The 56357-nt window shown below is 66.3% G+C and carries 52 protein-coding genes (2 of these 52 only partly in view); 33 read left to right on the top strand and 19 right to left on the bottom strand.

The features are described 5' to 3' along the window. From ACYAF3_RS18065 to ispD, 9 genes are all read left to right on the top strand, one after another. Nucleotides 1-1256: the 3' portion of an alanine/glycine:cation symporter family protein gene (locus ACYAF3_RS18065; RefSeq protein ID WP_003092370.1), read on the top strand. The gene continues 160 nt to the left of window position 1, outside the view; only the last 1256 of its 1416 coding nucleotides appear in the window; its start codon lies beyond the left edge, outside the window; its stop codon occupies nucleotides 1254-1256. A 129-nt stretch (nucleotides 1257-1385) separates the two neighbouring features. Continuing rightward, the gene (dnaE, locus tag ACYAF3_RS18070; protein WP_003098578.1) at nucleotides 1386-4907 is read left to right on the top strand and encodes a DNA polymerase III subunit alpha; all 3522 of its coding nucleotides are present in this window, start codon (nucleotides 1386-1388) and stop codon (nucleotides 4905-4907) included. A gap of 149 nt (nucleotides 4908-5056) precedes the next feature. After that, nucleotides 5057-6007 (top strand): acetyl-CoA carboxylase carboxyl transferase subunit alpha, encoded by a 951-nt coding sequence (gene accA / locus ACYAF3_RS18075; protein WP_003098575.1) that lies wholly within the window; start codon nucleotides 5057-5059, stop codon nucleotides 6005-6007. 69 nt (nucleotides 6008-6076) lie between these two features. Next, nucleotides 6077-7405, top strand: a complete 1329-nt coding sequence (gene tilS / locus ACYAF3_RS18080) for a tRNA lysidine(34) synthetase TilS (RefSeq protein WP_003098572.1) — start codon at nucleotides 6077-6079, stop codon at nucleotides 7403-7405. A gap of 170 nt (nucleotides 7406-7575) precedes the next feature. After that, nucleotides 7576-9204 carry a CTP synthase gene (locus tag ACYAF3_RS18085; protein WP_003092366.1) on the top strand — a complete coding sequence of 543 codons (1629 nt, stop codon included), beginning with the start codon at nucleotides 7576-7578 and terminating at the stop codon, nucleotides 9202-9204. Between the two features lie 2 nt (nucleotides 9205-9206). Next, nucleotides 9207-10052, top strand: a complete 846-nt coding sequence (kdsA, locus tag ACYAF3_RS18090; protein WP_003092365.1) for a 3-deoxy-8-phosphooctulonate synthase — start codon at nucleotides 9207-9209, stop codon at nucleotides 10050-10052. Nucleotides 10053-10097: 45 nt separating this feature from the next. Further along, on the top strand, nucleotides 10098-11387 hold the full coding sequence (eno, locus tag ACYAF3_RS18095; RefSeq protein ID WP_003092364.1) for a phosphopyruvate hydratase: 1290 nt from the start codon (nucleotides 10098-10100) through the stop codon (nucleotides 11385-11387). A 64-nt stretch (nucleotides 11388-11451) separates the two neighbouring features. Next, entirely contained in the window at nucleotides 11452-11736 is a 285-nt protein-coding gene (gene ftsB, locus ACYAF3_RS18100; protein WP_003098569.1) for a cell division protein FtsB, read from the top strand. A gap of 19 nt (nucleotides 11737-11755) precedes the next feature. Continuing rightward, on the top strand, nucleotides 11756-12460 hold the full coding sequence (ispD, locus tag ACYAF3_RS18105; protein WP_003122146.1) for a 2-C-methyl-D-erythritol 4-phosphate cytidylyltransferase: 705 nt from the start codon (nucleotides 11756-11758) through the stop codon (nucleotides 12458-12460). A 60-nt stretch (nucleotides 12461-12520) separates the two neighbouring features. Here ispD and yedF read toward each other — a convergent pair whose 3' ends face one another. The 3 genes from yedF to gfnR all read right to left on the bottom strand — a co-directional run bounded on the left by yedF (nucleotide 12521) and on the right by gfnR (nucleotide 14945). Continuing rightward, nucleotides 12521-12769 (bottom strand): sulfurtransferase-like selenium metabolism protein YedF, encoded by a 249-nt coding sequence (gene yedF, locus ACYAF3_RS18110; protein ID WP_003092358.1) that lies wholly within the window; start codon nucleotides 12767-12769, stop codon nucleotides 12521-12523. Next, nucleotides 12735-13961 (bottom strand): selenium metabolism membrane protein YedE/FdhT, encoded by a 1227-nt coding sequence (yedE, locus tag ACYAF3_RS18115; RefSeq protein ID WP_003098565.1) that lies wholly within the window; start codon nucleotides 13959-13961, stop codon nucleotides 12735-12737. Before yedE ends, yedF begins: the two co-directional genes overlap by 35 nt. Before the next feature lie 75 nt (nucleotides 13962-14036). Beyond that, nucleotides 14037-14945 carry a glutathione-dependent formaldehyde neutralization regulator gene (gene gfnR / locus ACYAF3_RS18120; protein ID WP_003098564.1) on the bottom strand — a complete coding sequence of 303 codons (909 nt, stop codon included), beginning with the start codon at nucleotides 14943-14945 and terminating at the stop codon, nucleotides 14037-14039. 131 nt (nucleotides 14946-15076) lie between these two features. On the opposite strand from gfnR, the gene ACYAF3_RS18125 reads away from it, so the two are divergent. The 8 genes from ACYAF3_RS18125 to rpoS all read left to right on the top strand — a co-directional run bounded on the left by ACYAF3_RS18125 (nucleotide 15077) and on the right by rpoS (nucleotide 22155). Next, nucleotides 15077-16189: an S-(hydroxymethyl)glutathione dehydrogenase/class III alcohol dehydrogenase gene (locus ACYAF3_RS18125; protein ID WP_003092351.1), complete on the top strand. Its 1113-nt coding sequence runs from the start codon at nucleotides 15077-15079 to the stop codon at nucleotides 16187-16189. Nucleotides 16190-16242: 53 nt separating this feature from the next. Further along, nucleotides 16243-17094: an S-formylglutathione hydrolase gene (fghA, locus tag ACYAF3_RS18130; protein ID WP_003113869.1), complete on the top strand. Its 852-nt coding sequence runs from the start codon at nucleotides 16243-16245 to the stop codon at nucleotides 17092-17094. Between the two features lie 70 nt (nucleotides 17095-17164). Then, entirely contained in the window at nucleotides 17165-17638 is a 474-nt protein-coding gene (ispF, locus tag ACYAF3_RS18135) for a 2-C-methyl-D-erythritol 2,4-cyclodiphosphate synthase (protein ID WP_003098560.1), read from the top strand. Continuing rightward, nucleotides 17635-18702 (top strand): tRNA pseudouridine(13) synthase TruD, encoded by a 1068-nt coding sequence (truD, locus tag ACYAF3_RS18140; RefSeq protein ID WP_003098559.1) that lies wholly within the window; start codon nucleotides 17635-17637, stop codon nucleotides 18700-18702. Before ispF ends, truD begins: the two co-directional genes overlap by 4 nt. Further along, nucleotides 18690-19439, top strand: a complete 750-nt coding sequence (gene surE, locus ACYAF3_RS18145; protein ID WP_003092341.1) for a 5'/3'-nucleotidase SurE — start codon at nucleotides 18690-18692, stop codon at nucleotides 19437-19439. The genes truD and surE overlap by 13 nt, the downstream gene beginning before the upstream one ends. Nucleotides 19440-19471: 32 nt before the next feature. Beyond that, entirely contained in the window at nucleotides 19472-20107 is a 636-nt protein-coding gene (locus ACYAF3_RS18150) for a protein-L-isoaspartate(D-aspartate) O-methyltransferase (protein ID WP_003098558.1), read from the top strand. Nucleotides 20108-20152: 45 nt separating this feature from the next. Next, on the top strand, nucleotides 20153-21046 hold the full coding sequence (locus ACYAF3_RS18155) for a peptidoglycan DD-metalloendopeptidase family protein (protein ID WP_003115226.1): 894 nt from the start codon (nucleotides 20153-20155) through the stop codon (nucleotides 21044-21046). 104 nt (nucleotides 21047-21150) lie between these two features. Further along, nucleotides 21151-22155, top strand: coding sequence for an RNA polymerase sigma factor RpoS (rpoS, locus tag ACYAF3_RS18160; RefSeq protein WP_003113871.1), 1005 nt, complete (start codon nucleotides 21151-21153; stop codon nucleotides 22153-22155). Between the two features lie 426 nt (nucleotides 22156-22581). Here rpoS and fdxA read toward each other — a convergent pair whose 3' ends face one another. From fdxA to ACYAF3_RS18175, 3 genes are all read right to left on the bottom strand, one after another. Beyond that, a complete protein-coding gene (fdxA, locus tag ACYAF3_RS18165; protein WP_003092272.1) occupies nucleotides 22582-22905 on the bottom strand; it encodes a ferredoxin FdxA in 324 nt (107 codons plus the stop codon). A gap of 66 nt (nucleotides 22906-22971) precedes the next feature. Continuing rightward, complete coding sequence (gene mutS, locus ACYAF3_RS18170; protein ID WP_003113873.1) at nucleotides 22972-25539, bottom strand: DNA mismatch repair protein MutS; 2568 nt, start codon at nucleotides 25537-25539, stop codon at nucleotides 22972-22974. A 125-nt stretch (nucleotides 25540-25664) separates the two neighbouring features. Then, entirely contained in the window at nucleotides 25665-26672 is a 1008-nt protein-coding gene (locus ACYAF3_RS18175) for a TolB family protein (RefSeq protein WP_003098486.1), read from the bottom strand. 147 nt (nucleotides 26673-26819) lie between these two features. Here ACYAF3_RS18175 and ACYAF3_RS18180 point away from each other — a divergent pair, with 147 nt between their 5' ends. The 3 genes from ACYAF3_RS18180 (at nucleotide 26820) to recX (ending at nucleotide 28967) form a co-directional block, all read left to right on the top strand. Continuing rightward, a complete protein-coding gene (locus ACYAF3_RS18180; protein ID WP_003092262.1) occupies nucleotides 26820-27326 on the top strand; it encodes a CinA family protein in 507 nt (168 codons plus the stop codon). Nucleotides 27327-27459: 133 nt separating this feature from the next. After that, entirely contained in the window at nucleotides 27460-28500 is a 1041-nt protein-coding gene (recA, locus tag ACYAF3_RS18185; RefSeq protein ID WP_003092260.1) for a recombinase RecA, read from the top strand. A 5-nt stretch (nucleotides 28501-28505) separates the two neighbouring features. Continuing rightward, a complete protein-coding gene (recX, locus tag ACYAF3_RS18190) occupies nucleotides 28506-28967 on the top strand; it encodes a recombination regulator RecX (protein WP_003098485.1) in 462 nt (153 codons plus the stop codon). Nucleotides 28968-28988: 21 nt separating this feature from the next. Here recX and ACYAF3_RS18195 read toward each other — a convergent pair whose 3' ends face one another. Next, complete coding sequence (locus tag ACYAF3_RS18195) at nucleotides 28989-30059, bottom strand: LOG family protein (RefSeq protein ID WP_003092255.1); 1071 nt, start codon at nucleotides 30057-30059, stop codon at nucleotides 28989-28991. An 82-nt stretch (nucleotides 30060-30141) separates the two neighbouring features. Then, nucleotides 30142-31545 (bottom strand): MBL fold metallo-hydrolase RNA specificity domain-containing protein, encoded by a 1404-nt coding sequence (locus tag ACYAF3_RS18200; protein WP_003098484.1) that lies wholly within the window; start codon nucleotides 31543-31545, stop codon nucleotides 30142-30144. A gap of 179 nt (nucleotides 31546-31724) precedes the next feature. Between ACYAF3_RS18200 and ACYAF3_RS18205 the strand changes: the two genes are divergently transcribed. Beyond that, nucleotides 31725-34130 (top strand): phosphoketolase family protein, encoded by a 2406-nt coding sequence (locus tag ACYAF3_RS18205; RefSeq protein ID WP_003098483.1) that lies wholly within the window; start codon nucleotides 31725-31727, stop codon nucleotides 34128-34130. Between the two features lie 123 nt (nucleotides 34131-34253). Here ACYAF3_RS18205 and ACYAF3_RS18210 read toward each other — a convergent pair whose 3' ends face one another. From ACYAF3_RS18210 to ACYAF3_RS18235, 6 genes are all read right to left on the bottom strand, one after another. After that, entirely contained in the window at nucleotides 34254-34475 is a 222-nt protein-coding gene (locus tag ACYAF3_RS18210; RefSeq protein ID WP_003092249.1) for a DUF3820 family protein, read from the bottom strand. 18 nt (nucleotides 34476-34493) lie between these two features. Next, nucleotides 34494-34904: a quorum-sensing-regulated virulence factor family protein gene (locus ACYAF3_RS18215; protein ID WP_003092248.1), complete on the bottom strand. Its 411-nt coding sequence runs from the start codon at nucleotides 34902-34904 to the stop codon at nucleotides 34494-34496. 175 nt (nucleotides 34905-35079) lie between these two features. Beyond that, nucleotides 35080-36144: a polyamine ABC transporter substrate-binding protein gene (locus ACYAF3_RS18220; RefSeq protein ID WP_003113877.1), complete on the bottom strand. Its 1065-nt coding sequence runs from the start codon at nucleotides 36142-36144 to the stop codon at nucleotides 35080-35082. An 88-nt stretch (nucleotides 36145-36232) separates the two neighbouring features. Beyond that, complete coding sequence (locus tag ACYAF3_RS18225; protein ID WP_003113878.1) at nucleotides 36233-37003, bottom strand: ABC transporter permease; 771 nt, start codon at nucleotides 37001-37003, stop codon at nucleotides 36233-36235. Then, nucleotides 36996-37889 carry an ABC transporter permease gene (locus tag ACYAF3_RS18230; protein WP_003092241.1) on the bottom strand — a complete coding sequence of 298 codons (894 nt, stop codon included), beginning with the start codon at nucleotides 37887-37889 and terminating at the stop codon, nucleotides 36996-36998. The genes ACYAF3_RS18225 and ACYAF3_RS18230 overlap by 8 nt, the downstream gene beginning before the upstream one ends. Before the next feature lie 4 nt (nucleotides 37890-37893). Beyond that, nucleotides 37894-38985 carry an ABC transporter ATP-binding protein gene (locus tag ACYAF3_RS18235; RefSeq protein ID WP_003119359.1) on the bottom strand — a complete coding sequence of 364 codons (1092 nt, stop codon included), beginning with the start codon at nucleotides 38983-38985 and terminating at the stop codon, nucleotides 37894-37896. A 258-nt stretch (nucleotides 38986-39243) separates the two neighbouring features. Between ACYAF3_RS18235 and ACYAF3_RS18240 the strand changes: the two genes are divergently transcribed. Then, nucleotides 39244-39960, top strand: a complete 717-nt coding sequence (locus ACYAF3_RS18240; RefSeq protein ID WP_003098478.1) for a tRNA-uridine aminocarboxypropyltransferase — start codon at nucleotides 39244-39246, stop codon at nucleotides 39958-39960. 3 nt (nucleotides 39961-39963) lie between these two features. Here the strand turns inward: ACYAF3_RS18240 and ACYAF3_RS18245 are convergent, their stop codons facing one another. Next, nucleotides 39964-40890 (bottom strand): DMT family transporter, encoded by a 927-nt coding sequence (locus ACYAF3_RS18245; protein WP_003119360.1) that lies wholly within the window; start codon nucleotides 40888-40890, stop codon nucleotides 39964-39966. Between the two features lie 132 nt (nucleotides 40891-41022). Here ACYAF3_RS18245 and erdR point away from each other — a divergent pair, with 132 nt between their 5' ends. Together erdR and ACYAF3_RS18255 are read left to right on the top strand one after the other, a co-directional pair. Beyond that, on the top strand, nucleotides 41023-41676 hold the full coding sequence (gene erdR / locus ACYAF3_RS18250) for a response regulator transcription factor ErdR (protein WP_003092229.1): 654 nt from the start codon (nucleotides 41023-41025) through the stop codon (nucleotides 41674-41676). A 71-nt stretch (nucleotides 41677-41747) separates the two neighbouring features. Next, nucleotides 41748-42119: a diacylglycerol kinase gene (locus tag ACYAF3_RS18255; protein ID WP_003092226.1), complete on the top strand. Its 372-nt coding sequence runs from the start codon at nucleotides 41748-41750 to the stop codon at nucleotides 42117-42119. 69 nt (nucleotides 42120-42188) lie between these two features. Here the strand turns inward: ACYAF3_RS18255 and ACYAF3_RS18260 are convergent, their stop codons facing one another. Then, on the bottom strand, nucleotides 42189-43799 hold the full coding sequence (locus ACYAF3_RS18260) for an FMN-binding glutamate synthase family protein (RefSeq protein ID WP_003098476.1): 1611 nt from the start codon (nucleotides 43797-43799) through the stop codon (nucleotides 42189-42191). Between the two features lie 243 nt (nucleotides 43800-44042). On the opposite strand from ACYAF3_RS18260, the gene ACYAF3_RS18265 reads away from it, so the two are divergent. Continuing rightward, nucleotides 44043-44306, top strand: a complete 264-nt coding sequence (locus ACYAF3_RS18265) for a type B 50S ribosomal protein L31 (protein ID WP_003092213.1) — start codon at nucleotides 44043-44045, stop codon at nucleotides 44304-44306. Continuing rightward, the gene (gene ykgO, locus ACYAF3_RS18270) at nucleotides 44306-44458 is read left to right on the top strand and encodes a type B 50S ribosomal protein L36 (RefSeq protein ID WP_003092209.1); all 153 of its coding nucleotides are present in this window, start codon (nucleotides 44306-44308) and stop codon (nucleotides 44456-44458) included. The genes ACYAF3_RS18265 and ykgO overlap by 1 nt, the downstream gene beginning before the upstream one ends. A 27-nt stretch (nucleotides 44459-44485) precedes the next feature. Here the strand turns inward: ykgO and ACYAF3_RS18275 are convergent, their stop codons facing one another. Continuing rightward, nucleotides 44486-45271, bottom strand: coding sequence for a helix-turn-helix transcriptional regulator (locus ACYAF3_RS18275; RefSeq protein WP_003092207.1), 786 nt, complete (start codon nucleotides 45269-45271; stop codon nucleotides 44486-44488). A gap of 127 nt (nucleotides 45272-45398) precedes the next feature. Between ACYAF3_RS18275 and ACYAF3_RS18280 the strand changes: the two genes are divergently transcribed. The 3 genes from ACYAF3_RS18280 (at nucleotide 45399) to ACYAF3_RS18290 (ending at nucleotide 48898) form a co-directional block, all read left to right on the top strand. Further along, a complete protein-coding gene (locus ACYAF3_RS18280) occupies nucleotides 45399-46214 on the top strand; it encodes a carbon-nitrogen hydrolase family protein (protein ID WP_003092205.1) in 816 nt (271 codons plus the stop codon). 199 nt (nucleotides 46215-46413) lie between these two features. Next, a complete protein-coding gene (locus ACYAF3_RS18285; protein WP_024928434.1) occupies nucleotides 46414-47736 on the top strand; it encodes an APC family permease in 1323 nt (440 codons plus the stop codon). A gap of 88 nt (nucleotides 47737-47824) precedes the next feature. Continuing rightward, nucleotides 47825-48898 carry a bifunctional transcriptional activator/DNA repair enzyme AdaA gene (locus tag ACYAF3_RS18290; RefSeq protein WP_003159506.1) on the top strand — a complete coding sequence of 358 codons (1074 nt, stop codon included), beginning with the start codon at nucleotides 47825-47827 and terminating at the stop codon, nucleotides 48896-48898. Here ACYAF3_RS18290 and ACYAF3_RS18295 read toward each other — a convergent pair. Together ACYAF3_RS18295 and ACYAF3_RS18300 are read right to left on the bottom strand one after the other, a co-directional pair. Continuing rightward, nucleotides 48895-50304, bottom strand: a complete 1410-nt coding sequence (locus ACYAF3_RS18295) for an MFS transporter (protein ID WP_024928433.1) — start codon at nucleotides 50302-50304, stop codon at nucleotides 48895-48897. The genes ACYAF3_RS18290 and ACYAF3_RS18295 overlap by 4 nt on opposite strands. 218 nt (nucleotides 50305-50522) lie before the next feature. Next, nucleotides 50523-51410: a LysR family transcriptional regulator gene (locus tag ACYAF3_RS18300; RefSeq protein WP_003092195.1), complete on the bottom strand. Its 888-nt coding sequence runs from the start codon at nucleotides 51408-51410 to the stop codon at nucleotides 50523-50525. 113 nt (nucleotides 51411-51523) lie between these two features. On the opposite strand from ACYAF3_RS18300, the gene ACYAF3_RS18305 reads away from it, so the two are divergent. The 4 genes in view from ACYAF3_RS18305 to ACYAF3_RS18320 are tightly spaced (at most 59 nt apart) and all read left to right on the top strand, a layout consistent with a single transcriptional unit that may run on beyond the window. Then, nucleotides 51524-53251, top strand: a complete 1728-nt coding sequence (locus ACYAF3_RS18305; protein WP_024928432.1) for an acyl-CoA dehydrogenase family protein — start codon at nucleotides 51524-51526, stop codon at nucleotides 53249-53251. 38 nt (nucleotides 53252-53289) lie between these two features. Continuing rightward, complete coding sequence (locus ACYAF3_RS18310; RefSeq protein ID WP_003143270.1) at nucleotides 53290-54477, top strand: CaiB/BaiF CoA transferase family protein; 1188 nt, start codon at nucleotides 53290-53292, stop codon at nucleotides 54475-54477. A gap of 59 nt (nucleotides 54478-54536) precedes the next feature. Then, entirely contained in the window at nucleotides 54537-55334 is a 798-nt protein-coding gene (locus ACYAF3_RS18315; RefSeq protein WP_010793349.1) for an enoyl-CoA hydratase, read from the top strand. Beyond that, on the top strand, nucleotides 55331-56357 hold the 5' portion of the coding sequence (locus tag ACYAF3_RS18320; protein WP_024928430.1) for a 3-hydroxyacyl-CoA dehydrogenase. The gene runs 506 nt beyond the window's last position; only the first 1027 of its 1533 coding nucleotides appear in the window; the start codon lies at nucleotides 55331-55333; its stop codon lies beyond the right edge, outside the window. The genes ACYAF3_RS18315 and ACYAF3_RS18320 overlap by 4 nt, the downstream gene beginning before the upstream one ends.

Below are 56357 nucleotides of genomic sequence, written 5' to 3' on the forward strand. Positions count from 1 at the left end.
GCCGCCAGTCGGACGACTCGGGAATCTCCTCGTTCCAGGCGCTCTGCACCTCTCTGGCGGCGCGGGTCGGTACCGGCAACGTCGCCGGCGTGGCGGTAGCGATCACGCTCGGCGGTCCCGGCGCAGTGTTCTGGATGTGGGCGATCGCCCTGGTGGGGATGGCGACCGGCTTCGTCGAGGCGACCCTGGCCCAGTTGTTCAAGATTCGCGACGACAAGGGCCAGTTCCGTGGCGGCCCGGCCTACTACATGGAGAAGGGCCTGGGCGCGCGCTGGATGGGCATCCTGTTCTCGATCTTCCTGATCATCGCCTTCGGTTTCGTCTTCAACTCGGTGCAGGCCAATACCATCACCGGTGCCATGCAGGGCGCCTTCGGCGTGCCGACCTGGATCAGCGGCATCGCCGTGGTGATCCTCACCGCGTTGATCATCTTCGGCGGCCTGCGTTCCATCGCGCGCTTCTCCGAACTGGCGGTACCCTTCATGGCGGTGGCCTACCTGCTGCTGGCGGTGGGCATCATCCTGTTCAACCTCAGCGAACTGCCGGGCGTCCTGGCGATGGTGGTGAAGAGTGCCTTCGGCTGGCACGAGGCCGCCGCCGGCGGCATCGGCGCGGCGATCCTCAACGGCTTCAAGCGCGGCCTGTTCTCCAACGAAGCAGGCATGGGCTCGGCGCCCAACGCCGCCGCCTCGGCCACGCCCTATCCGCCGCACCCGGCGTCCCAGGGCTACGTGCAGATGGCCGGCGTGTTCATCGATACCCTGCTGATCTGTACCGCTTCCGCCGCCATCATCCTGCTGGCCGGACCGCAGGAAGGCGAGGGCATCATGCTGGTGCAGAATGCCCTGACCAGCCAGGTCGGCGATTGGGGCCGCTATTTCCTGGCGGTGATCATCCTGTTCTTCGCCTTCACCTCGATCGTCGCCAACTACTTCTATGCCGAGAACTGCCTGGTATTCCTCGAGCACAACCACCTGGCGGGCCTGTTGATCTTCCGCCTGATCGTGCTGGCGATGGTGATGTTCGGCGCGCTGGCTTCGCTGCCGTTCGTCTGGAACCTTGCCGACGTGTCGATGGGCCTGATGGCGATCACCAACCTGATCGCCATCCTGCTGCTGTCCAACCTCGCGATCAAGCTGGCCAAGGACTACAACGCCCAGCGCAAGGCCGGCAAGCTGCCGACCTTCGACGCCAGCCAGTTCCCGGAAGTCCAGCAGAAGCTCGAGCCGGGCATCTGGGACGACCGCCGCGCCTGAGCGCGGGGCGGGCGAGGTTTCTCGGCGCAGCCGAGGCGCATCGTCCGCTCTTGAACCTGTAGCTTTGCCACCGGGCCCGGTACAATCCGGGCCTTGTCGTTTTTGCGTTATTTCTGCTCCGGGGCCTTCATGACCGTATCCTTCGTTCACCTGCGTCTGCATACCGAATTCTCCCTGGTCGACGGCCTGGTCCGGGTCAAGCCCCTGGCCAAGGCAGTGGCAGGGCTGGGCATGCCGGCGGTGGCGGTCACCGACCAGAGCAACATGTGCTCGCTGGTGAAGTTCTACAAGACCGCCATGGGCGCCGGCATCAAGCCGATCTGTGGGGCCGACATCTGGCTCGCCAGCCGCGAGGAAGATGGCCCGCTCAGTCGCCTGAGCCTGCTGGCGATGAACGCGAAGGGCTATCGCAACCTCACCGAGCTGATTTCCCGCGGTTGGAGCGAAGGCCAGCGCAACGGCGAGATCATCATCGAGCGCGACTGGGTCAAGGAGGCGGCGGAAGGCCTGATCGCGCTGTCCGCGGCCAAGGAGGGCGAGATCGGCCACGCGCTGCTCGATGGCGAGGAAGCCAAGGCCGAGGCGCTGTTGCGCGAGTGGATGGAGGTGTTCCCCGAGCGCTTCTACGTCGAAGTGCAACGTACCAGCCGGGTCAACGACGAGGAGCACCTCCACGCGGCGGTGGCTTTGGCGTCACGCTGCAACGCGCCGCTGGTGGCGACCAACGACGTGCGCTTCATCAAGCAGGAGGACTTCGAGGCCCACGAGACCCGCGTCTGCATCGGCGAGGGGCGGACCCTCGACGATCCGCGGCGGCCGCGTACCTATTCGGACCAGCAATACCTGAAGTCGCCGGCGGAAATGGCCGAGCTGTTCAGCGACCTGCCGGAAGCGTTGGAAAACACCGTCGAGATCGCCAAGCGCTGCAACATCGAGGTGCAGCTGGGCAAGTACTTCCTGCCGGACTTCCCCACGCCCAATGGCATGGGCATCGACGACTACCTGCGGCACGCCTCCTTCGAAGGTCTCGAGGAGCGCCTGGAGGTGCTGTTGCCGAAGGACACCCCGGACTACGAGGCCAAGCGCCAGGTCTATGTCGATCGCCTGAACTTCGAACTCGATATCATCATCCAGATGGGTTTCCCCGGTTACTTCCTCATCGTGATGGACTTCATCAAGTGGGCGAAGAACAACGGCGTACCGGTAGGCCCCGGGCGGGGCTCGGGCGCCGGCTCGCTGGTGGCCTACGTGCTGAAGATCACCGACCTCGATCCGCTGGCCTATGACCTGCTGTTCGAACGTTTCCTCAACCCGGAACGGATCTCCATGCCCGACTTCGACGTCGACTTCTGCATGGAGGGCCGCGACCGGGTGATCGACTACGTGGCCGACGCCTACGGGCGCAACGCGGTGAGCCAGATCATCACCTTCGGCACCATGGCGGCGAAGGCGGTGGTACGCGACGTGGCGCGGGTCCAGGGCAAGTCCTACGGTCTCGCCGACCGGCTGTCGAAGATGATTCCGTTCGAAGTCGGCATGACCCTGGATAAGGCCTACGAGCAGGAAGAAATGCTCCGCGACTTCCTCAAGAGCGACGAGGAAGCCGCCGAGATCTGGGAGATGGCCCTCAAGCTGGAAGGCATCACTCGCGGTACCGGCAAGCACGCCGGTGGCGTGGTGATCGCGCCGACCAAGCTGACCGACTTCTCGCCGATCGCCTGCGACGAGGAAGGCGGCGGCCTGGTGACCCAGTTCGACAAGGACGACGTGGAGGCGGCCGGCCTGGTGAAGTTCGACTTCCTCGGCCTGCGGACCCTGACCATCATCAAGTGGGCGATGGAGATCATCAACCGCGAGCAGGCCAAGAAGGGCCTGGAGCCGGTGAACATCGACTTCATCCCGCTGGACGACAAGCCGACCTATTCGCTGCTGCAGAAGGCCGAGACCACTGCGGTGTTCCAGCTCGAATCGCGCGGCATGAAGGAGCTGATCAAGAAGCTCAAGCCGGACTGCCTGGAAGACCTCATCGCACTGGTGGCGCTGTTCCGCCCGGGTCCTCTGCAGTCGGGCATGGTGGACGACTTCATCAACCGCAAGCACGGTCGCGCCGAGCTGTCCTATCCGCACCCCGATTACCAGTACGCCGGCCTGGAGCCGGTGCTCAAGCCCACCTACGGCATCATCCTGTACCAGGAACAGGTGATGCAGATCGCCCAGGTCATGGCCGGCTATACCCTCGGTGGCGCGGACATGCTGCGCCGGGCGATGGGCAAGAAGAAGCCCGAGGAAATGGCCAAGCAGCGCGGCGGTTTCATCGAGGGTTGCAAGAACAACGGCATCGATGCCGACCTCGCGGGCAACATCTTCGACCTGGTGGAAAAATTCGCCGGCTACGGCTTCAACAAGTCGCACTCGGCAGCCTACGGCCTGGTCTCCTACCAGACCGCCTGGCTGAAGACCCACTTCCCGGCGCCGTTCATGGCCGCGGTACTCACCGCGGATATGCAGAACACCGACAAGGTGGTGACGCTGATCGAAGAATGCCGGCACATGAAGCTGCGCATCGTGGCGCCGGACGTGAACAACTCCGAGTTCCGCTTCACCGTCGACGACGATGGCCGGATCGTCTATGGCCTGGGCGCGATCAAGGGCGTCGGCGAGGGGCCGGTGGAGGCGATCACCGAGTGCCGCGCCGAAGGCGGGCCGTTCAACACCCTGTTCGACTTCTGCGACCGCGTCGACCTGAAACGCATCAACAAGCGCACCCTGGAAGCGCTGATCCGCGCCGGTGCGCTGGATCGCCTGGGGCCGCACTACCACGACGAGCTAAAGGCCTACCAGGCTACCGTCGACCTCAACCGCGCCGTGCTGCTGGCGGCGATGGAGGAAGCGATCCAGGCCGCCGAGCAGACCGCGCGCAGCCACGACAGCGGGCACATGGACCTGTTCGGCGGAGTCTTCGCCGAGCCGGAGGCGGATGTCTACGCCAACCACCGCAAGGTCAAGGAGCTGACCCTCAAGGAACGCCTGAAGGGCGAGAAGGACACCCTCGGCCTGTACCTGACCGGCCATCCGATCGACGAGTACGAAGGCGAGGTGCGGCGCTTCGCCCGCCAGCGCATCGTCGAGCTGAAGCCGGCGCGCGATACCCAGACGGTGGCCGGGCTGATCGTCAACCTGCGGGTGATGAAGAACAAGAAGGGCGACAAGATGGGCTTCGTCACCCTAGACGACCGCTCCGGACGGATCGAGGCCTCGCTGTTCTCCGAAGCCTTCGCCGCGGCCCAGTCGCTGCTGCAGACCGACGCGCTGGTGGTGGTCGAGGGCGAGGTCAGCCAGGACGACTTCTCCGGCGGACTGCGCCTGCGCGCCAAGCGCGTGATGAGCCTGGAGGAGGCGCGTACCGGCCTGGCGGAGAGCCTGCGGATGAAGCTGCACGCCGACCTGTTGAAGGGCGATCGCCTGCGCTGGCTGGGCGAGCTGTTCAACCGCCATCGCGGTTCCTGCCCGATCACCCTGGACTACACCAGCGCCGACGCCAAGGCCCTGCTGCAGTTCGGCGAGAGCTGGCGGGTGGATCCGGCGGACGATCTGATCCAGGCATTGCGTGACCAGTTCGGGCGCGACAACGTCTTCCTCAATTATCGTTAATCGCGATGGGCGATAACGCCGTTGTTCCGCGCTCTGCGGCGGGAAAACGCGGATCGCCCTTGCTCCCGGCTCGACCCCTGGCGCCCGATCCCGTAAGGTAGGGCGCCAAACGGAAACGGCCCACTAGAATCTGCGCACGACGGAAGCCTATGAACCCGAACTTTCTTGATTTCGAACAGCCGATCGCCGACCTGCAAGCCAAGATCGAAGAGCTGCGCCTGGTGGGCAACGACAATGCGCTGAACATCAGCGACGAAATCTCGCGTCTGCAGGACAAGAGCAAGGCGCTCACCGAAAACATCTTCGGCAATCTGTCCAGTTGGCAGATCGCCCAGCTCGCGCGCCATCCCAAGCGTCCCTATACCCTCGACTACATCGGCTACCTGTTCAGCGATTTCGAGGAACTGCACGGCGACCGGCATTTCGCCGACGACCCGGCGATCGTCGGTGGCGTTGCCCGCCTCGACGGTTCCCCGGTGATGGTCATCGGCCACCAGAAAGGCCGCGAAGTCCGTGAGAAGGTCCGGCGCAACTTCGGCATGCCGCGTCCGGAAGGCTATCGCAAGGCCTGCCGCCTGATGGAAATGGCCGAACGCTTCAAGATGCCGATCCTCACCTTCATCGACACGCCCGGCGCCTACCCGGGCATCGATGCCGAGGAACGCGGCCAGAGCGAGGCGATCGCCTGGAACCTGCGGGTGATGGCGCGACTGAAGACGCCGATCATCGCCACCGTGATCGGCGAGGGCGGTTCCGGCGGCGCGCTGGCCATCGGTGTCTGCGACCAGTTGAACATGCTGCAATACTCCACCTATTCGGTGATCTCGCCGGAAGGCTGCGCCTCCATCCTCTGGAAGACCGCCGAGAAGGCGCCGGAAGCCGCAGAGGCCATGGGCATCACCGCCGAGCGCCTGAAAGGCCTGGGCATCGTCGACAAGGTCATCGACGAACCGCTGGGCGGCGCCCATCGCGATCCGGCGAGCATGGCCGAATCGATCCGTGGCGAACTGCTGACGCAACTGAAGATGCTCCAGGGCCTGGAAATGGGTGAGTTGCTGGAGCGTCGTTACGACCGCCTGATGAGCTACGGCGCGCCGTAAGCCATCCGGCGCACTGGTACGATCGACAAGCCCGGCATTCGCCGGGCTTGTCGCATGAGGAGCGCAAGCATGCCGGCGGTGCCGCTCGAATCCCGTCTGTTACAGGCCCTGGCGCCCTGGCGCGAAGCGGGGGGCTGGTGCGTGGCGTTTTCCGGCGGGCTGGATTCCACGGTGTTGCTGCATCTGCTCGCCCAACTGGCCCGGAGCGAAGCCTTGCCGGCGCTGTCGGCGCTGCATGTCCACCATGGCTTGCAGGCTGCGGCGGACGGTTGGCCGGCGCACTGCCAGGCGGTCTGCCGGTCGCTGGGTATCCCGCTGCGGGTCGAGCGGGTGCAGGTCGCCGTTGGCGGCAGCATCGAGCAGGCGGCGCGCGACGCCCGCTATCGCGCATTCCAGGCGAGCCTGGGCGAGGGACAGGTGCTGCTCACCGCGCAGCACCTCGACGACCAGGCCGAGACCCTGCTGTTCCGCCTGTTGCGTGGAGCGGGCCTGCGCGGCCTGGCGGCGATGCCGGCGAGCCGGCCGCTGGGCGGCGGCCGCCTGTGCCGACCCTTGCTCGGGGTTTCCCGCGCCGAACTGGAAGCCTATGCGCAGGCGCACCGGCTGGACTGGGTGGAGGATCCTTCCAACCAGGATCCGCGCTTCTCGCGCAACTACCTGCGCCGGGAGATCATGCCGCGTCTCGCCTCCCACTGGCCGCAGGCCGTCGCCGGCATGGCGCGCTGCGCGGCGCATCTGCGCGAGGCCGAAGACCTGCTGGCTGAACTGGCCGCCATCGACCTCCGGGCCTGCCGCCAACCCTCGGAACTGGATTGGCCGGACTGGCTGGATCTGCCCCGGATCGCCCTGGAGCCTCTGCGCCGCCTCAGCGCTGCGCGCCAGCGCAACCTGCTGCGGGCCTGGCTGGGGCAGCTGACGCGGTTGCCGGACAGTGACCACTGGGCCGGCTGGGAGTCGTTGCGCGATGCCGGCGACGATGCCGACCCGATCTGGCGCCTGGAGAGCGGCGAGCTGCGTCGCGGCGCGGGGCGGATCTGGTGGTTGCCGGCGGACTGGCGGGCGGCGGCGGGACCGTTCGTCTGGGAGCGTCCCGCTCATCCATTGCTTCTTCCCGGCAATGGTCGGCTGGCGTTGCTCGGCGAGGTTCCGGCGGGGCCGTTGCGCGTCGACTACCGGCGGGGTGGGGAGGTGCTGGCCCTGGCCGGGCGCGGTCGCCGCGACCTCAAGCGATTGCTCAACGAAGCGGGCGTACCGAGCTTCCTGCGCGGTCGTTTGCCGCTGCTCTTCCGAGCCGACGAACTGCTCGCGGTGGCCAACATTCCTGGCCTGGACAGTCCCCGCGAGGGGGGCTGGCGACTGTCCTGGAGCCCGCCGACGAACGACCCGGGTTTGAGCTAGTAAGCCGTTTCCAGTAGACTACGCTCCCGTCTTGTACTGCTCCCGCCGATTCCCTCCGGAATCAGCAGGAGTTTGCTTTGCCCACGGATTTGTCCGTGGCGGGAGCTGGCCTCCCTTCTCCGAATCCCCGGCGGTTGATCCCGCCTAAACGCTGACTTCTAGGGTTTTTCATGACGCGCTACATCTTCGTCACGGGTGGTGTTGTTTCTTCATTGGGGAAAGGCATCGCTTCGGCTTCTCTGGCTGCGATCTTGGAAGCGCGTGGCCTGAAGATCACGATGCTCAAGCTGGACCCTTACATCAACGTGGACCCGGGCACCATGAGCCCGTTCCAGCACGGTGAGGTCTTCGTGACCCAGGACGGCGCCGAGACCGACCTGGACCTGGGCCATTACGAGCGCTTCGTTCGTACCACCATGACCCAGAACAACAACTTCACCACCGGCCGCGTCTACATGGACGTGTTGCGCAAGGAACGCCGCGGCGACTACCTGGGCGCCACCGTGCAGGTGATCCCGCACATCACCGACGAGATCAAGCGGCGCATCATCAAGGGCGCCGGCGATGCCGACGTCGCCCTGGTGGAGATCGGTGGCACCGTCGGCGACATCGAGTCGCAGCCGTTCCTCGAGGCGATCCGCCAACTGCGCGTCGAGATCGGCGCCAAGCGCGCGATGCTGATGCACCTGACCCTGGTCCCGTACATCGCCACCGCCGGCGAGACCAAGACCAAGCCGACCCAGCACTCGGTCAAGGAGCTGCGCTCCATCGGCCTGCAACCGGACGTGCTGGTCTGCCGTTCCGACCACCCGATCGACGTCTCCTCGCGGCGCAAGATCGCGCTCTTCACCAACGTCGAGGAGCGCGCGGTGATCGCCCTGGAAGACGTCGACACCATCTACCGCATCCCGTCGGTGCTGCATGCCCAGGGCCTGGACGACATCGTCGTCGAGCGCTTCGGCCTGGAGTGCGGGCAGGCCGACCTGTCCGAATGGGACCGGGTGGTCGATGCCAAGCTCAACCCCGAGCGTGAAGTCACCATCGCCATGGTCGGCAAGTACATGGAACTGCTGGACGCGTACAAGTCGCTGATCGAGGCGATGACCCACGCCGGCATCCAGAGCCGCACCAAGGTCAACCTGCGCTACATCGACTCCGAAGACATCGAGCAGCAGGGCACCAGCCTGCTGGAAGGCGTCGACGCCATCTTGGTCCCGGGCGGCTTCGGCCTGCGCGGCGTGGAAGGCAAGATCAGCACCGTGCAGTACGCCCGCGAGAACAAGATCCCCTACCTGGGCATCTGCCTGGGCATGCAGGTCGCGGTCATCGAATACGCCCGCAACGTGCTCGGCTGGAGCGACGCCAACTCCACCGAGTTCGACAAGTCCAGCGGCCATCCGGTGGTCGGCCTGATCACCGAGTGGCAGGACGCGACCGGCGCCACCGAGATCCGCACCGAAGCTTCCGACCTGGGCGGCACCATGCGCCTGGGCGCCCAGGAGTGCCAGCTGCAGACCGGCACCCTGGTGCACGACTGCTATGCCAAGGACGTGATCGTCGAGCGCCATCGCCATCGCTACGAAGTGAACAACAACCTGCTGCCGCAACTGGAGCAGGCCGGCCTGAAGATTTCCGGCCGCTCCGGCGACGGCGCCCTGGTGGAAGTGGTCGAGGCCCCGGAGCATCCGTGGTTCGTCGCCTGCCAGTTCCACCCGGAGTTCACCTCCACACCGCGTGATGGCCACCCGCTGTTCAGCGGTTTCGTCAACGCCGCGCTGAAATATTCCGGGAAGGCCTGAGCATGGCACAGAAGATCGTTCGCGTCGGCGATATCCAGATCGGCAACGACCTGCCGTTCGTGCTGTTCGGCGGCATGAACGTGCTGGAGTCGCGCGACCTGGCCATGCAGGTCTGCGAAGAATACGTACGGGTTACCGAGAAACTCGGTATCCCCTATGTGTTCAAGGCCAGCTTCGACAAGGCCAACCGTTCCTCGATCCACTCGTTCCGTGGTCCGGGCCTGGAAGAGGGAATGAAGATCTTCGAAGAGATCAAGAAGACCTTCAAGGTACCGGTCATCACCGATGTCCACGAGCCGTTCCAGGCCCAGCCGGTGGCCGAGGTCTGCGACATCATCCAGCTGCCGGCCTTCCTCTCGCGACAGACCGACCTGGTGGTGGCGATGGCCAGGACCAACGCGGTGATCAATATCAAGAAGGCCCAGTTCCTCGCGCCCCAGGAGATGAAGCACATCCTGACCAAGTGCGAGGAAGCCGGTAACGACCGCCTGATCCTCTGCGAGCGCGGCTCCTCCTTCGGTTACAACAACCTGGTGGTCGACATGCTCGGCTTCGGCATCATGAAGCAGTTCGAGTACCCGGTATTCTTCGACGTCACCCACGCCCTGCAGATGCCTGGCGGTCGCGCGGACTCCGCCGGCGGCCGGCGCGCCCAGGTCACCGACCTGGCCAAGGCCGGGCTCAGCCAGAAGCTCGCCGGGCTGTTCCTCGAGGCCCATCCGGACCCCGAGCACGCCAAGTGCGACGGTCCGTGCGCGCTGCGCCTGAACAAACTCGAAGCCTTCCTGTCCCAGCTCAAGCAACTGGACGAGCTGATCAAGAGCTTTCCTGCAATCGAGACTGCCTAGTCTCCTCAGACCGCCCCGTTCATTCACTTCGGAGTGTTAACAAGAATGGCAAAGATCGTCGACATCAAGGGCCGTGAGGTCCTGGACTCCCGCGGCAACCCTACCGTTGAAGCGGACGTGATCCTGGACAACGGCATCGTCGGCAGCGCCTGCGCGCCTTCCGGTGCTTCCACCGGTTCCCGCGAGGCCCTCGAGCTGCGCGATGGCGACAAGAGCCGTTACCTGGGCAAGGGCGTGCTGAAAGCCGTGGCCAACATCAACGGCCCGATCCGCGACCTGCTGCTGGGCAAGGACGCGGCCGACCAGAAAGCCCTCGACCACGCGATGATCGAGCTGGACGGCACCGAGAACAAGGCCAAGCTGGGCGCCAACGCGATCCTCGCGGTGTCCCTGGCTGCCGCCAAGGCCGCCGCACAGGCCAAGGGCGTACCGCTGTACGCGCACATCGCCGACCTCAACGGCACTCCCGGCCAGTACTCCATGCCGGTGCCGATGATGAACATCATCAACGGCGGCGAGCATGCGGACAACAACGTCGATATCCAGGAATTCATGGTCCAGCCGGTCGGCGCGAAGAACTTCGCCGAGGCGCTGCGCATGGGCGCCGAGATCTTCCATCACCTCAAGGCCGTGCTGAAGGCCCGTGGCCTGAACACCGCCGTCGGTGATGAAGGCGGCTTCGCGCCGAACCTGTCGTCCAACGAAGACGCCCTGGCCGCCATCGCCGAGGCCGTCGAGAAGGCCGGCTACAAGCTGGGCGACGACGTGACCCTGGCCCTGGACTGCGCCTCCAGCGAGTTCTTCAAGGACGGCAAGTACGACCTGGAAGGCGAAGGCAAGGTATTCGACGCCGCCGGTTTCGCCGACTACCTGGCCGGCCTGACCCAGCGCTACCCGATCATCTCCATCGAGGACGGCATGGACGAGTCCGACTGGGCCGGCTGGAAAGGCCTGACCGACAAGATCGGCGCCAAGGTCCAACTGGTCGGCGACGACCTGTTCGTGACCAATACCAAGATCCTCAAGGAAGGCATCGAGAAGGGCATCGGCAATTCGATCCTGATCAAGTTCAACCAGATCGGTTCGCTCACCGAGACCTTGGAAGCCATCCAGATGGCCAAGGCCGCCGGCTATACCGCGGTGATCTCGCACCGCTCCGGCGAAACCGAGGACTCGACCATCGCCGACCTGGCCGTGGGTACCGCCGCCGGTCAGATCAAGACCGGTTCGCTGTGCCGCTCCGACCGCGTGTCCAAGTACAATCAGTTGCTGCGCATCGAAGAGCAACTGGGCGCCAAGGCGCCGTACCGTGGTCGCGCGGAATTCCGCGGCTGAGCCTAGTCTGGTACGGTGAAGGGGTGGCAAGAGCCACCCCTTTTCTTCTCAAGGAGTTCGAGGCTTGAGGTTACGTAGCCCCTACTGGCTGTTCGTGGTGCTGATCCTGGCGCTGGCGGGCCTGCAATATCGCCTGTGGGTCGGCGATGGCAGCCTGGCGCAGGTGCGCGACCTGCAGAAGCAGATCGCCGACCAGCATGGCGAGAACGAGCGCCTGCTGGAGCGCAACCGGATTCTCGAAGCCGAAGTCGCCGAGCTGAAGAAAGGCACCGAGACCGTCGAGGAGCGTGCGCGGCACGAGCTCGGCATGGTCAAGGACGGCGAAACCCTCTACCAGCTCGCCAAGTGAGCTGACGACCCTTCTCCCGATGACGACTTCCGACCTTCCCGCCTTCTGGACGGTGATCCCCGCCGCCGGCGTGGGTTCGCGCATGCGCGCCGACCGCCCGAAGCAATATCTCGATCTTGCCGGTCGCACCGTGATCGAGCGCACCCTCGATTGTTTCCTCGAACACCCGATGCTCAGGGGCCTGGTGGTCTGCCTGGCCGAGGACGATCCCTACTGGCCCGGGCTGGACTGCGCCGCCAGCCGGCATGTGCAGCGCGCCGCCGGGGGCGTCGAGCGCGCCGGCTCGGTGTTGAACGGCTTGCTGCGCCTGCTGGAGTTGGGGGCACAGGCCGACGACTGGGTGCTGGTGCATGACGCCGCGCGGCCGAACCTGACCCGCGGCGACCTCGACCGCCTGCTCGAAGAACTCGCCGAAGATCCGGTCGGCGGGCTGCTGGCGGTGCCGGCGAGGGACACTCTCAAGCGCTCCGACCGCGACGGCCGGGTCAGCGAAACCATCGACCGCTCGGTGGTCTGGCTGGCCTATACGCCGCAGATGTTCCGCCTCGGCGCCCTGCACCGGGCGCTGGCCGATGCGTTGGTGGCCGGCGTGGCGATCACCGACGAGGCTTCGGCGATGGAGTGGGCCGGCTATGCGCCGAAGCTGGTGGAAGGGCGCGCCGACAACCTGAAGATCACCACCCCGGAAGACCTGCTGCGCCTGCAGCGCAGTTTTCCGCACTGAACCCTGGCACAAGAAAGCCGCCCCGAGGGTCGGCTTTCTTGTCGTTGCAGGCTCGCTCGTTCAGCTTTCCAGCGGCACCTCTATGAGGAAGCGGAACAGCGCGCCATGCTGCTCCACCGCCAGGCATTTGTAGCCCTGGCGTTGGGTATCTTCGGGAATCCCGTGGACCGATTGCGAGCAGTCGGTGACCACTTCCAGGCGTTCGCCCGGCTGCATGGTCGCCAGGGTTTCCAGGGTGGCGATGGCGTTGTACGGGCAATGTTCGCCGCGCAGGTCAAGCGACAGGGTCGGTTTGTCGGTCTGGCTCATGGTTCGGTTTCCGCGGTCGGGTGAATCGGGAGGCGTTCAGTTGCACCAGCAGCAGGCACAGGGCCAGGCCGGCGAAGGTCAATAGCAGGCCGTTGCCGGGCCCGAAGCTTTCCAGCAGGTTGAGCTTGGGATAGGGCAGGGCGAGGCGGGTGCCCAACTGGTCCCAAAAGATCGCCACCAGGGTTCCGCCGATGACGTTGCCGATGCCGACCACCCAGAAGTGCACCTGGCCCTCCATCGAGCGGTACATCCAGCCGGTCTCGCAACCGCCGGCGAGGACGATGCCGATGCCGAAGAGAATGCCGCCGATGATCGCATTCGGGCCCATCCAGAAGATCTTCGGCGCGACGCCCAGGCGGATCGCGGCGAAGGTACCGATGCAGGCGGCCGCCATGCCGAGCAGGATGCCGAAGGCGGCGCGGGTCCGGCCGGTGGTCCAGAGGTCCCGTGCGGCACTGGTGAAGCAGATCTGCGCGCGCTCGATCAGGCCGCCGAACAGCAGGCCGAACAGGCAGGCCATGCCCAGCACCAGCGATACCTCGAAGCGCCAGGCGGCGAACAGCGCGGCGAGCGCCAGCACCGCCAGGCCCAGGCGGGCCTGCAGGCGTGCGCGTCGGGCCAGGCTTTCGGCGCTGGGCAGGGCGCTGGCCGTGGCGCCGACTTTCAGCGGTGTGCGCAGGAACGGCAGCAGGCTGATCTTCACGCCGATCCAGGCGCCGCCGACGGTGGCGAACATGAAGGCCCAGGCGTGCAGGGAAAACATCGGGATACCGGTGAAGAACGCCGCCAGGTTGCAGCCCATCGCCAGGCGCGCGCCGAAGCCGGCGACGATACCGCCGACCAGACCCTGCAGCAGGCGACGTTTGCTGGTCGGCCAGCGCAGGCTGACGTTGCCGGCCCAGAGGGCGCAGCACAGGGCGCCGAGGAACATGCCGATGATCATCACTCCGTCGATCCGGTCCAGCGGCGTGCCTTGAAGGCCGATCAGCCTGAAGTAGCTCCAGTCCTGTGGCTGGTAGCCGAACCAGGACAGCACGTGGCCGCCCCAGCGGGTGAATTCGCCGGTCACCGCCCAGAAGGTGCCGGTGAGCGCGAAGTAGTAGGCGGAGGCGACGCCGAGGGCGACCAGCGCCGGCAGCGGCGACCAGAACCTCACCAGGTAGCGTTGGCGAAACGCATTGAAGGCAGACATGCGACTTCCTTGAATCGATAGCGGATGGAACGGGAAACCGCCAAGTCTATCGCAGCGGTGAATCGCCTTACTGCTTCAGCGCAGGTTTTTCTCCCCGGCGAGTCCCGGATGGGATTGCGCCAGGCCTTCCTTGAGATAGTCCACCAGTTGCCTGACTTTCGGCGACAGGTGCCGCTGCTGCGGGTACAGCGCCCATACCGCGGTATTCGGCGGCTGGTGGCCTTCCAGCAGGGAGACCAGGCGGCCGCTGCGCAGATGCTCGATCACATAGTAGTCGGGCAGCTGGCACAGGCCGAAGCCGCGCAGGGCGGCGTCGAGCACCGCCTGGCCGCTGTTGCAGCGCCAGTTGCCCTGGACCCGGTGCTGGGTTTCCCGGCCGTCCTCGAGGAAGCTCCACAGGTCGCTGCTGCCGATCAGGCAGTTGAACTGGCCGAGTTCCGCCGGCGACTGCGGAGTGCCGTGGCGGCGCAGGTATTCCGGGGTGGCGCAGAGGTACATGACGCGTGGTGCCAACCGTGTGGCGACCAATCGCGAATCGCTCAGGCGGCCGAGGCGGATGGCCAGGTCGAAGCCCTCGTGGAGCAGGTCCAACTGGCGGTTGGACAGCTCGATGTCGACCCGCAGTTGCGGATAGTCGGCCATGAAGGCATTCACCAGCGGCACGATGAAACGTTCGCCGTAGGCTACCGCGCAGGTCATGCGCAGCAGGCCCTTGGGCTCCGCGGAGAGGTCGCTGACCGCGCGCAGGGCTTCGTCGCGGGCGTCCTGCAGGCGCTGGCAATGTTGCAGGAAGGTCTGTCCGGCTTCGCTCAGCGATACTCGCCGGGTGCTGCGGTAGAGCAGGCGGGTCTGCAGGCGCTCCTCCAGGCGGGCGACCTGGCGGCTGATGTGCGACGAGGAAACGCCCATGCGTTCGGCTGCCGCGGTGAACTGCCCGGTTTCGGCGACAGCGACGAATTCGTCGAGTCCTTCCCAGCGATTCATCTGGATTGTCCCTGTATGGCAATAATGTTTTGATTATTGCCTGATTATTCCTTGAAACGCGGTTTTCTACACTTTCCGTTTCAGTGGGTCGCTTAGCGGCCCGCCGGCTTCCATCGTTCAGGAGTTCCCAGATGATCAAGTCCCGTGCCGCCGTCGCCTTCGCCCCCAACAAGCCGTTGGAAATCGTCGAGGTGGATGTGGCGCCGCCGCAGAAGGGCGAGGTACTGGTGCGCATCGTCGCCACCGGCGTCTGCCATACCGACGCGTACACCCTGTCCGGCCAGGATTCCGAGGGGGTGTTCCCGTGCATCCTGGGCCACGAAGGTGGCGGTATCGTCGAAGCGGTGGGCGAGGGCGTGACCTCCCTGCAGGTGGGCGACCATGTCATCCCGCTCTACACCGCCGAGTGCGGCAAGTGCAAATTCTGCCTGTCCGGCAAGACCAACCTCTGCCAGGCCGTACGCGCCACCCAGGGCAAGGGCCTGATGCCCGACGGCACCAGCCGTTTCTCCTACAAGGGCGAGCCGGTCTTCCACTACATGGGCTGCTCGACCTTCTCCGAATACACCGTGCTGCCGGAAATCTCCCTGGCGAAGATTCCCAAGGATGCCCCGCTGGAGAAGGTCTGCCTGCTTGGCTGCGGCGTCACCACCGGGATCGGCGCCGTGCTGAATACCGCCAAGGTGGAAGAGGGCGCTACCGTTGCCATCTTCGGCCTGGGCGGCATCGGCCTGGCAGCGATCATCGGGGCGAAGATGGCCAAGGCCGCGCGCATCATCGCGGTCGACATCAACCCGGGCAAGTTCGATATCGCCAGGGAACTGGGCGCCACCGACTTCATCAATCCGAAGGACTACGACAAGCCGATCCAGGACGTCATCGTCGAACTGACCGATGGCGGCGTCGACTACTCCTTCGAGTGCGTCGGCAACGTGCAGTTGATGCGCGCCGCGCTGGAATGCTGCCACAAGGGCTGGGGCGAGTCGGTGATCATCGGTGTCGCCGGTGCCGGCCAGGAAATCAGCACTCGGCCGTTCCAACTGGTCACCGGCCGCGTCTGGCGCGGTTCGGCGTTCGGCGGGGTGCGCGGGCGCAGCGAGTTGCCGAGCTATGTCGAGAAGGCGCAGAAGGGCGAGATCCCGCTGGATACCTTCATCACCCACACCATGGGGCTGGAGGACATCAACGAGGCCTTCGAGCTGATGCACGAAGGCAAGAGCATCCGCACCGTCATTCATTACTGACAAGCCGTCGCGGCGGGCCCTGCGGCTCGCCACGACCGTTTCACGGAGGTCACGTGAAGGATTCCCTCGAACTGATCGGCAGCCAGAAGACCTTCGGCGGCTGGCACCAGCGTTACCGTCATTTTTCCCGGACCCTGAACTGCGAGATGGTCTTCGCCATCTACCTGCCGCCCCAGGCCGAGCCGGAGGCGGCGCTGCCGGCCCTGTACTGGCTGTCCGGGCTGACCTGTACCGACGAGAACTTCATGCAGAAGGCCGGCGCCCAGCGGGTCGCCGCCGAACTGGGATTGGTACTGGTGGCGCCGGATACCAGCCCGCGCGGCAGCGGTGTCCCCGGCGATCCCGACGGCGCCTGGGACTTCGGCCTGGGCGCAGGCTTCTACCTGAACGCCACGCAGGAGCCCTGGGCCGCGCACTACCGCATGCACGACTACGTGGTGCACGAGTTGCCGGCGCTGATCGAGGCGCATTTCCCGGTGTCCCGGCGGCGCGGCATCAGCGGGCACTCGATGGGTGGGCATGGCGCGCTGGTTTGCGCGCTGCGCAACCCGGGGCGCTACCTGTCGCTGTCGGCCTTCGCGCCGATCTGCCATCCGAGCGATTGTCCCTGGGGCCAGAAGGCGTTCTCCCGCTACCTGGGCGAGGACCCGGCGGCCTGGCGCGAGTGGGATGCCTGTGCGTTGCTCGAGGGTGCGTCCGAACGCTTGCCGATCCTGGTCGACCAGGGCGAGCGCGACGACTTCCTCGCCGTCCAGCTCAAGCCGGAAGCGCTACGCAATGCGGCGGACAAGGCCGGCCACCCGCTGGAGCTGCGTCTGCAACCAGGCTACGACCACAGCTACTACTTCATCGCCAGTTTCATCGAGGATCACCTGCGCCATCATGCCGGGGTTCTCAACGGTTGATCCGCGATACCTGAAGCCTGTCCCGATCCGGGGTAGAATCACGCCCTGATTCCAACCAGGGCGTTTTTTCATGCGAATTGGCCATGGCTACGACGTGCATCGCTTCGGCGAGGGCGACTTCATCACCCTCGGCGGTGTGCGCATTCCCCACAAACATGGGCTGGTCGCCCACTCCGACGGCGACGTGCTGCTGCACGCCTTGTCCGATGCGCTGCTCGGCGCGGCGGCGCTGGGCGACATCGGCAAGCACTTCCCGGACACCGACCCGCGGTTCAAGGGCGCCGACAGTCGCGCGCTGCTGCGACACGTGGTCGCCATCGTCGCCGAGAAGGGCTGGAAGGTCGGCAACGTCGACGCCACCATCGTCGCCCAGGCGCCGAAGATGGCGCCGCACATCGAGACCATGCGCGGGTTGATCGCCGAGGACCTCGGCGTCGCGGTCGACCAGGTCAACGTCAAGGCCACCACTACCGAGCGGCTAGGTTTCACCGGACGCGAAGAGGGCATTGCTGTACATGCGGTCGCTTTGCTGATGGCCCGATGAGCGTTCTCGGCGAACTCGACCTGCTCGGGCCGCGCGCCCATGGGGCAGCCTGCGGCGAGGCGGTGCTCAAGGCCGTGGCCGAGGACTTCCAGGTCGACGAGGTGCTGGACATTCCCCTCAGCGGTGAAGGCGAGCACCTCTGGTTGTGGGTGGAAAAGCGCGGATTGAACACCGAGGAGGCGGCCCGTCGCCTCGGCCGCGCCGCCGGCGTGCAGCAGAAGAACGTCAGCTACGCCGGGTTGAAGGACCGCCAGGCACTGACCCGGCAATGGTTCAGCCTGCACCTGCCGGGCAAGGCCGATCCCGACCTGGGTGCAGCCGAGGGCGCGGACCTGCGGATTCTTCGCTGCACCCGTCATTCGCGCAAGTTGCAGCGAGGCGCGCATGCCGCCAACGGCTTCACCCTGCGTCTGACCGGGCTGCGGGCGGAGCGTGCCCTTCTCGACGCGCGCTTGGAACGTATCGCCGCGGACGGCGTGCCCAATTATTTCGGCCTGCAACGCTTCGGCCACGGCGGCGGCAACCTGGTCGACGCGCGCAGTTGCGCGGAACAGGACCTGCTGCCGGCGAACCGCAACCTGCGTTCGCGCTTCCTTTCCGCCGGGCGCAGCTACCTGTTCAATCGCCTGCTCGCCGAGCGGGTCGCGGAGGGTAGCTGGAACCGGGCAGCGGTCGGTGACCTGCTGGCCTTCACCGACAGCCGCAGCTTTTTCCTCGCTGGCGAGGAAGAATGCCGCGATGCCCGTCTGGCCGCCCTCGACCTGCACCCCACCGGACCGCTCTGGGGCGAGGGCGATCCGCCGAGCGGCGCCGGCGTCCTCGAACGCGAGCTGGCCCTGGCCGGGCGCGAGCCGGCGCTCTGCCGCTGGCTGGCGAAGGCGGGCATGGCGCACGAACGGCGCATCCTGCGGCTCCCCATCCAGGGGCTGGCGTGGCATTATCCCGAACCTGATGTTCTGCAACTGGAATTCGTCCTGCCGGCCGGTTGTTTCGCCACCGTAGTGGTGCGTGAAATCCTCGACCTGGTACCGACAGGGCAGACGGAAAACCCATGCGCATACTGATTGCCAACGACGACGGGGTGACCGCACCCGGTATCGCCGCGCTTTACGACGCGCTGGCGGATCATGCCGATTGCGTAGTGATCGCCCCCGACCAGGACAAGAGCGGCGCCAGCAGTTCCCTGACGCTGGACCGCCCGCTGCACCCGCAGCGCCTGGACAACGGATTCATCAGCCTCAACGGCACGCCGACCGACTGCGTGCACCTGGGCCTGAACGGCTTGCTGGAGGAATTGCCGGACATGGTGGTCTCGGGTATCAACCTGGGCGCCAACCTCGGCGATGACGTCCTCTATTCCGGTACCGTGGCGGCGGCCATCGAAGGGCGCTTCCTGAAGGGGCCGGCCTTCGCCTTCTCGCTGGTCTCGCGGTTGACGGACAACCTGCCCACCGCCATGCACTTCGCCCGCCTGCTGGTCTCCGCCCACGAGCGCCTGGCCGTGCCGCCGCGTACCGTGCTCAACGTCAATATCCCGAACCTGCCGCTGGATCGCGTACGTGGTATCCAACTGACCCGCCTCGGGCACCGCGCCCGTGCCGCCGCACCGGTGAAGGTGGTCAATCCGCGCGGCAAGGAAGGCTACTGGATCGCCGCGGCCGGCGATGCCGAGGATGGCGGGCCGGGGACGGATTTCCACGCGGTCATGCAAGGCTACGTGTCGATCACTCCGTTGCAGCTGGACCGCACCTTCCACGAAGCCTTCGGCGGCCTCGACGAGTGGCTGGGAGGACTGACGTGATGTCCGAAGACCTGCATCGCCGGGGTATCGGCATGACCTCCCAGCGTACCCGAGAGCGCCTGATCCAGCGCCTGTACGAAGAAGGCCTGTCCAACGCCCACGTGCTCGAGGTGATCCGCCGCACGCCGCGTCATCTGTTCGTCGACGAGGCGCTCTCGCATCGCGCCTACGAAGACACCGCCCTGCCGATCGGCCACAACCAGACCATTTCCCAGCCATTCATGGTGGCGCGGATGACCGAGTTGCTGCTGGCGGCCGGCCCGCTGGACAAGGTCATGGAGATCGGTACCGGGTCCGGCTACCAGACCGCGGTGCTGGCGCAACTGGTCGAGCGGGTCTTCTCCGTCGAGCGGATCCAGGCGTTGCAGGACAAGGCCAAGGAGCGTCTTGCGGAGCTAAACCTGCGTAATGTTGTCTTTCGTTGGGGCGATGGCTGGGAGGGCTGGTCGGCGTTGGCTCCCTACAATGGAATCATCGTCACCGCGGCGGCCACGGAAGTCCCGCAGTCGTTGCTGGACCAGTTGGCCCCGGGGGGGCGCCTGGTGATCCCGGTCGGTGGCGGCGAGGTCCAGCAACTGATGCTGATCGTCCGCACCGAGGACGGGTTCAGCCGCCAGGTACTCGACTCGGTACGTTTCGTCCCGCTGCTCAACGGCCCGATCGCCTGAGCCGGCGGCCGGCGTCGCCGGCCCGATTGAACGAAAGCGAAGAAGATGGATAAGGGGGAAGGATTGAGGCTAGCAGCGACCCTGCGGCAATGGACTCGGCTCTATGGTGGCTGCCACCTGTTGCTTGGGGCCGTCGTCTGTTCCCTTCTCGCCGCCTGTTCGTCGTCGCCTCCCGGCGGGGTCAAGGTCGTCGATCGCAACGGTTCCGCGCCTGCCGCTGCGCGGCGTACGCCGGTCACCAGCGGGCAGTACATCGTGCGCCGCGGCGACACCCTGTATTCCATTGCCTTCCGCTTCGGCTGGGACTGGAAAGCCCTGGCCGCGCGCAATGGCATCGCGCCGCCCTATACCATCCAGGTCGGTCAAGCTATCCAATTTGGTGGGCGGGCATCGACGCAACCGTCCGTCGCGAAAAACACGCCGGTCGTCGCTGCGCCCGTGGCGACCAAGCCTACCCCGGTTCCACCCGCAGTTAGTACGTCGGTACCTGCCAAGCCCGCACCGGCTCCGGCCTCGACCACGACCCCACCCAGCAGCGGCGCGACTCCCGTCGTCGCGGGGCCTGCGGTGGGGGGGTGGGCATGGCCTGCGAGCGGTACTCTGATCGGCCGTTTTGCCTCAAACGGAAGTTTGAATAAAGGGATTGATATAGCCGGTCAATTGGGCCAGCCTGTCCTGGCTGCGTCTGGTGGGACCGTTGTATACGCCGGTAGTGGTTTGCGGGGCTACGGCGAGTTGGTCATCATCAAACACAACGAGACCTACGTGAGTGCCTACGGTCACAACCGCAGGCTGCTGGTGCGGGAAGGGCAACAGGTCAAGGTAGGGCAATCGATTGCCGAGATGGGCTCCACAGGAACCGATCGGGTGAAGCTGCACTTCGAGATTCGCCGCCAGGGTAAGCCTGTCGATCCACTGCAATATTTGCCACGTCGCTGACCGGGAGTTCGCCCGCCCACATCATGTAGGTGAGCGGGTCCGGGCGTGTCCAGCGGGAAAGGAATCGCCCGGGCTTGAGTCGAACTCATGCAAGGGATAACGACATGGCACTCAAAAAAGAAGGGCCGGAGTTTGACCACGATGATGAAGTGCTCCTCCTGGAGCCCGGCATCATGCTGGACGAGTCGTCTGCCGACGAGCAGCCTTCTCCCCGGGCAACTCCAAAAGCCACCACTTCCTTCTCTTCCAAACAACACAAGCACATCGACTACACGCGCGCGTTGGACGCAACGCAGCTGTATCTCAACGAAATCGGTTTCTCGCCCCTGTTGACGCCCGAAGAGGAAGTCCACTTCGCTCGTCTGGCGCAGAAGGGCGATCCCGCTGGTCGGAAGCGGATGATCGAGAGCAACCTGCGGTTGGTGGTGAAGATCGCCCGGCGCTATGTCAATCGCGGACTGTCCCTGCTCGACCTGATCGAGGAAGGCAACCTAGGCCTGATCCGCGCCGTGGAGAAGTTCGATCCGGAGCGCGGATTCCGGTTCTCGACCTACGCCACCTGGTGGATCCGCCAGACCATCGAGCGGGCCATCATGAACCAGACCCGGACCATTCGCTTGCCGATCCATGTGGTCAAGGAGCTCAACGTCTACCTGCGTGCGGCGCGGGAACTGACCCACAAGCTCGACCACGAACCTTCACCCGAAGAAATCGCCAACCTGCTGGAGAAGCCGGTCGCCGAGGTCAAGCGCATGCTCGGCCTGAACGAACGGGTGACTTCGGTAGACGTCTCTCTTGGTCCGGACTCGGACAAGACCCTGCTGGATACGCTCACCGACGATCGCCCCACCGACCCGTGCGAGCTGCTGCAGGATGACGATCTCAGCGAAAGCATCGACCAGTGGCTGACGGAACTCACCGACAAGCAGCGTGAGGTGGTGATTCGCCGCTTCGGCTTGCGCGGTCACGAAAGCAGCACGCTGGAAGAGGTCGGCCAGGAAATCGGCCTGACCCGCGAGCGGGTTCGTCAGATCCAGGTCGAGGCGCTGAAGCGCCTGCGGGAGATCCTGGAGAAGAATGGCCTGTCGAGTGACGCGCTGTTCCAGTGACGGAAAACCTTAGACCCACTGAAGACCCGGCGTTCGCCGGGTTTTTTGTGTCTGCTCTTGTAAGCATTAACTTACACGGCGTGTGAGCCTAAGTAGATAAATGCCCGGGAGGTTTGCCAAAAACGCTCGGTGAATTTAAGTAACTTATTGAAATTAAAGGAATATATTTTTCTAAAATGGCTGCCGAAGAAGCTTCGCTGGGTTTTCTGGCAGGTTGCGGGAGCACTGGGAATCGCTAATATCACTCCTGCGTACAGGGAACACGCAACCCCGAAGGATCGGGGAAGGGACGTCGCCAGGGAGGCGATTCATCAGGATGATGACGAGGGACTGAAGAGTGGGCGGGGTAATACCCCGCCCCTTTTTTTTGCCTGCCGTTTTACTCGTCGCCAAAGAAAAGGCCCGCTGATTGCGGGCCTTGGCGTATCAGCGCTCCAGATGCTGGAGCTTGCCGGCGACGCCGTCCCATTCCTCGGCGTCGGGCAGGGCATCCTTCTTCTCGGTGATGTTCGGCCAGACTTCCGCCAGCTCGCTGTTCAGCTCGATGAATTCCTGCATGTTCTCCGGCACTTCGTCTTCGGAGAAAATCGCCTGGGCCGGACATTCGGGCTCGCACAGGGCGCAGTCGATGCACTCGTCCGGATGGATGACCAGGAAGTTGGGTCCTTCGTAGAAGCAGTCTACCGGGCAGACTTCCACGCAGTCGGTGTATTTGCACTTGATGCAGTTGTCGGTGACGACGAAGGTCATTTTCTAGTTCTCTCCTCAGGCGGGCGGCTAAGCGCGCGCGATTCTAGCAGCTTGTGCGGTAGTCCGTCAGACCCGCATCTTCCATGCATATAACAGATCGAGAGCTTGCCGCGGGCTGATATCGTCGGGATTGATCCTCGACAATTCATCGATCACCGGGTGCGGCAGGCTGGCGAACAGGTCGCTCTGCATCGGCGAGGCGGGCTTGCCGCTCTGCTGGCTCGGCATCTCGTGCGGCAGGCTGGTGGTTTCCAGGCGCTTGAGGTGTTCGCGGGCGCGCTGGATTACCGGGGCCGGCACGCCGGCCAACTGGGCCACCGCGAGGCCGTAGCTCTGGCTCGCCGGTCCCGGCAGTACATGGTGCAGGAACACGATGCGTTCATTGTGCTCGGTCGCGTTCAGGTGCACGTTGGCTACCGCGGGCTGGCTTTCCGGCAGTACGGTCAGCTCGAAGTAGTGGGTGGCGAACAGGGTGAAGGCGCGAGTCCGGGCCAGGTCCTCGGCCGCTGCCCAGGCCAGCGACAGGCCGTCGAAGGTGCTGGTGCCGCGGCCGACCTCATCCATCAGCACCAGGCTCTTGTCAGTGGCGTTGTGCAGGATGTTGGCGGTTTCGCTCATCTCCACCATGAAGGTCGAGCGGCCGCCGGCAAGGTCGTCGGACGAGCCGATGCGGGTGAAGATGCGGTCCACCAGGGACAGCTCGCAGCGTGCAGCCGGAACGAAGCTGCCGATGTGCGCAAGCAGCACGATCAGCGCGGTTTGCCGCATGTAGGTGGATTTACCGCCCATGTTCGGACCGGTGATCACCAGCATCCGGGTGTCGGCATCCAGCGCCAGGTCGTTGGCCACGAACGGTGTCTCCAGCACCTGCTCGACCACCGGATGGCGGCCCTGCTCGATGTGCAGGCAGGTGTGTTCGACGAACCGTGGGCGATTCAGGTCGAGGTTCAGCGCGCGTTCGGCGAGATTCGCCAGCACGTCCAGTTCCGCCAGCGCCGAGGCGCTGTCCTGGAGCGGAGCGAGGTGGCCGATCAGGCGTTCCAGCAGCTCTTCGTAGAGCGCCTTCTCGCGGGCCAGGGCGCGGCTCTGGGCCGACAGCGCCTTGTCCTCGAAGGCCTTCAGTTCCGGCGTGATGAAGCGCTCGGCGCCTTTCAGGGTCTGCCGGCGGATGTAGTCGGCCGGAGCCTGTTCGGCCTGTACCCGTGGCAGCTCGATGAAGTAGCCATGGATGCGGTTGTAGCCGACCTTCAGGTTGGGCAGGCCGGTGCGGGCCTTCTCGCGCGCTTCCAGGTCCATAAGGAATTGCCCGGCGTTTTCGCTCAGCGCCTGCAGCTCGTCCAGCTCGGCGTCATAGCCGGTCTTGATCACGCCACCGTCGCGGATCACCGCTGGCGGGTTGTCGATGATCGCCTTGGCCAGCAGTTCGGCGAGTTCGGGATAGGTGCCGATGGTGGTGGCCAGCGCCTGCAGGTGCGGCGCTTCCAGTTCGGTCATGGCGTTCTGCAGGTCCGGCAGCGCCGCCAGCGCGTCGCGCAGGCGCGCCAGGTCGCGAGGGCGGGCGTTGCGCAGGCCGATGCGGGCGAGGATGCGTTCGAGGTCGCCGATTTCCTTGAGCTGCGGTTGCAGGTTCTCGAAGCGGTAGCGTTCCAGCAGGCAGGCGATGGACTCCTGGCGGGCTTCCAGTACCGCGCGGTCACGCAGCGGACGGTTCAGCCAGCGGCTCATCAGGCGGCTGGCCATGGCGGTCTGGCAGCGGTCGACCACCGATTGCAGGGTGTTCTCGCGGCCACCGCTGAGGTTGATATCCAGCTCCAGGTTGCGGCGGCTGGCACCGTCGAGGATCACCGTGTCATCGAGGCGGTCGTGGCGCAGGCTGCGCAGGTGCGGCAGGGCGGTACGCTGGGTTTCCTTGGCGTAGGCGAGCAGGCAGCCGGCGGCGCCGATGGCCAGGGTCAGGTTCTGGCAGCCGAAGCCTTTCAGGTCCTGGGTGCCGAATTGCTGGCAGAGGCTCTTGTGCGCCGAGTCGCGATCGAAGTCCCACGGCGCGCGGCGACGTACGCCGCGGCGCTTCTCCGCCGGCAGGCCCTGTGGCCAGTCGTCGGGAATCAGCAGCTCGGCCGGGTTGAGGCGCTCCAGTTCGGCCAGCAGGGTTTCCCAGCCTTTTATCTCCTGGACGCTGAAGCGGCCGCTGGTGATGTCCAGCACGGCGAGGCCGAACAGGCGCTCGTCGCCGAGGATCGCCGCCAGCAGGTTGTCGCGGCGTTCGTCGAGCAGCGCTTCGTCGCTCACCGTACCGGGAGTGATGATCCGCACCACCTGGCGCTCCACCGGCCCCTTGCTGGTGGCCGGATCGCCGATCTGCTCGCAGATCGCCACCGACTCGCCGAGCTTGACCAGCTTGGCCAGGTAGCCCTCCGCGGAATGGAAGGGAATGCCTGCCATCGGGATCGCCTTGCCGCCGGACTGGCCGCGTGCGGTCAGGGTGATGTCGAGCAGTTTGGCGGCCTTCTTCGCGTCCTCGTAGAACAGCTCGTAGAAGTCGCCCATGCGATAGAACATCAATTGGTCGGGGTGCTGATGCTTCAGTTTGAAGTACTGCTGCATCATCGGCGTGTGCTGGGAGAGGTCGGTCATACGGGCCTTCGGAAGCGGGCTTTGGACGGTGCAAAAGAGGGTAATGTTAACCCGATTCGCCGGCCTGTGTCGGGTCCGTTCGGAACCGGCGCGGACCCTCAGGTCCGCGCCTGTGCGGGCTGCTTTCAGCGTGCCGCGGTATAGCTGGCGCCGAGCTTCTGCCGACCGTCGGGCAGGTTGATCTGCGCCGGGTCGAGACGCCAGACCCGCGCCGCGGCGATGTCGCCGAGGAGCAGGCTGTAGGTCGGGTCGAACGAAGTGCTGGAGAAGATCAGGTAGTCCTCGTTCACCGGCGCGGCGTCGGAATTGTCGCCCTGGCAGTGGTTGAGCGGCAGGATCGCCGGGGTGCCGGGCGGGCTGTTGGGTACGACCATGGCCAACTGGTCGTTGCCGGCCGGCTGGGTACGCGAGAGGAAGTAGGCGGTGTAGTCGCGTACCACCGGGTAATAGTCGCGGCCCCCCGCGGCCGGGGTGGCGAGGGCGCTGACCTGGCCGTTCTCCAGGTTCCTGCGCACCACCCGCAGGCTGTCGCCGGCTCCTGTCGCGTAGACCACGTACTTGCCTGAGGGTGTGAGGAACGGCATCGACTCCTCGGTGCTCCAGCCGTCGCCGGTCACGGCTTTCCAGGCGCTCACGCCGACGCTGCCATCGCCATTGAAGACCAGGGTGGCGAGGCGGATGTCGCCCTCGTGCTTGAGCACGACCTGGCGGCCGTCGAAGGAGAACTTCGGATCCTCGTTGCGACCGCCGATGGCCGCGGTCAGGTTGCTCGGCGCCTGGGTACCGCCGATGGCCCAGGCGAACACGTGCCAGGCGCCATTCTGGCGGCCCATGAAGGTCAGGTAGCGGCCGTCCGGGGAGAAATGCGCATTCATCGGGTCCTCGATGTTCCAGCCGGGCTGGTTGAGCTGGCGGGTGCTCTTGCTCTTGAAGTCGTGCAGGTAGAGGTTCGAGGAGCCGTCCCCGTACTCCATATAGCTGTGGTAGACCAGGCGCCCGCCGAGCGCGGGCAGGCTGCTGGCGGGTTGCAGGGCCAGGTTGGCGGTGCAGGCCGCATGGGCGGGGAGGCTGGCTACGGGGGAGAGGAGCAGGGCGAGGGAGAGCAGAGAGACCTTGAGTGGCGCGATGTTCATGGGGTGCCTTTCCTTGGACGGTGATGGAACACGCATGTTCGCGCATTCGCTGCCTTCGCGCGGTTGCGCTTGTCCGAAAGCTGCTTCTGAATGGAAAAGCCGATGGTGTAGGGTAGTCCCTTTCCGTTTCTACCCTGGAGAACAGTGATGACCCTGATGGAGTCCGACCTGACCGCACTGGCCGCCCGCCTCGGCGAAAGCCTTCGTTACCTGGGCGAGCAGGTCAGCACGGCGGAATCCTGCACCGGTGGCGGCATCGCCGAGGCGATCACCCGCATCCCGGGGAGTTCGGGCTGGTTCGAGGCTGGCTACGTGACCTACTCGAACCGCCAGAAGACCCTCCAGCTGGAGGTGCCCGAGTCGCTGTTCCCGGCAGTCGGCGCGGTCAGCCGGGAAGTGGTCGAGGCCATGGTGCGCGGCGCCCAGCGGCACAGCGGGGCGCGTTTCGCGGTGGCGGTGAGCGGTGTCGCCGGGCCCGACGGCGGCTCGCCGGAAAAGCCGGTAGGCACGGTCTGGCTGGCCTGGGCCGACGGCGAGCGGCTGGTCAGTGAGCGCTGCCAGTTCAACGGCGACCGCGACGCCGTGCGCCGGCAGACGGTGGCGACCGCGCTGACCGGCCTGCTGCGCATGAGCAACGGCGAGAACCCGGGCTAGCCGCGCCTGCGGGCAACCGTTCGGAACATTCTTCCCGTCGGGGGTAGGCGAGCGACTTGCCCTGTGGAATAATACTGTCTACTTATACAGTTGTTCGTGGCCGTCCGGCCGCCCTGACTTCGCGAGGACTTCAATGGACGAGAACAAGAAGCGCGCCCTGGCCGCGGCCCTGGGACAGATCGAACGCCAATTCGGCAAAGGCGCGGTCATGCGCATGGGCGACCATGAGCGCCAGGCGATCCCGGCCATCTCCACCGGCTCCCTGGGTCTGGACATCGCCCTCGGCATCGGCGGCCTGCCCAAGGGCCGGATCGTCGAGATCTACGGTCCGGAATCCTCGGGCAAGACCACCCTGACCCTCTCGGTGATCGCCGAGGCCCAGAAACAGGGCGCCACCTGTGCCTTCGTCGACGCCGAGCACGCGCTCGATCCCGACTATGCCGGCAAGCTGGGCGTCAACGTCGACGACCTGCTGGTCTCCCAGCCGGACACCGGCGAGCAGGCCCTGGAAATCACCGACATGCTGGTGCGCTCCAACGCGGTCGACGTGATCATCGTCGACTCCGTGGCCGCGCTGGTACCCAAGGCCGAGATCGAAGGCGAGATGGGCGACGCCCACGTCGGCCTGCAGGCACGCCTGATGTCCCAGGCGCTGCGCAAGATCACCGGCAATATCAAGAACGCCAACTGCCTGGTCATCTTCATCAACCAGATCCGCATGAAGATCGGCGTCATGTTCGGCAACCCGGAAACCACCACCGGCGGTAACGCACTGAAGTTCTACGCCTCGGTCCGCCTGGACATCCGTCGTACCGGCGCGGTGAAGGAAGGCGACGAGGTGGTGGGTAGCGAAACCCGCGTCAAGGTGGTGAAGAACAAGGTTTCCCCGCCGTTCCGCCAGGCCGAGTTCCAGATCCTCTACGGTAAGGGCATCTACCGTACCGGCGAGATCATCGACCTGGGCGTGCAATTGGGCCTGGTCGAGAAGTCCGGCGCCTGGTACAGCTACCAGGGCAGCAAGATCGGCCAGGGCAAGGCGAACGCCGCCAAGTACCTGGAAGACAATCCGGAAATCGGTTCGGTACTGGAGAAGACCATTCGCGACCAGTTGCTGGCCAAGAGCGGCCCGGTGAAGGCCGACGCCGAAGAAGTGGCTGACGCCGAAGCCGATTGAGGCCAATGGCGATCGTGCTCGATACGCCCGTCGCCGTGCGGCGGGCGGCCATGGATCTGCTGGCGCGCCGTGAGCACGGGCGCGCCGAGCTTTCCCGCAAGTTGCGCCAGCGTGGCGCGTCTGCCGAGTTGATCGATCCTGCCCTCGACCGCCTGGCCGAGGAAGGTCTGCTCGACGAATCCCGCTATCTCGAAAGCTTCATCGCCAGTCGCGCCCGTAGCGGCCATGGGCCGTTGCGCATCCGTGAGGAACTGGCGCAACGCGGTCTGCCGCGCGCCGATATCGAAAGGGCGCTGGGTGCCTGCGAGGTCGACTGGAGTGCGCAATTGCGTGAGGTCTGGCGCCGCAAGTTCGCCCGCCTGCCGCAGGACGCCAGGGAAAAGGCCCAGCAGGGCCGCTTCCTGGCGTACCGGGGTTACTCCATGGAGTCGATCAGCCGCCTGTTGAACGGCCGCAGCGACGATTGAGCGCGTGCCGGAGCGGCAGCTTCAGTCCCAGTTTTCCGGCAGGTTGATGTAGTCCAGCAATTCCCGCAGCCGCCCCTGGTCGCGCCCGTTGAACACGAAGGCGAGGCGGGTCAGGTTGCGGAACTCCGGTTCGTCCTGTTCCTGCTCGCTGTAGGCCTGCTGCTGGAAGCCGCCGCTCAGGCAGAGGCTGGCGAAGTGTTCGTGCAGGTGCGCCAGCGCGGCTTCGTTCAGGGCGTGGTTCAGGCGAATCACGAAAGTGCCTTTCAGCCAGCGGCTGGAGTGGAAGTTGCGGTAGAACTGGGCGATTTCCTTCACCGCGTCTTCGGCCGAATGCACCAGGCGCATCAGGCGCATGTCGGCCGGCAGGATATAGTGATTCTCCAGCAACTGTTCCTGCATGAACTCCAGGGCGTGTTCCCAGTAGCGGCCGCCCGGCTGGTCGAGCAGCACGATCGGCACCAGCGGACTCTTGCCGGTCTGTACCAGGGTCAGCACTTCCAGTGCCTCGTCTAGGGTGCCGAAGCCGCCGGGGCAGAGCACCAGGGCGTCGGCTTCCTTGACGAAGAACAGCTTGCGCAGGAAGAAAAAGTGGAACGACAGCAGGTTGCCGCTGCCGTCCACCGTATGGTTGGCGTGCTGCTCGAAGGGCAGGGTGATGTTGAAGCCCAGGCTGTTCTCCAGCCCGGCGCCTTCGTGGGCGGCGGCCATGATGCCGCCGCCGGCGCCGGTGATCACCATCAGGTCGTAGCGGGCCAGTTCCTCGCCCAGCTTGCGCGCCAGGGCATAGACCGGATGTTCGACCGGCGTGCGCGCCGAGCCGAACACGGTGACCTTGCGTCGCCGCTTGAACTGCTCGAGGACGCTGAAGGCATGCTCCATCTCGCGCAGGGTCTGCAGCATGATCTTGGCGTCCCAGCGGTTGCGGTCGGCCTGGGCCATGCGCGTCACGGTGAAGAGCATCTCGCGGTAGAGCGCGAGATTGGGGCTGTCGCCGGGAGCCGCAAGGGCCGCCAGTTCGTCGACCTTCCGCGCCAGGTCGGTGCCGCTGGTCTGGAAGTGCCGGGAAAGATAGTCATCGGCTTCGTAGGGCATTCGCATACTCCTTCTACAACCACCCTGGACAGGCGGTCATCCGCATACTGCCACGGACTGCGTGACAGTTGCGGACGGCGGCTCAGATCTCGATGCGTTCGCCGGGTTCCGGTATCTCGGCATCCCAGTCGAGACGCTCGCGGATCGCGCCCTGCAGCGCTTCCATCTTTTCCCGCTCGCCATGTATCAGGTATAGCGCTGGACGGTGGGCGAAGTGACCGACCCAGTCGAGCAGCTGCGATTGCCCGGCGTGGGCGGAGAAGCCGCCGAGGGTATGGATCTGCGCCTTGACCGCGATGCGCTGGTGGAACACGCGAACCGCGCTGGCGCCGTCGACGATGTTGCGGCCCAGGGTGCCGCGCGCCTGGAAGCCGGGGAATACCACATGGCATTCCGGGCGCCAGAGGTTGTGCTTGAAGTGATGAACGATACGGCCGCCGGTGCACATGCCGCTGCCGGCGATGATGACCGCGCCGCTCTTGATCCGGTTGATCGCCATCGACTCGTCGGCGCTGCGGGTGACGCGCAGCACCGGCAGCCATTCCTCCAGGCGGGTGGTGCCGGTGCCGCGAATGTACTCGCGGTCGCGGTCGTCGAACTCGTTGCTGTGGCGCAGGTAGATGCCATTGGCACGGGCGGCCATCGGGCTGTCGAGGAATACCGCCTGTTGCGGCAGGCGGCCCTCCTGGTAGAAGCGGCCGAGGTAGTAGAGCAGGTCCTGGGTGCGGCCGACGGCGAACGACGGGATCAGCACGTTGCCGCCGTCGCGGTGCGCCTGGTCGAGAATCGCCGCCAGTTCCTCCAGTGTGTCGTTGCTGTCGCGGTGATCGCGATCGCCATAGGTGGATTCGAGCATCACCACGTCGGCCCGGCTCAGCGGCGAGGGCGCGCGCATCAACGGCGAGCAGGTGTTGCCGAGGTCGCCGGAAAACACCAGGCGGCGCGGTTGCACCTGGTCGTGGAATTGCACTTCGACGATCGACGAGCCGAGGATGTGCCCGGCGTTGTGAAAGGTCACCCGCACGCCACGAGCGACCGCCACGGTGCTGCCGAGGCTGATCGGCCGGCGCAGCTTGAGCGCGCGTTCGGTGTCGGCCTGGGTATACAGCGGCTTGATGCTCGGCTTGCCGATCCGGTTGCGCCAGCGGTTCTCCCACTCGGCGTCCTTTTCCTGGATGTGCGCGGAGTCCAGCAGCATGAGTTCCAGCAGTTCGCAGGTGGCCTCGGTGGCGAAGATCGGGCCCTTGAAGCCCTCGGCCGCCAGGCGCGGCAGCAGGCCGCTGTGGTCCAGGTGGGCGTGGGAGATGACCACCGCGTCGATGCTCGCGGGATCGAAGGGGAAGGGCGCGCGGTTGCCGTTGTCGGCTTCGCGGCGCCCCTGGCGCATGCCGCATTCGAGCAGGACCTTCACGCCATCGAGGGTTTCCAGCAGATAACAGGAGCCAGTGACCTCCTGGGCGGCGCCTAGAAACGTCAGTGATGCCATCGAGCCTCCTCCGTCAGAGCTCTGTCGACACCCCGATACCTTTCGGGGATCGTGGAATGCCATGGAACCTTCGTACAGGGCCAGGGTGAACGAATCGGGGGCGGGGAGCTTGATGCAGGTCAGCGCCCTTTGCCGTGTGCTGCCTAGACTGCAAGGCACCACTAGGGAGGCTACCCACCATGAGTCAGATTCTGCCCAGTCAGGACGAGTTGCTTGCCCATGCGGCGGCCGAGCCGGCGTTTGCCGCGTGGCTGCAAGGCCATGGTCCGCTCCAGCATAGCGCAGAGACCCGCGCCGCCGTGTTCCGCACCGCTCATCAATTGGTCCAAGCCGGGCTGCAACCGGACCTGGCCAGCGTCTACCAGCTGTTCCGCGCCATCGACCGGCTGACCGCCAGCGCCCTGCGCATCGTCGTGCACATGACCTACGCCCGGCGCATCCGCCTGGACGGCCAGCCGTTGCAGGCCGAGGATTTCAAGACACAGCCCGAGGGCCACACCGGCGGAGCCCTGAACATGGTCCCGGCCTACGCCGGCTATCTGGCACTCAACGTCCTGACCGGCAAGACTCGCGCCTGGCTGATGGGCCAGGGCCATTGCGTGGCCGCCATCGACGCGCTGAACGTCCTCACCGGCAACCTGCACCCGGAGCAGGAGCGCGCCTATGCCGACGGCGAGGAAGGGCTGAACCGCTTGCTGCAGGACTTCTACGGCTACGCCCAGGCCCCCAACGGCGCACCGGCGGCGCCACTGGGCAGCCACGTGAATCCGCATACCGCCGGCGGTATCGCCGAGGGCGGCTACCTCGGCTTCGCCGAATTGCAGTACGCGCACATGCCGCTGCCCGGCGAGACCCTGGTGGCGTTCCTCTCCGATGGTGCCGCCGAGGAACAGCGCGGCAGCGACTGGATTCCGCGCTGGTGGCGAGCCGAGGATTGCGGGGCGGCGCTGCCGGTGATGATCGCCAATGGCCGGCGCATCGAGCAGCGCACCGAACTGGGCACCCATGAGGGGCTGGAGGGCTTCAAGCTGCACCTGCGCCGCTGCGGCTTCGATCCGATCAGCTTCGATGGGCGCGACCCGGCCGCCTTCGTCTGTACGCTCTGGGAGATGGAGCAGCGCCTGGAGCGGCGCGTGCAGGAGAAGAACAGCGGCATCCTCCGCTACCCGCTGCCGATTCCCTACGGCATCGCCGAGACGGTCAAGGGCTTCGGCTTCTATGGCGCCGGCAGCAACGCCGCGCACAACCTGCCGCTGCCGGGCAATCCGCATAACGACGAACAGGCCCGGCAACTGTTCAACCAGCATGCAAACGAACTCTGGGTCGAGCCTGAGGCTCTCGAATTGGCCCGCCGGCTGTTCGCCGAGCAGCGTGGCGAGCGTCCCCTCGAACGGGACAACCCGCTGGCCCTGCGCCATCCCATCGAACCGATCATCCCGCCGCTGCGCTATCGCGACGACGCCTGCTCGCCGATGGCCGCGCTGGACCGCTTCTATACCGAGCTGGTGGAGGCCAACCCCGACCTGCGCGCCCGGGTCGGCAATCCCGACGAATTGGCCAGCAACCGCCTCGGCGGCGTGCTCAAGGCGCTCAAGCATCGGGTCAGCGAGCCGGAGAGCGAACTGGAATCGGTGAGCGGTCGGGTCATCACCGCGCTCAACGAGGAGGCGGTGGTGTCCGCCTGCCTGGCCAACCAGGGCGGACTCAACCTGGTTGCCAGCTACGAGGCGTTCTGCGTGAAGATGCTCGGCGCGGTGCGCCAGACCCTGATCTTCGCCCGCCAGCAGAAGGAAGTCGGGCGTCCGGCCGGCTGGCTGGGCTGGCCGCTGGTCGCTACTTCGCATACCTGGGAGAACGGCAAGAACCAGCAGTCGCACCAGGACACCACCTTCTGCGAGGCCCTGCTTGGCGAGATGAGCGACATGGTCCGGGTGCTCTTCCCGGCCGATCACAACAGCGCCCTGGCGCTGCTACCGACGATCTACCGCAGCCGGGGGCAACTGGCCTGCCTGGTGATCCCCAAGCGCGACCGGCCGATGGTGTTCGACGCCGTCCAGGCCGAGCGCCTGGCCCGCGACGGCGCGATCCTGGTCGAGGAGCGCTGCGGCTCCGATCCGCTGCTGCTGATCGCCAACGGCAGCTACCAGCTCGAACAGATGCGCCGCGCCGCGCAGCGCCTGGCCGAGGCCGGGCAGGCCTACCGGCTGGTCTACCTGCAGGAGCCGGGACGCTTCCGCGCGCCGCGCGATCGCTGGGAGGTCGAGGCGGTGGCCGACGAGGCGCTGGTGGAACGACTGTTCCCGGATAGCCATGAGCGCCGCGTGCTACTCACCCATATGCGCGCGGAAGTGGCGCGCGGTCATCTTTGGCCGATCCTGCCGGATGCCCGGCGCACCTCGGTACTCGGCTATCGCAACCGCGGCGGCACCCTCGACGAGGCGGGCATGCAGTTCGCCAACCGCGCCTGCTGGGGCAACGTGCTGGCGGCTTGCGCCCGCTTGATGGAGGTGCCGCGCACCGCGCTGCTGACTCCGGAGGAAGCGGCGGCGGTGGCCGGCAAGGGCGATCCGGCGTTGTTGCGCTGAGTTCGGCTGCGTATCGGCGGATAACGTCTGTGGCGTTATTCGCCCTGCCGAACGGGGGCGGGTGTCTGGCGAAGGCAGGGTGTGGGCAGGGTGTCGGCGGATAGCGTCGGCGACGTCATTCGCCTACGGAGCGGGGGGACGAAGCGGCTTGAGCAGCCCGTCCAGCCCGTCGATCTTCAGTTCCAGGGTCAACTGCATCAGCCGCCCGAGTTCACCAGGCGGGAAGCCTTTCTTGTAGAACCACAGCAGGTACTCCTCCGGCAGATCGACCAGCATCCGTCCCTGGTACTTGCCGAACGGCATCGGCGTCCTGGCGATCTTCAGCAGATGCTGCTTGTCCAGCATGGCGACCGCGCGGCGCGCTTACTTCTTGCCCTGGATGCGGCAGCTGCCGGCATCGAAGCGTTCGGTGGCGACCGGCTGGTTGGTCTTGTACTCGGTGAAGCTGTAGGTGAGGATCGCGCCGCGGGCGAGCAACTGGCGATAGCCGGTGTTGCTGCACACGCTATCGCCGAGCTGGCTGCGCACGCTGTCCGGGTTGGAGCGCATGCGCTCGGCGTGGCTGGCGCGTACGCTGAGGTGATTGATCAACTGGTTGCCTTCGACGGTGTAGCCCTGGTCGAGGATGTCTTCGTTGATGGCGCGGGGAGTGCCTACGCTGCTTTCCTTGGCCACTTTCTCCAGCATCTTGCTCAGTTCGAAATCCTTGAGCGAGGCGGCATGGGCGGCGGTGGGCAGGACGAAACAAAGGGCAAGGGCCATGAAGCGCGACATCGAAGATCTCCTGGGGCAATAAGCGGATTCGACCGATGGAGGGGGCGAATTGTTTCCGTCGGCCCATTCCCGGGACGGACGGTGGCGAATGGGCGCCATGTTACCGCGTTCGGGGCGGGGCACGGAAACGCAAAAGGGCGACCGAGGGTCGCCCTTTCGTCGATAGCGGTGCGGATCAGCGCAGCTTGATCTCTGTCCAGAGCTTGTTCAGGGCGCGTCGCTGGCGCGAGTTCAGGTCCTTCAGCGGCTCCAGCCTGGCCTGGGTGGTGGCGTCCGGGAACAGGGCGGCGAGCGTCTTGATTTCCGGCTTGATGAAGGGCAGGGCGGCGGCGTTGGGCGTGCCGGTACCGATCTGGTTGGTCAGCTCGGAAGCGTTCCGACCGTCGAGCATGAAGTCGATGAAGCGGTAGGCCAGGTCAGGGTTCTTCGAGCCCTTGTGGATCACCATGTTGTCGATGGCCAGCACCGCACCTTGGCGGGGCAGGGCGAAGTCGACCTTGAAGGCGCGGCCGGCAGCCTCCGCGTCGGCCCTGGCCTGGTACATGTCGCTGGAGTAGCCATGGGCGACCCAGATGTTGCCCAGGGTCAGCTCCTTGATATAGCTCGACGAGTTGAACGCGGCCCAGTACGGCTTGGCCGCGAGGATCAGCGCCTGGGCTTCCTTCCAGTGCTGCGGGTCGGTGTCGTTGGCGGAGTGACCGAGGTACTTCAGGGCGGCGCCGAACAGTTCCTGCGGGTCGTCCATCACCGTGACCCTGCCCTTGATCTTCTCCAGGACCGCCGGGTCGAAGATCACCGACCAGTCGGCGGGGTCGATGCCCAGCTTGTCCAGCTCGGTCTTGTTGTAGCCGACCAGGGTGGTGGTGAAGGCGTAGGGCAGGGAATAGCGGTTGCCCTTGTCGAAATCCTTGTCGAGGTAGCCCGCGGCCTCGTTGCTCAGGTTCGCCAGGCGACTCTTGTCCAGCTCCAGCAGGTCGCCCTTGCGGATCAGCGCCTCGACCGCGTTCTGGGTCGGGATGATCACGTCGTAGCCGCTGGCCCCGGCGGCCAGCTTGGCCATCATTTCCTCGGTGCCGGAATAGAACTCCTGCACCAGCTCGCAGCCACATTGCTGCTCGAAGCGTTTCAGCGTGTCCTCGGCGATGTAGTCGTTCCAGTTGAACAGATACAGCTTCTCGGCGGCGGTGGCCTGGGCGGCTCCTGCCATGAGGGTTGCGACGAGCAACAGCTTTTTCATCATGGTTCCTTGTTACGGGGTGGCAGGGCTCCGGAAACCGGAGCAGGGCAAGGCCGCGGGCCTCTCCGGGAGGCACGCGGGTTTCGGCGGATCAATGGCCCTTGATGGCGCTGGGGGAGAGTTTCGAGGCGATCACGATCAGCACCAGGGTGAGCAGCATCAGCAGGGTGGAGACGGCGTTCACTTCGGGCGTCACGGCGATCTTGATCATGGTGTAGATCTGCGTCGGCAGGGTGGCGAAGCCGCCGCCGGCGGTGAAGAAGGTGATCACGAAGTCGTCGATGGACAGGGTGAAGGCCATCAGCGCGCCGGCGACGATGCCCGGCATGATCAGCGGCAGGGTCACCAGGTGGAAGCTCTGCCAGGGCGTGGCACCGAGGTCGCGGGCCGCCTCGGTGAGGCTTTCGTCCATGCCCGACATGCGCGCCTGCACCACCAGGGCGACGAAGCCGACCGAGAAGGTGATGTGCGCGAGGGTCACCGAGAGCATGCCCAGGCTCATGTTCAGGCCGATGAAGAAGATCACCAGCGAGACCCCCATCAGGAGTTCCGGAATGGCGATCGGGGTCAGCACCAGCAGGGGCAGCACGCGCAGCTTGAAGCGATGCAGGGCGACCCCGGCGAGGGTGCCGAGCAGGGTCGCCACGCTGGCCGAAACCAGCGCGATGACCAGCGAGTTGGCGGCGGCCTGGAGCATGTCGCGGTTGCCGAACAGCTTGCGGTACCAGTCCAGGGTGAAGCCCACCCACTCGGCGTTCAGCCGCGAGTCGTTGAAGGAGTACAGCACCACGATCACCAGCGGTACGTAGAGGAACAGGTACACCAGCGCGGTGGCGCTCCAGAGCAGGTAGGGCCTACGCATGGGCGCCTCCCTTGCGGGCGCGCGCGGCGCCCATGCCGAGGGCGACCAGCAGCAGGATGCAGCCGGTCAGGGCGATCGACAGCGCGCTGCCGAACGGCCAGTCGCGGGAGTCGAGGAACTGGCTCTTGATCAGGTTGCCGATCATGATGCCGTCGGTACCGCCGACCAGGTCGGGGATGGCGAACATTCCCAGAACCGGGATGAATACCAGTGCCGCGCCGGCGGCCACGCCCGGCAGCGAGAGCGGGAAGGTCACCCGCCAGAAGCGTTGCCAACGACCGGCGCCGAGGTCCTGGGCGGCGTCCAGCAGGGCCGGGTCGTGTTTCTCCAGGTTGGCGTAGAGCGGCAGGATCATGAACGGCAGGTGCACGTAGACCATGCACAGGATCACCGCGAACGGGGTGAACATCAGGCTGATCGGCTGCGCGCCGAACAGGTCCAGCGCGGCGTTGATCCCGCGGGTCAGGGCACCGGACGGCGAGAGGATGATCATCCAGGCGTAGACGCGTACCAGCAGGTTGCTCCAGAACGGCAGGATCACCAGCAGGATCAGCAGGTTGCGCCACTTCGCCGGGGCCCGGGCGAGGGTGGTCGCCACCGGGTAGGCGAGCAGCAGGCAGGCCAGGGTGGTGACCAGGGCGTAGCCGAAGGATTTGACGAACAGTTGCAGGTACACCCAGCTCTCGGTGAGCCGGGTGTAGTTCTCCACGCTGAGGTCGTAGACGGTCTGCCCGTCCTCGCTGTACATCCAGGGCGCCAGGCCGCCGTAGTCGCCGGGAAAGCGGAACGAGGCGAACAGCATGATCAGCGCCGGAACCAGGAAGAAGAACAGCAGATACGCTTGCGGCGGCCAGACCAGCAGCCACTTGCCGAGGTTCTTTCTCATCGTGTCAGGCCCTGACCAGATGGCCGGCATCGAAGCGCCAGGCGGCTTCCACCGCGTCGCCCACCTCGAAGAACTTGGCTCGGCCGGGCGTGGCGTTGGGCAGCAGGGTTTCCAGGCGCTCGCCGTTCTCCAGCTCGACGATGTACAGGGTCACGTCGCCCAGGTAGAGCAGTTCGGCGACGCGACCGCGGAAGTGCACCTCGTCGCTGTCGGCGGTGACGCTCTGCGCCAGGCGGATCTTCTCCGGCCGCAGGGTCAGCACGCAGGCCTCGCCGGGCTGGGCGTCGAAGGATTTCAGCGCCTGGACCTCGCCCAGGCCCCTGAGGTCGATGCGCACGCGTTCGCCGTCGACCGCCTCGACCGTGGCGTCGAGCAGGTTGCACTGGCCGATGAAGTCGGCGACGAAACGACTGCGCGGGAAGCTGTAGATGGTTTCCGGGGCGTCCAGTTGCTCCACCCGGCCCTGGTTCATCACCGCGATGCGGTGCGACAGCGCCAGGGCTTCGCCCTGATCGTGGGTGACATAGACAAAGGTGATGCCGACGTCCTTCTGCAGGTTGATCAGTTCGATCTGCATTTCTTCGCGCAGCTTGGCGTCCAGCGCCGACAGCGGTTCGTCGAGCAGCAGCAGGCGCGGCCGGTTGACCAGCGCGCGGGCGATCGCCACGCGCTGGCGCTGGCCGCCGGAAAGCTGTGTCGGCATGCGCCCGCCCTTGTCCGCCAGGCGCACGTCCTTCAGGGCCTGTTCGACGCGGGCGTCGATCTCGCTCTTCGCCACTCCGGCCATCTTCAGCGGGAAGGCGATGTTCTGCGCCACGCTCATGTGCGGGAACAGCGCGTAGCTCTGGAACACCGTATGCACCGGGCGCTTCTCCGGCTCGACGCCGGCGAGGTCCTGGCCGTTGAGGCGGATCTCGCCGCTGTCCGGCTGGTCGAAGCCGGCGAGCATGCGCAGGAGGGTGGTCTTGCCGCACCCGGAAGGGCCGAGGAGGGTGAAGAATTCGCCGGTGTTGATCGTCAGGCTGACATTGTCGACGGCGGTGAAGTCGCCGAAGCGGCGGGTCACGTTGCGGATCTCGAGCAAGGGGGGCGTCACTCGTCTGGAGAGGCAGTAAGGTCAGCGGGCGGAGCCGGCTGCCCGGTGTCGAAAAAGGGGGCGGATTATAGGGATCGCATCCCGCTCTAACTAGACGTCTGAGGCCCCTGTGAGGAATTTTTTTTCGCGGCCTCGGACGTTGTCCGACAAAGCAGGAGCCACGCGGGCTCTGATAGAATTTCGCGGTCGCTTTCCAGCCCGTTTCCTCGAGTCTTCGATGTTCCTTCGCCCGTCCTTTCCGTATCGGGAGCCTGCCCGATGAGCCATGCCGTTTCCCGCTTGCGCCAGGAGCGCCTGGCGCGCAGCCTGAAACCCTTCGTCGCGCGCGGTTCGCGCATGCCGCGCTGCGAAGGCTGTCGGCTGCTGCCGAGCTATTGCATGTGCGCCTGGCGGCCGCGGGTCGAGGCGCGCGCCGGCATGTGCCTGGTCATGCACGACATCGAGGCGCTGAAACCGACCAACACCGGCTGGCTGATCGCCGATACCGTGGCCGACACCTTCGCCTTCGGCTGGTCGCGCACCGAGGTCGACCCGCGCTTGCTGGAGTTGCTGGCCGACCCGCAGTGGCAGCCATACCTGGTGTTCCCCGGCGAATACGTGGCGGCGGAGCGGGTGGTGAACGAGGTCGCCCCGCTGGTGGAAGGCAAGCGACCGCTGTTCATCCTGCTCGACGCGACCTGGACCGAGGCGCGCAAGATGTTCCGCAAGAGTCCCTACCTGGAGCCGTTCCCGGTGCTCAGCCTGCTGCCCGAGCAGCTCTCGCGCTATCGCCTGCGTCGCTCGACCCGTGGCGAGCACCTGTGCACCGCCGAAGTGGCGGCGCTGTGCCTGGAGCTGGCTGGCGACGAGGCCGCGGGCGAGGCGCTCGGCGCCTACCTGGAGGTGTTCAGCGAGCGCTACCTGGGCGCCAAGCGGCACATTCCGCTGGACGAGGCCAGCCCGGCGCACCGTGCCCTGGCGCCGTTCCGTGGCTGAGCGTCAGGCCGGGCGCGCTTCGGCGGCGAGCTTGCGCGGCCACAACTGCGCCACCAGCATGCCCGCCAGCATCAGCGCGCAACCGAAATAGCCGCGCAGGTGCAGGGTCTCGGCGAGGAACAGGGCGCCAGCGATGGCGGCGAACACCGCTTCCAGGGACAGGATGATCGCCGCATGGGAAGCGATGGCGTGCTTCTGCGCCACCACCTGCAGGGTGAAGCCGGTGCCGACGCCGAGCAGGCCGCCGTATAGCAGGGCGGGACCGGCCTGGACGATGGCGTCCCAGTGGATTTCCTCGAAGACCAGTGCCAGCAGCAGGCTGACCGCCGCGCAGGTGGCGAACTGCAGGAAGGCCAGGCGGATCGGGTCGTAGCGGCTGGCGAACAGGCCTACCAGCAGGACGTGCGCGCCCCAGACCACCGCGCCGGCCAGTTGCAGCCAGTCGCCGGAGGCGACCTGGAAGCCCGGGCCGATGCTCAGCAGGGCCATGCCGAGCACCGCCAGCGACGCCCCCAGCCAGGTGCCCGCGCCGGTGCGCTGGCCGAACAGCAGGCCGAGCAACGGCACGACGATCACGTAGAGCCCGGTGATGAAGCCGGAGTTGGTCACGCTGGTGAACAGCAGGCCGACCTGCTGCAGGTTGATCCCGGTGGTCAGGGCGACGCCGAGGATCACACCGGCGAGCAACTGTCCGCGATTGAAGGGTTGCGCGCCGTCGCGTCGCGAGCGCAGCATCAGCAGTGGCACCAGCACCAGGGCACCGAGGACGAAGCGCAGGCCGGTATAGAGGAACGGCCCGATGGCGTCCATCCCCAGGCGCTGGGCGACGAACGACACCCCCCAGATCATGGCGGTGATCAGCATCAGGACATCGGCACGCAGGGCTTGGCTTCGCATGGCTCGCTCGACGGGGCGGGGAGGGTCCGCCACTCTGCCAGCAAGCCGGGGTGTTTGAAAAGACGAACGCGGTGTACGAGGTATCCCTCATTCGGCTTGACCGGTCCGCCCTCGGTCGGCATCCTGAGCGCCGCCTCGGCTGGGCCGAACAAACTAGGACATGTCATGGCTTCTTACGAGATCCTGATCGCCGACGATCACCCCCTGTTTCGCAGCGCTTTGCACCAGGCCCTCACCCTCGGGCTGGGCCCCGACGTGCGCCTGGTGGAAGCCGCCAGCATCGCCGAACTGGAAGCGCGGCTGAACGAGAAGGCCGATTGGGATCTGGTCCTGCTGGACCTCAACATGCCGGGGGCCTATGGCTTCTCCGGCCTGGTGCTGTTGCGCGGGCAATACCCGCAGGTGCCGGTGGTGATGATCTCGGCACAGGAGGAGGCCGCGGTGGTGCAGCGCTCCCGCGAGTTCGGCGCCAGCGGCTTCATTCCCAAGTCCAGTCCGCTGGAAACCCTGCAGCAGGCGGTGCGCGCGGTGCTCGACGGGGACACCTGGTGGCCGCCGCAGGATGCCGCCGCCGAAGCCCTCAGCGAGGAGGCCAAGGCCGCCAGCGCCGGGCTCGCCAGCCTCACCCCGCAACAATTCAGGGTACTCACCATGGTCTGCGAAGGGTTGCTGAACAAGCAGATCGCCTACGACCTGAACGTTTCCGAGGCGACGGTGAAGGCCCACGTCACGGCGATCTTCCGCAAGCTCAACGTGCGCACCCGGACCCAGGCCGCGCTGCTGCTGCAACAAATGGAGACGGTTCCCGCTTCTCATTGAGAGACGGCTTAACGCTTTTTTGACCAGCCGGCGGCTAGACTGCCGGCCTTCCGAATCGATGAGAACCCGACGTGTCGCCTTCCCCCTTCAAAGGCCAGACCGGCCTCAAGCGTATCCTCAACGCCACCGGCTATTCCCTCGCAGGTTTCCTCGCCGCCTTCCGCGGTGAAGCCGCCTTCCGCCAACTGGTGCTGCTCAACGTGGTGCTGATCCCGGTGGCCTTCCTCCTCGACGTCAGTCGCGGCGAACGCGCGCTGATGATCGCGGTGTGCCTGCTGGCGCTGATCGTCGAGCTGCTCAACTCGGCGATCGAGGCCACCGTCGACCGCGTCTCGCTGGAACGCCACCCTCTGTCGAAGAATGCCAAGGACATGGGCAGCGCCGCGCAGTTCGTGGCCCTCACCGTGATCACCGTGACCTGGGCGACCATCCTGCTGGGCTGATCTACGCGGACATGAAAAAGCCGGAGGCAGCGATGCCTCCGGCTTTTTCTTGCGTGCGAGGGCGGCGGCTCAGGCCGCCGCGTCGAAGCTGTCGGCCCGCGCCATGTTCCACATGCGCTCGTAGAACTCGCCCTCGATCTTGCCGGAAAGCAGTTCGCCCGGCTTGAGGAAGTAGTGCAGCTGCGAGAACAGGCGGATCTCGGTGTCGGTGATGCGTCGCACCAGGTGCTTGGCTTCGAGCTGCGAGGGATGTTCCAGGCCCGCCGCGGCGAGCATCTCGGCCAGGCCCTTGAGGGTGTTGCGATGGAAGTTGCGCACCCGCTCGGCCTTGTCCGGCACCACCAGCGCGCGCTGGCGCAGCGGGTCCTGGGTGGCGACGCCGGTCGGGCACTTGTTGGTATGGCAGCTCTGCGACTGGATGCAGCCGATGGCGAACATGAAGCCGCGCGCCGAGTTGGCCCAATCCGCGCCGGTGGCCAGGACGCTGGCGATATCGAAGGCGCTGACGATCTTGCCGCTGGCGCCGACCTTGATCTTGTCGCGCAGGTTGAGGCCGACCAGGGTGTTGTGGACGAACAGCAGGCCTTCGCGCAGCGGCACGCCGATATGGTCGGTGAACTCCAGCGGCGCCGCGCCGGTGCCGCCTTCCTTGCCGTCGACGACGATGAAGTCGGGGAGGATGCCGGTCTCCAGCATGGCCTTGGCGATGCCCATGAACTCCCATGGATGGCCCAGGCAGAACTTGAAGCCGACCGGCTTGCCGCCGGACAGTTCGCGCAGCTGGGCGATGAACTGCATCAGCTCGATCGGCGTGGAGAAGGCGCTGTGGCGCGACGGCGAAACGCAATCCTCACCCATCGGCACGCCACGGGTGGCGGCGATCTCGGGGGTGACCTTGTGCTTGGGCAGGATACCGCCGTGTCCCGGCTTGGCGCCCTGGCTGAGCTTGATCTCGATCATCTTCACCTGCGGGTCGAGGGCCTGGGCGGCGAAGCGCTCAGGGTCGAACTTGCCATCGCGGGTGCGGCACCCGAAGTAGCCGCTGCCCAGTTCCCAGACCAGGTCGCCGCCGTTCTCGCGGTGATAGGGACTGATGCTGCCCTCGCCGGTGTCGTGGTAGAAGTTGCCCATCTGCGCGCCACGGTTCAGCGAGCGAATGGCGTTGGCGCTGAGGGCGCCGAAACTCATCGCCGAGACGTTGAACAGCGAAGCGGAGTACGGCTTGCTGCATTGTGGCCCGCCGATGTCGACGCGGAACTCGCAGGGATCGCTGAGCGGCGCCGGACGCATCGAGTGGCTGATGAATTCGTAGCCGGCGGTGTACACGTCGATCAGGGTGCCGAAGGGCTTCTCCGAGCTTTCGTTCTTCGCCCGCGAGTAGACCAGCGAGCGCTGGGCGCGGGAGAAGGGCAGGGCGTCGCCGTCGGCTTCCAGCAGGTACTGGCGGATCTCCGGGCGGATGCCTTCCACCAGATAGCGGATGTTGCCCAGGATCGGATAGTTGCGGCGCACCGCGTGGGGCGTCTGGATCAGGTCGAACAGGCCGAGCAGGCTCAGGGCCACGCCCAGTAGGGTGAACGGCCAGAGCCATTCGGTGCTGCCGAGGAACGGCAGGCTGACCAAGGTGAACAGGGCGATACAGGCGAAAAACGCATAGCGACTGAGTAGCGACAGATTCATCATGTCTCCAATCTTCAGGCTTCGGTTCAAAATGGTAGTCACCTTCTTCGAGGCGTCTACGACGGGTTCCCCCCGCGCTAACCAAGCGCTGATTATGGGAAACAAACGGGGATAGAAAGCAAGCTAATAATTGTGTCTGGATGGTCGAGCAGCCGAATGGTCGCCGGGAACTCTTTCCGGAGTTGCGAATTATTCTTATCGGAGTAATATGTAACTATATAACATTATGTAGGAGGCATCCCCATGAAACCCGGCATCCATCCCGAATACCGTCCCGTCCTGTTCCATGACACCTCGGCCGACGTGTACTTCCTGATCGGCTCCACCGCGGAGACCGACAAGACCCATACCCATACCGACGGCAAGACCTATCCCTACGTGACGCTGGACGTTTCCAGCGCCTCGCACCCGGTCTACACCGGCGAACAGCGCAAGACCAAGAGCGAAGGCCGCGTGGCCGGGTTCAACAAGCGTTTCGCCGGCTTCGTCGGCGGCAAGGGGGCCTGATGAAAGTCCTCGCCTCGCTGAAACAGGCCAAGCTGCGCCATCGCGATTGCCAGGTGGTGAAGCGCCGTGGCCGGCTCTACGTGATCTGCAAGTCGAATCCGCGCTTCAAGTGCGTGCAGGGCCGGCCGAAGCCGAAGATCAAGCGCCGCTGAGCGGCGACGGGACGGTCGCCCGTCCCGTCAGCCCTGGGCCTGGAGGAACAGGCCGAACAGCTCGGACTGCGACTTGATGCCGAGCTTGCCGTACATGTGCTTGCGGTGGACCTTCACGGTTTCCGCCGAGATCGCCAGCTTGCGGGCGATCTCCTTGCTCGAGCAGCCGCTGAGCATCAGCCTGCCGACCTCCAGTTCGCGCGCCGTCAGCGGCGTGCCCATCTGCTCCGCGACCTTCTCCAGCGAACCCTGCCAGCCCGGCTCCGGCGCCGCGGGGCTGTTCAACACTTCGTCCTCGAAGGCCAGGCGCTGGCGCATCAGCCCGGCCACCCAGGGCCGCACCAGGCCGAGCACGGCGAGTTGCTCGGGGGTGAAGCGGCGCCGCGAGCCGAGCGACAGGCAGAGGGTGCGTTCGCCGGAGAGCTGGACGTTGATCTGGATTTCATCGGCCACCACGTTGAGGCGGAAGTAACGCTGGTAGTAATCGGTCTGCTCGAAGCATTCCGGTGCCACGTCGGCCAGACGGAACAGGCCGCTGCACGGGTTCTCGCGGCTGGCGATGTAGAACGGGTCGAGCAGGTAGAGGCCTCGCAGGTAGTCCTGGAAGAGCGGGTCCGGCCCGCCGTCGGCGCCCGGGCATTCGGCGAACACCTGTGGCCGGCCCTGGCTGAACAGCAGGGCCACCCAGCTGTCGAACGGAACGTACTGTTCGAGCAGGCGTACCAGGCGAATCCAGAAGTCCGGCGCATCCAGCGCCTCGACCAGTTGCCCGACGGAGCGGTGCCAGGCGATGTCCTGCAAGGTGAAACTCATCTTCTACCCCTGTTGGGTTAACCCTCGGACGTAATTATCGGCGCGGGGAACGCCAAGCATACTGTGCCGACCCCTGCATACGAACAGCGCGCGTGCCGAACAGCGCCGAGAACAACAAGGAATTCCGATGAAAGTCGAACTCGTCCAGATCGCCGGTCGCGATGGTGACACCGCGCACAACCTGGAACGCGCCCTGGCGGCCATCGCCGACTGTGCGGCGGACACCGAACTGGTGGTGTTCCCGGAAACCCACCTGACCGGCTTCCCCAGCGAAGACAACATCGCCGCCCTCGCCGAGCCGCTCGACGGCCCGACGGTCAGCGCGGTGCAGCGCGTCGCCCGTGAACGTAACGTTTCGGTGGCGATCGGCATCGCCGAGGCGGACGCCGGCCGCTATTACAACACCACCCTGCTGATCGCTCCCGACGGCATCGCCCTGAAATACCGCAAGACCCACCTGTGGGCCTCCGACCGCGGCATCTTCACGCCTGGCGACCGCTACGCCACCGCCCTGTGGAACGGCATCCGGGTCGGCCTGCTGGTGTGCTTCGACATCGAGTTCCCGGAAAGCGCGCGGGCCCTCGGCCAACTGGGTGCGGAACTGATCATCGTGACCAATGGCAACATGGACCCCTATGGCCCGACCCATCGCACTGCGATCATGGCCCGCGCCATGGAAAACCAGGCCTACGCGGTGATGGTCAACCGCGTCGGGCATGGCGACGGCGGGCTGGTCTTCGCCGGCGGCAGCGCGGTGGTCGATCCCTATGGCCAGTTGCTCTGCGAGGCCGGGCGCGAAGAATGCCGGCAGATCGTCGAACTGGACCTCGGCCGGTTGCAGGATGCGCGTCGGGATTACCGTTACCTCGAAGAGCGTCGCCTGGTCCTGCCCGGCGAGCGCCGCGAGCACCCGGACGGCCTGCGCGAGCTGCTGATTCCCTGATTCACCGCGGCGCGACAGGAGCGTCGCGTCGTCCTCCGCCCGCCAGCGAGCGGGCGAGGATCGGCCCGGAAAGCCGTAGCACAACGATGGGCGCCCGAGCGTCCGCCGGTCTCCCAGGTGAGGGGAGGCCCCTGCGCCCCGCGGCCCGGCCGGCTGCGGGCCACTGCCATAACAAACGATAATTCCGGAGTAAGCAGTAATGGCCAGACTCAAGCGCACCCTGTCGCTGGGTTCCGTGGTGCTGTTCGGCATCGCCTACATGACCCCCATCATCGTCCTCGGGACTTTCGGCATCCTCGCCGAGACCACCCAGGGACACGTTCCCGCCGCCTACATCGCCGCTTCCCTGGCGATGCTCTTCACCGCCCTCAGCTACGGGCGCATGGCCGCGGCCTTCCCCGTGGCCGGCTCGGCCTATACCTACGTGCGCAAGGCCATCGATTCCCGGCTCGGCTTCATCGCCGGCTGGGCGGTGCTGCTCGACTACCTGTTCCTGCCGATGGCGATCTGGCTGATCGGTGCCGCCTACCTGCACTCGGCCTTTCCCGCGGTACCCAACGCGGTCTGGGTGCTGGCGTTCATCGGCGTGACCACGACGATCAACATCGTCGGCCTGCGCCTGGCGAAGAACGTCAATGGCCTGCTGATGCTGGTGCAGTTCCTGGTCCTCGGCGCCTTCGTCGCGCTCTGCGCGCACTACGTGCTGGGCGACCCGGGCAAGCCGTTATGGTCGCTGCAACCGTTGCTCGGTGGCGACCTGCAGGTACCGCTGGTGATGAGCGGTGCGGCGATCGCCTGCTACTCGTTCCTCGGTTTCGACGCGGTCAGCACCCTGACCGAGGAAACCCGCGACCCGCGGCGCAACATCCCGCGGGCGATCCTGCTGATCACCCTGCTGGGCGGGTTGATCTTCATCGTCACCTCGTACTTCGTGCAACTGGCGCACCCGTCGTTCGCCTTCGACAGCGCGGACTCGGCGGCCTACGAGATCGCCCGCAACATCGGTGGCGACCTGTTCGTGACCTTCTTCCTGGTCGGCCTGATCGTCGGCCAGTTCACCTCCGGTCTCTCGGCCCAGGCCAGCGCCTCGCGCCTGCTCTTCGCCATGGGCCGCGACGGCGTCCTTCCGCGGCCGTTCTTCGGTCGTCTCGGCAAGCGCTTCGAGACGCCGGTGAACAGCATCGTCCTGTGCGGTGTGGTGGCCTTGCTGGCGCTACAGATGGACGTGACCACCTCCACCTCGTTCATCAACTTCGGCGCCTTCCTCGCCTTCAGCCTGGTCAACCTGTCGGTGGTCTTCCACTACTACCTTGGCGCCGAGCGCCGCGGTCCACGGGAAACCCTGTTGTTCCTGGTATTCCCTGGCATCGGCCTGGTCGCCGACCTGTGGTTGATGGCCAGCCTCGACCATCTGGCGATCATCCTCGGCCTCTGCTGGCTGGCGCTGGGCGCGGTGTACCTGGCGGCGATCACCCACGGTTTCCGCGAGCCGCCGCCGGAGATGCGTTTCGAGGAGGGCTGAGAGGAATCGACGCCCGTTTCGCGGCGGCAAGGCGCAGGCTCCTGGCCTAGAGTGGCTATCCATCGCCTCCCTGGTTCCGGAGCCGGCCATGTCCGACGCAGCGTTGTTCCTTCCCCTTCCCGATGACGACACCCTGTATGCCGCGCTGTTGGCGCGCGACCCCGCCTACGATGGCTTCGCCTTCGTCGGGGTGAAGAGCACCGGGGTGTTCTGCCGCCTGACCTGCCCGGCGCGCAAGCCGAAGCGCGAGAACACCCTGTTCTTCGATTCGATCAAGGGCTGCGTCGAGGCCGGCTTCCGACCCTGCCTGCGTTGCCGGCCGCTGGAGCGGCTCGGCACGCAGGGGCCGCTGGTCAGCGACCTGCTCCAGCGCCTCGGTCGGCAACCGCAGCGGCGCTGGTTCGAAGACGACCTGGCGGCGCTGGGCTATGACCCGTCCACCGTGCGCCGTGCCTTCAAGCGCGAGTTCGGCGTGACCTTTCTGGAAATGGCTCGCTTGCGCCGTCTTGGCCAGGTCGCCGAGCGGCTGTCCTCGGGCGCGCGGGTGATCGACGCGCAACTGGATGCCAGCTTCGACTCCGACAGCGGCTTCCGTAGCGCCTTCGCGCGCCTGCTGGGCGAGCCGCCGTCGCAGTTGCGCGGGCGCGAGCTGCTCAAGGCGGACTGGCTGCAGACCCCGCTCGGCGCCATGCTCGCGGTGGCCGATGCGCAGGCCCTGCACCTGCTGGAGTTCTTCGACCGCCCGGCGTTGAGCGGGGAGCTGAAACGCCTGCAGAAGAGCAGCGGATCGAGCATCGGTTTCGGCCGTTTCGCCTCCATCGACAGGATCGAGGCGGAACTCGCCGACTTCTTCGGCGGTACTCCAGTGCGCTTCCAGACCCCGTTGGCGCTGAACGCCTCGGCCTTCACCCGCACGGTCTGGCAGGCGCTGCGCGAGGTACCGTGCGGCAGCACGCAGAGCTACGCCGGGCTGGCCAGGTCCATCGGCTCGCCGTCGTCGGTGCGCGCCGTGGCCCGCGCCAACGGAGCCAACCAGATCGCCATCGTGATTCCCTGCCACCGCGTCATCGGTTCGGACGGTTCCCTGACCGGCTATGGCGGTGGCCTGTGGCGCAAGCGCTGGTTGCTGGAGCACGAGCGGCGCATGGGCGCTGCCGGCTAGCCGGGATCGCCGCCCAGAAGCCGGGCGGGGGCGCGCAACACCGGTTCCCGCTCGACCGCTGCGGGCCGCTGCAAGTCCTCGGCGTCGGCGCGCTCGGCGGTCGACAGGTCGCTGGCGTGGAACCCGGTGATCCGCAACAGGGCCAGGGTACAGGCCAGCGAGACCAGCGCGTAGCAGGCCGAGGCCAGGGCCACGCCGACGATGCTGCCGGTACTGTTGAGAATCCACTGGGCCAGTACCGGCGTACCGCCGCCGACCAGCAGCGAGCAGAGCTGGTAGGCCAGCGACAGGCCGGTGTAGCGCACCCGCGCCGGGAAGGCTCGGGCGAGGATACCGCCCACCGCGCCGTAGAACATCGCGTGCGGCACCGTGGCCAGGCACATGCCGACCGCGGCGATCCAGTAGACCTTGGTTTCCACGGCGAAGAACATCGCCGGCATCAGGATGAACTCCGGCAGCACCATCAGGCATGCCGCCTTGCGCATGTCGATGCGCGAAGTGAGCAGCGCCCCCAGCGGCTGGCTGAGGAACTGCACCACCAGCGCGACCACGATGATGCTGAGGAAGGTGCCCTGGCTGTAGCCGAGGGTCTTGGTCGCCCAGGAGAGGGCGAAGGTGCTCTTGAAGTAGGTGACGTGGATGATCGGCAGCACGCCGGCGCCGAGCAGGACGATCTTCCAGTGCTTGCCCAGCACCTCGGCGAGCGGCAGCTTCACCGTGCGCTTCTGCGCCAGCACACGCTTCATGTCTTCCGACTCCTCCAGCTTCAGGCGGATCACCATGCCGACGATGACCAGCACCGCAGAGAGCAGGAACGGCGCGCGCCAGCCCCAGAGAATGAAGTCCGAGGCGGGCAGGGCGCTGAGGGCGAAGAACGCCAGGGTCGCCAGCAGGTTGCCGGTGGGCGAGCCCTGCTGGGCGAAGGCGGCGTACAGGATGCCCTTGCCCTTGGGCGCGCTTTCGCTGGCGATCAGGATCGCGCCGCCCCACTCGCCGCCGACCGCGATGCCCTGGACGATACGCAGCGCCACCAGGGAGATCGGTGCCCAGATGCCGATCTGCGTATAGACCGGCAACAGGCCGATGCAGGTCGTGGCGATGCCCATCATGATCAGGGTGATCACCAGGGTGGTCTTGCGGCCGATGCGGTCGCCGAGATGGCCGAAGATGATCCCGCCCAGCGGGCGGGCGATGAAACCCGACCAGAGGGTGACGAAGGACAGCAGGGTGGCCAGGCCCGGATCCATGTTGGCGGGGAAGAATACCTTGCCGAACACCAGGGCGGCGGCCAGGCCGTAGATGTAGAAGTCGTACCACTCGATGGTGGTGCCGATGAAGGAGGCGATACCGGCCCTGCGGGCTTTCTTGTGCAGGTCGGCGTCTTCGGGAGAGGGCGAGCGCGGCATGGGTCGAGTCCTGTTTATTGTTGTTCTCGCCGACACGCCGCGCCCTACCGCCCTTCGCTGAAAGGCGGGGCGGAAACGCTGGTTTCCGTGGATGGAGAGCGTGCGTCGGTGTTGACCCGGGTGCCTCGGAGTCTAGGTGGCACCCCCGCAAATCAATAGTCTTTTAATCTTATGGCTCGATAAGGGATTCCATATCGACGTTTTCCGTCAGCCCTCGCTCAGGCGTCGTCCAGGCCGCTCTTCAGCGTCGCCAGGAACGCCTGCGCCGCCCGGGAAGGTTCGCTGGCCGGAAGGATCGCGTGGATCTCCGAACGCGCGCCGGCCGGCTCGATCTCCAGGTAGCGCACCTCGTTCCGCCAGGCCAGGCAGAGGGTTTCCGGGATCAGCGCCACGCCCATGCCGAGACCGACCATGGCGGCGACGGTCTGCCACAGGCGCGCCTCGTGGCGGATGCGCGGGCTGAAGCCGGCGTCCACGCAGCGGGCGATGATCAGGTCGTGGTAGTGCGGGGAGACATGGCGCGGGAAGAGGATGAAGTCTTCGTCGCGCAGTTCGGCGAGGTCCAGACGCGCCTGGCCAGCCAGGCGGTGCCCGGCGGGCAGGCAGCAGAGGAACGGGTCGCTGATCAAGGGTTCGGAGACGATTTCCGCCGGCAGCCTGCCCCAGTGCACGAAGCCCAGGTCGATCTGCCCGCGCTGCAACGCCTGGGCCTGCTCCGCGCTGTTCATTTCGCCGAGCACCACCTCCATGTTCGGGTGCTCCCGTTCGAAACGGGACATGGCCCTGGGCAGGCCGCGGTAGAGCATGGAGTTGACGAAGCCGACGCGCAGTTGGCCGACGTCGCCCTCGGCGGATAGCTGGGTCAGGCGTTTCACCTTCTCTGCCTGCAGCAGCAGGTTGCGCGCTTCCACCAGCAGGACCTGGCCGGCGCCGGTGAGCTTCACCGACTTGTTGTTGCGCAGCAGCAATTGGGTTCCGAGCTGTTCCTCCAGCTTCTTGATGTCGAAGCTCAGCGCCGGCTGGGAGATGAACAGGCGAGCCGCGGCGCGACCGAAATGCAGTTCCTCGGCGACCGCGATGAAGTAGCGAAGCTGTCTGAGATCCATGGCAGGCACCTGGTTCTACGATCTGTTTTTCTTATCGTCGATGATTTTTTTTGTATTGGATGCTTATCGAAGCACTCGCCTAGTCTCGGCGCAAGACAAGCAGGAGCCGCGCCATGACCGCCATGCCCGAAGTACTTCGCGAAGATACGCTGAACATCCCCGACAGCCGTGGGCTGAATCTCTACACCTGCGATCCGGCCCTGGAGCGGCTGCTGGAGGTATACCTGCCGCCGGCGTTGCTCGCCGAATGGCGGCCGCTCCTCGAACGGCTCGGCGCCCGTGCCGGCGGCGAGCTGGACGTGCTGGCGCTGGCGGCGGACAAGAACCCGCCGGTGCTGGCGCCGCGCACCCGCCGCGGCGAGGATTTGCAGAGCATTCGCAAGCATCCGGACTACGTCGCCCTCGAACGGGTGGCCTATGCCGAACTTGGCCTGGCTTCCATGAGCCATCGCCCGGACGGCCCGCCGCCGCTGGTGAAGTATGCGCTCACCCACCTGTTCGTACAGGCCGAGTTCGGCCTTTGCTGCCCGGTCAGCATGACCGACTCGCTGACCCGCACCCTGCGCAGGTTCGGCGCGCCAGAACTGGTCGAGCGCTACCTGCCGTCCCTCGCCTCGCGGGATTTCGACGAGCTGTTCCAGGGCGCCATGTTCATGACCGAGCAGGCCGCCGGCTCCGACGTGGCGCGGACCCGTACCGTGGCGCGGGAGCAGGGCGGCGAGTGGAAGCTCTACGGCGACAAGTGGTTCTGCTCCAACCCGGACGCCGACCTGGCGATGGTCCTGGCCCGCCCCGAAGGCGCGGCGGAAGGAATGAAGGGCGTGACCCTGTTCCTGTTGCCGAAGGTCCGCGAGGACGGCACGCGCAACGCCTATCGCATCGTCCGCCTGAAGGACAAGCTGGGCAGCCGCTCCATGGCCAGCGGCGAAGTCCGCCTGGAAGGCGCCAGCGCCTACCTGATCGGCGAGATCGGCCGCGGCTTCCAGCAGATGGCCGACATGGTCAACATGTCGCGCCTGTCCAACGGCGTGCGCGCCGCCGGGCTGATGCGCCGGGCGCTGAGCGAGGCGCTGTTCGTCGCCCGCCATCGGCGCGCCTTCGGCAAGCACCTGATCGATATGCCGCTGATGCAGAAGCAGTTGCTGAAGATGATGCTGCCCACCGAACAGGCGCGCTCGATGTTCATGCAGATCGCCACGCTGCTGCCGCGCGCCGATGGCGGCGAGGTCGAGGCGCAGAAATGCGTGCGGATCCTCACCCCGCTGATCAAGTTCCGCGCCTGCCGCGATGCGCGACGGGTCACCGGCGACGCCATGGAGGTGCGCGGCGGGGTCGGCTACATCGAGGAGTGGAGCGACCCGCGGCTGGTGCGCGACGCCCACCTGGGGTCGATCTGGGAGGGCACCAGCAACATCGTGGCGCTGGACGTCGCCCGTGCGGTGAGCCGCGAACAGGCGCTCGAACCCTTGCAGCGCCACCTGCGCCGGCTGCTGGATGACAGCGATCTGCCAGGGGACGCCCGCGACCTCTTCGACGAACTGCTGGTGCGAGTGGTCGCGACCATGGCCGACGTCGCCGAGCGCCGCCAGGATGAACAGGTGCGCCAGGCCGGCAGCGCCCTCTACCACCTGTGCACGGCGATCTTCATGGCCTGGGAAGCCAGCCGCCAGGCACCCGACCAGCGCCGCCTGGCCCTGGCCTTCCTGGTCGCCCGGCACAAGCTGCTGCCGCGCGACCCGCTGCACCTGGAGGGCTGGACCGACCAGGCCGAACTGCTGGCCAGGGTGGTCGGCGAGGTGCCGCTGAGCCAGGCCGAAGCCATGCAATTGCTGCCGGCCTGATTGCCCGCATTCCCGCTCACAACAACCAGAGAGTCGCCATGACCAATCAGACGGGCGCCCTGCGTGGCCTGAAAATCATCGATCTCAGCCGGGTCCTCGGCGGACCCTACTGCTCCCAGGCGCTGGCCGACCACGGCGCCGAGGTGATCAAGCTGGAACCCCTCGGCGGCGACGAGACCCGTGGCTGGGGGCCGCCCTTCGAGGGCGACACGGCGTCCTACTTCAAGGGCGTGAACCGCAACAAGAAGGGCATCGCCGTCGACCTGGCGACGGCGGAGGGCATCGAGCTGCTGCTGCGCTTGCTGGAGGACGCCGACGTACTGCTGGAGAACTTCAAGCCCGGCACCCTGGCGCGCTGGGGGATCGGCTACGAGGAGGTGCTTCGCCAGCGCTTCCCGCGGCTGGTCCACTGCGCGGTATCGGGCTTCGGCGCCGACGGCCCGCTCGGCGGCCTGCCCGGCTACGACGCGGCGATCCAGGCGATGGCCGGACTGATGAGCGTGAACGGCGAGGCCGGCGGCGAGGCGTTGCGCATCGGCCTGCCGATCGTCGACATGGTCACCGGGCTGAACGCCATGGCCGGCATCCTCCTCGCCCTCCACGAGCGACAGGTCAGCGGGCGCGGGCAGTCGGTGGACATCGCCCTGTACGACTGCGGTATCTCCCTGCTGCACCCGCACCTGCCGAACTACTTCGCTTCCGGACGTACGCCCCGGCGTAGCGGCAACGCCCACCCGAACATCGCGCCCTACGACAGCTACCGCACCGGTACCGAGCCGATCTTCCTCGCCGTCGGCAACGACCGCCAGTTCGCCCGCCTGTGCGAGTACCTGGGAGCGGATGAACTGCCGGGGGACCCGCGCTTCGCCGACAACGGCAAGCGCTCGGTCAACCGCGAGGCGCTGAAGCGCGCCCTGGAGGACTACCTGGCGGCCCACGACGGCCGTGAGCTGGCCGAGCGGCTGATCCGTCTCGGCGTGCCCTGCGGAGCCATCGCCACGGTGGAGCGGGTGGTGGAGCACCCGCACACCCGCCATCGCGGGATGGTCGTCGAACTCGAGGGCTATCGCGGCATCGCCTCGCCGGTGAAGCTTTCGCGCACCCCGGCCAGCTACCGCGCCGCGCCGCCGGTGCTGGGCGGAGACACCCGGGAAGTCCTGGCGGAACTGGGATTGAGCGCCGAGGCGATCGACGCGCTGGTCCGGCGCGGCATCGTCCGCGCCTGAAACCCCTCACGGCACGGCCTGCGCCGTGCAACTCAATCCCCGGGCAATTGGAGATGGCCATGGATTCCTCCCCTGGGGCGGTGCGCCCCGAACTCGTGCTGCTGGAGCGGCCGGAGCAGGGCGTGGCCCTGTTGCGACTGAACCGCCCGGCAGTGCTCAACGCCCTGAACATGCGCCTGCGCGAGGCTCTGGCGGAGCACGTACGGCGCCTCGACGAGTGCGCCGATACCCGGGTCATCGTCCTCACCGGAAATGGCGCGGCGTTCGCCGCCGGCGCCGATCTCAACGAACTGGCGGAGGCGTCCGTGCTGGAGATCCAGCAGCGCGGGGTGGAGCGCCACTGGCAGGCCCTCGCCGCCTGCCGCAAACCGCTGATCGCCGCCGTGGAGGGCCATGCCCTGGGTGGAGGCTGCGAGTTGGCGATGCACTGCGACCTGATCGTCGCCGGTGCCTCGGCGCGCTTCGCCCAGCCGGAAGTTCGTGTCGGCGTGATGCCCGGCGCCGGCGGCACCCAGCGCCTGGTGCGAGCGGTGGGCAAGTTCCAGGCGCTGCGCATGCTGTTTACCGGTTGCACGGTACGGGCGCCGGAGGCCCTGGCCATAGGGTTGGTCAGCGAGGTGGCGGCGGATGGCCAGGCATTGGATCGCGCCCTCGAACTGGCTCGCCAGATCGCCGGCCTGCCGCCGCTGGCGCTGGCGCAGATCAAGGAAGTGGTCCTGGCCGGCGCCGACCTGCCGCTGGACCAGGCCCTGGCGCTGGAGCGCAAGGCCTTCCAGTTGCTGTTCGACAGCCACGACCAGAAGGAGGGCATGCGTGCCTTCCTGGAAAAACGCACAGCGGAGTACCTGGGAAAATGAGCGAACCACCGATCGTTCTCATCGGTATCGTCGGTACCGGTGCCATGGGCCAGGGCATCGCCCAGCTCGCTGCCTGTGCCGGCCTGTTGGTGCTGCTCTACGACAGCCGCCAGGGTGCGGCGCTGCAAGCACGCGAGCAGATCGCCACGGTCCTTGCCCGGCAGGTGGAGCGGGGCCGGCTGGAGGCGGAGGCTGTCGAGCGCGCGATGGGCAATCTGCGGGTGGTCGAGGACATGCGGGTCCTACGCGGCTGCCAGTTGGTGATCGAGGCGATCGTTGAGAACCTGGAGGCCAAGCAGGCGTTGTTCCGCCAATTGGAAGAGGTGGTCGGCGACGAAGCGATCCTCGCCAGCAATACCTCCTCGCTGTCGGTTACCGCGATCGCCTCGGCCTGTCGCGATCCCGGCCGGGTCGCCGGTCTGCACTTCTTCAATCCGGTGCCGCTGATGCGTCTGGTGGAGGTGATCGACGGTCTCGCCACCCGCACCGGCATCGCCGAGCGACTGTGCGCCCTGGTGGCGACCTTCGGCCACCAGTCGGTGCGTGCCACGGACAGCCCCGGCTTCATCGTCAACCATGCCGGACGGGCCTTCGGCACCGAGGCGCTGCGTATCCTCGGCGAGGGCGTGGCGCCGGTGGCGGCGATCGACGAAGTCCTGCGCGAGGGCGCCGGCTTCCGCATGGGCCCGTTCGAGCTGTTCGACCTGGTCGGGTTGGACGTCAGCCTGCCGGTGATGGAGTCGATCTACCGGCAGTACTACGAGGAGCCGCGTTATCGTCCGCATCCCTTGCTGCGCCAGATGCTCGCCGCCGGCCGCCTGGGGCGCAAGAGCGGCCAGGGCTTCTACCGCTACGACGGCGCTGGGCAGGTGCCCGCCGCCGCCCCGGCGGTTGCGCCAGGCGCGGCGTTGCCGCCGGTGTGGCTGGGCGTCGACGACGAACATGACCGCGCGCCATTGCTGATGTTGCTACAACGTCTGGGCGCCGAGGTGGAGAGCGGCGAGCGTCCTTCCGGGGCGGCGT

The sequence above is a fragment of the Pseudomonas sp. TZ252 genome, assembly GCF_056110345.1.

Coding starts and splice junctions, on each gene's coding strand:
- dnaE (WP_003098578.1), top strand. CDS start 1,386: ATGACCGTATCCTTCGTTCACCTGCGTCTGCATACCGAATTCTCCCTG.
- accA (WP_003098575.1), top strand. CDS start 5,057: ATGAACCCGAACTTTCTTGATTTCGAACAGCCGATCGCCGACCTGCAA.
- tilS (WP_003098572.1), top strand. CDS start 6,077: ATGCCGGCGGTGCCGCTCGAATCCCGTCTGTTACAGGCCCTGGCGCCC.
- ACYAF3_RS18085 (WP_003092366.1), top strand. CDS start 7,576: ATGACGCGCTACATCTTCGTCACGGGTGGTGTTGTTTCTTCATTGGGG.
- kdsA (WP_003092365.1), top strand. CDS start 9,207: ATGGCACAGAAGATCGTTCGCGTCGGCGATATCCAGATCGGCAACGAC.
- eno (WP_003092364.1), top strand. CDS start 10,098: ATGGCAAAGATCGTCGACATCAAGGGCCGTGAGGTCCTGGACTCCCGC.
- ispD (WP_003122146.1), top strand. CDS start 11,756: ATGACGACTTCCGACCTTCCCGCCTTCTGGACGGTGATCCCCGCCGCC.
- yedF (WP_003092358.1), bottom strand. CDS start 12,769: ATGAGCCAGACCGACAAACCGACCCTGTCGCTTGACCTGCGCGGCGAA.
- yedE (WP_003098565.1), bottom strand. CDS start 13,961: ATGTCTGCCTTCAATGCGTTTCGCCAACGCTACCTGGTGAGGTTCTGG.
- gfnR (WP_003098564.1), bottom strand. CDS start 14,945: ATGAATCGCTGGGAAGGACTCGACGAATTCGTCGCTGTCGCCGAAACC.
- ACYAF3_RS18125 (WP_003092351.1), top strand. CDS start 15,077: ATGATCAAGTCCCGTGCCGCCGTCGCCTTCGCCCCCAACAAGCCGTTG.
- ispF (WP_003098560.1), top strand. CDS start 17,165: ATGCGAATTGGCCATGGCTACGACGTGCATCGCTTCGGCGAGGGCGAC.
- truD (WP_003098559.1), top strand. CDS start 17,635: ATGAGCGTTCTCGGCGAACTCGACCTGCTCGGGCCGCGCGCCCATGGG.
- surE (WP_003092341.1), top strand. CDS start 18,690: ATGCGCATACTGATTGCCAACGACGACGGGGTGACCGCACCCGGTATC.
- ACYAF3_RS18150 (WP_003098558.1), top strand. CDS start 19,472: ATGACCTCCCAGCGTACCCGAGAGCGCCTGATCCAGCGCCTGTACGAA.
- ACYAF3_RS18155 (WP_003115226.1), top strand. CDS start 20,153: ATGGATAAGGGGGAAGGATTGAGGCTAGCAGCGACCCTGCGGCAATGG.
- rpoS (WP_003113871.1), top strand. CDS start 21,151: ATGGCACTCAAAAAAGAAGGGCCGGAGTTTGACCACGATGATGAAGTG.
- fdxA (WP_003092272.1), bottom strand. CDS start 22,905: ATGACCTTCGTCGTCACCGACAACTGCATCAAGTGCAAATACACCGAC.
- mutS (WP_003113873.1), bottom strand. CDS start 25,539: ATGACCGACCTCTCCCAGCACACGCCGATGATGCAGCAGTACTTCAAA.
- ACYAF3_RS18175 (WP_003098486.1), bottom strand. CDS start 26,672: ATGAACATCGCGCCACTCAAGGTCTCTCTGCTCTCCCTCGCCCTGCTC.
- ACYAF3_RS18180 (WP_003092262.1), top strand. CDS start 26,820: ATGACCCTGATGGAGTCCGACCTGACCGCACTGGCCGCCCGCCTCGGC.
- recA (WP_003092260.1), top strand. CDS start 27,460: ATGGACGAGAACAAGAAGCGCGCCCTGGCCGCGGCCCTGGGACAGATC.
- recX (WP_003098485.1), top strand. CDS start 28,506: ATGGCGATCGTGCTCGATACGCCCGTCGCCGTGCGGCGGGCGGCCATG.
- ACYAF3_RS18195 (WP_003092255.1), bottom strand. CDS start 30,059: ATGCCCTACGAAGCCGATGACTATCTTTCCCGGCACTTCCAGACCAGC.
- ACYAF3_RS18200 (WP_003098484.1), bottom strand. CDS start 31,545: ATGGCATCACTGACGTTTCTAGGCGCCGCCCAGGAGGTCACTGGCTCC.
- ACYAF3_RS18205 (WP_003098483.1), top strand. CDS start 31,725: ATGAGTCAGATTCTGCCCAGTCAGGACGAGTTGCTTGCCCATGCGGCG.
- ACYAF3_RS18210 (WP_003092249.1), bottom strand. CDS start 34,475: ATGCTGGACAAGCAGCATCTGCTGAAGATCGCCAGGACGCCGATGCCG.
- ACYAF3_RS18215 (WP_003092248.1), bottom strand. CDS start 34,904: ATGTCGCGCTTCATGGCCCTTGCCCTTTGTTTCGTCCTGCCCACCGCC.
- ACYAF3_RS18220 (WP_003113877.1), bottom strand. CDS start 36,144: ATGATGAAAAAGCTGTTGCTCGTCGCAACCCTCATGGCAGGAGCCGCC.
- ACYAF3_RS18225 (WP_003113878.1), bottom strand. CDS start 37,003: ATGCGTAGGCCCTACCTGCTCTGGAGCGCCACCGCGCTGGTGTACCTG.
- ACYAF3_RS18230 (WP_003092241.1), bottom strand. CDS start 37,889: ATGAGAAAGAACCTCGGCAAGTGGCTGCTGGTCTGGCCGCCGCAAGCG.
- ACYAF3_RS18240 (WP_003098478.1), top strand. CDS start 39,244: ATGAGCCATGCCGTTTCCCGCTTGCGCCAGGAGCGCCTGGCGCGCAGC.
- erdR (WP_003092229.1), top strand. CDS start 41,023: ATGGCTTCTTACGAGATCCTGATCGCCGACGATCACCCCCTGTTTCGC.
- ACYAF3_RS18260 (WP_003098476.1), bottom strand. CDS start 43,799: ATGAATCTGTCGCTACTCAGTCGCTATGCGTTTTTCGCCTGTATCGCC.
- ACYAF3_RS18265 (WP_003092213.1), top strand. CDS start 44,043: ATGAAACCCGGCATCCATCCCGAATACCGTCCCGTCCTGTTCCATGAC.
- ykgO (WP_003092209.1), top strand. CDS start 44,306: ATGAAAGTCCTCGCCTCGCTGAAACAGGCCAAGCTGCGCCATCGCGAT.
- ACYAF3_RS18275 (WP_003092207.1), bottom strand. CDS start 45,271: ATGAGTTTCACCTTGCAGGACATCGCCTGGCACCGCTCCGTCGGGCAA.
- ACYAF3_RS18280 (WP_003092205.1), top strand. CDS start 45,399: ATGAAAGTCGAACTCGTCCAGATCGCCGGTCGCGATGGTGACACCGCG.
- ACYAF3_RS18285 (WP_024928434.1), top strand. CDS start 46,414: ATGGCCAGACTCAAGCGCACCCTGTCGCTGGGTTCCGTGGTGCTGTTC.
- ACYAF3_RS18290 (WP_003159506.1), top strand. CDS start 47,825: ATGTCCGACGCAGCGTTGTTCCTTCCCCTTCCCGATGACGACACCCTG.
- ACYAF3_RS18295 (WP_024928433.1), bottom strand. CDS start 50,304: ATGCCGCGCTCGCCCTCTCCCGAAGACGCCGACCTGCACAAGAAAGCC.
- ACYAF3_RS18300 (WP_003092195.1), bottom strand. CDS start 51,410: ATGGATCTCAGACAGCTTCGCTACTTCATCGCGGTCGCCGAGGAACTG.
- ACYAF3_RS18305 (WP_024928432.1), top strand. CDS start 51,524: ATGACCGCCATGCCCGAAGTACTTCGCGAAGATACGCTGAACATCCCC.
- ACYAF3_RS18310 (WP_003143270.1), top strand. CDS start 53,290: ATGACCAATCAGACGGGCGCCCTGCGTGGCCTGAAAATCATCGATCTC.
- ACYAF3_RS18315 (WP_010793349.1), top strand. CDS start 54,537: ATGGATTCCTCCCCTGGGGCGGTGCGCCCCGAACTCGTGCTGCTGGAG.